Source organism: Clostridioides sp. LIBA-6622 (assembly GCF_056716095.1).
Genome location: NZ_CP196998.1, coordinates 1978327 through 2035997, shown reverse-complemented (window position 1 = coordinate 2035997; position 57671 = coordinate 1978327). Strand labels below are relative to the sequence as shown.

The window sequence follows — 57671 nt, the reverse complement described above, 5'->3', positions numbered from 1 at the left end:
CTATATTAAGACTTCCAGTCCATGGCTGGAAAGTTACTCCATTATCTATTGAGTATTCTGGATTCAAAATAGGAGCAGGTATATTATCTGTCAAAACCACACTTGTAGCATTAGATGGCCCTTCATTAAAAATACCAATTGTATATACAAATTCTTCTCCTGGTACAGCTACATCTTCATCAGCCACTTTTATAATAGAAATACCTGCTTGTGGATTAACAGGTGTAATAGTAGTTGATATATTATTACTTAAATCTGGGTCAGGTGTAGATGAAACGACTGTTGCTGTGTTTACTATTTCTCCTGTAGCATTTAAACTGACTATTCCCTGTATTAAAATTGTTGCTGAAGCTCCAGAACCCAAAGTTCCTATACCAAAACTTCCAGTCCATGGTTGAAAAGTTACTCCTCCATTTGTTGAGTACTCTGGATTTAAAATAGAATCTGGTATATCATCGTTTAATATTACATTTTCAGCATTTGATGGTCCTAAATTTACTACTTCAATAGTATATTTTAATAAAGTTCCTGGTATAGCTGAGTTAGGTTCTGACGTTTTAACTATCAAAAGGTCTGCCAACAAACTTACTTCTGTATCTATTGTAGACGTATTATTTCTAGGGTTTGGGTCTGATGTAGTTGAAGATACTGTAGCTGTATTTCTTATAGTACCCATTGCTGATGGATTTACAAGACCTCTAATTATAATAACTCTTACTTCTCCTACTCCTAAAGTTCCTATATTAAGACTTCCAGTCCATGGTTGGAAAGTTATTCCTCCATTTGATGAATACTCTGGATTCAAGATGGAAGCAGGTATATTATCTGTTAAGATTACATTTTCAGATGGATATGGTCCATTATTTATAACTTTTATAGTATACATCAGTTCTTCCCCTGGATTCACAACATCAGGCTCAGACATCTTTGTAACTTCAATATCTGCTGTTATTACCAAAAGTGGAACTGGATTAGAATCTACTGAAAAATCATTTGGTATTCCTCCTTCTACAGGTGTATAAGAGTAATCTATAGTTGCTATATTATTAATTGGATTTGGATTAGGAATACCTTCTACTCTTACATCAATGGTTACTTCAACACTTGTTCCTCCTCCAACATTTGGCAATGTAAAACCTATATTAGGGTCTACTCCTGATATAGATGCACCATTAACTGTTACACTTCCAGGTATAAATAACAAACCATTTGGAACAATATCTCTAAAAAATACATTAGTTAAAGGACTACTACAAGTATTATCTAGTCTAACTGTGTATGTGACTACATCTCCTACATTTGCAGACGTTGTATTGCTTGTTTTTATCGGAGTAAATGTTGGTATTTCAATTTCTCTTAAAGAAACATCATCTATAGCATAATCATTTCCGACAGCACCTTCTCCTTCGCTAAAAAATTCTACTGTAAGTTGATTATTATTTTGAGAATTAATGATAGTACCTACTTCTTTCCATTCTGGTGCGTTTGTATTAACTGGAATTTGAGTTCCTAATGTTGCCTGATACAATATATTATTATTTTGGTCAAGTATTCTTACGCCTAATTGTGGTGGTGGATATCCTGTTACCTTAAAAAGATTTAAAATCCATGTACTAAATAGGAAATTAGTATTAGGTATAACGGATACTGTTGATCTAAAAAAGACAGCACCTGGATTAAAACCATTTACTATCATCATTCTACCTGTTTCATTTCCTGTAGTATGGTCAGCAATACGCCACCAAGCTCCTATAACGTTACTCATCGTATTTGTCATAATGTTTTGTACTGTGTATTCTCCATCTATAGGTGTAAACTTAGTCGGGTCTGGCACCACATACGTAAAATCTGGCGTTACATCTGGGTAAGGTTCTATTGCAGGACCTGTATTACTTGGTGTACCTGGTTGGAAAAAACCAAATGTTCCATTATCCGCATCTGTAATAAGATTTATATCAGATACAGATACACAAGGGTCCAATATATTTTGTATAGGTGTATAAATTACAGCTCCATTTAATATATTTTGATTTGTTATATCAGAACCTGTTACTGTTATTAATAGTGTGTTAGGTGTTGTACAATCTAGGTTTGTTGAACCTGTAGGGGGATTTGTTACAAAAGTAATAGGTGGTGTTTCGGCAATTATAACCTTAAATTTATTTTATAGTTTATTTTTTATAGGAGATAAACTATTTATGTAATAATTTTTAAAAACTATCACATAAATAGTAAATGGCATAAAATATACTATTTTATGCCATTTTTAAAGAATTGAGTATTTTCAATATATACACAAGTATAAAATTAAGTTTTGTCAGTGAAATGTCAGTAATTTTTTTATTATTTTTATTATTTTTTTAGATTTAAATATATCAAAAGTATGGTTTTATATTCTAAAGTATCAAACAAAATATCATAAAATCATTGATATCTTTTTTCTTCATAACAATTTTAAATTAAAAGTAATTTCGAAAATACACATTAAAACTCAGCTAAATTTTATACCACTTATTCACTTTGATTATTTTGCTATTTTTTTCTGATTGATTCTATAATTTTAATTTTACCTCAAAATAATGGCTTTTTATTTCGGTTTTTAAATAGCTTTTATATTTTTATCTGATGTTTTATACCTTTAAAGGCAAATAAGTCTCAAAATCCGTTTAAATACCTAATCGAGCAATCAAACTAAAAAACGAAAATTTTAGTTAACTTTATTTTTATTATGTAAACTATACATATATTTTTGATAATTAATATAATATTGAAATTATTCTGATTTAATGACAGGAAGTTTTGAAAAGATAATTTTATAATGTTTGATTTCTTACATAGAAAAAGACTGGGTATAAGTTTATAATTTATATCCAGTCTTCTTAATTTATTATCTATCAAAAACAATTGTTTTCCATAGTGCAAAAAATTCTCTTGTATAATAAGTAGGTACAAATGAAAGTTTTGATTTACTAGCATAAAAAGAAGTATTTTTATATTCATTTCTATATGCCAATATTTTACTCCTAAGAACATGAAAATCCGTTGTTACTATTTTTATATTTAAGTCTTTTAGTTTTCTTTTGCTATGTTCTTCTATCTTTAATTTTGAATATTTAAAGTTTTCGCAAGTATTAGTAGACTTATCTTCCTCTATTATTCTATCCTTATTTATACCATTTTTTATAAGATAATCTTTCATAGCTTTTGCCTCAGTTATATTTTCTCCATTTCCTTTACCACCTGATACAACCACATAACATTCATCATTAACTTTTAAATATTTTAAGGCTGTATTTAATCTTCCTTTTAAGGTTGTGCTTGGTGTATTCTTCTTTACAGATGCTCCTAAAATCAATAAATAATCACTCTTTGATTCAAAGCTATTTTTTGGATAAAAAATAATTAAACTTTCAGTGACTATGAACACTATTAGAAAGACACTAATTATTATCTTTAACACTTTATAGAAAACCTTCTTTTCTCTAATTTTCTTCTTAAATATTTGATAAGCAATTAATAGTATTCCTACAACCAAGAAAATTTCACTAAATGAAATACCTCCAAAAACTATTTTAAGATAAAAATAGTAAATTGCAAATATTATGCCTAATATTAAACTCACACTATTTAACATATTCTCATAATCCTCTTTATTTATTTTTGTACAAAGAAATATCTATACATTCTATAAGACAGTTATATTCTCCATCTATCCAATTAATCCAACTTGCTATACTTATATTTGTACCAATTGTATTTGTCTCCATTTTGAATTTCGAATGTTTATTTTCTTCCAATCCATTAAGAGGACAATTATCACAAGGTTTATTAGATTTTAATAATGATTTATAACAAGTCTCTCCTAATTTTATTTCTAAATCTAGACTTGATACCTTATTATTGATAAAAATAAGTTCATAAGTATTTGGATTTACTATATATATATAATTATCAATGGAATCAAGGACTTCTTTGAGTATAGGTTTAGATTTTTCATATTTATTTACTTTTTCTATATTATCATAATTTATATTATTAACATCATTATTATTAACTTCATCTTGATAGACGCAATCATTATAAAGTGCATATTTATCTTTACCTTTACTCTTTGCAGAATAAAGTGCTATATCTGCTTTTTGATAAAGGTCTTCAAATATAGTTCCATGTTCTGGAACAAATGAAATTCCAACTGTACCTGATATTTTATATGTCTTTTTGTTTTCAGTATAAGAATTTCTAAATATATCACATATTTTTTCTGCTTTCTTTTTAGCATTATCAAAAGATTGAATATTTTTTAAGAATACTATAAATTCATCTCCACCAATACGACCTACTATATCATTTTTTCTAAATATAGGCTTTAGATGTTTAGAAACTTCAAACAATACTTTATCTCCAAATACATGCCCTAAGTTATCATTTACAGATTTGAAATTATCTATATCAACAATTAAAAATGCATGAATCCCTAAACTTGCCTCTTCAGAATCTAAGAAATCATTGATTAGCTTTTCTGTAGTCCCTTTGTTATATAATCCTGTAAGGGTATCTCTTTCTGCTTTTATTTTTAATCTAATTTCTTCATTTTTCTGTTTGTCAATATCTTTAACATAGGCAAGAGCTTTTATATCATTTGTGATAGAATCTTTTATCAAATGCATTGTGCAAATAACCCAAATCATTTTATTTTCCTGATTCATTCTTCGATATTCTAATTTTATTTCGCTTATATTATTCTTATATGCAGCTAATAAAGCCTTACACAAAAATGTATTTAAAAATAAATCTTTATAATCTTTATGAATAATATTCTTTGCTATATTTCTAACCATTTCAGAGTAGTTATTGTCAGGCTTAATCCCAAATTCTTTATACCAATTTTCATTTCCTCTTATAAAAGTATCCTTTGATACATTTATCTCATAAGTTATCATTGCTTCTGACAATATAGCTGAATGATATTTACCTTCTTGATTATATCTTATTTCTGCTTCTTTTTGCTCACTTATATCTTCCTGTATACCGATTGCTCTTACAGGTTTCCCATCTTCATCAAAAACAGTAGTCAAAGTAAGTTTATTCCATATATAACTTTCATCTGGAAGTTTTATCTTAATTATGCAACTTGCTATTTTTGATCCATTTATTATTTTTTCGTACATATTTACAAAATCATCACTAAAATCTTTATGAATTATTCCTGATTCCACTAAAGAATATGGAACATTTTTAGTAATATTAGGAATATTGTACTTGTCAAGCTCTTTACTAGTATTTAAAAGTGATTTGGTTTCTATATCATATTCAAATATAGTGTTTGATGTTTGCTTTAATGCAATTTGAACTCTTTCTTCATTTATTTTAAGTTTTTGCTCTATATTTTTCAAATCAGTTATATCAGTCAAAATCCAAATACATTTTTTACTTCCATCACTATCAATGATGAGCCTTCCTTTTACAGAAACCCAAATAAGATTGTCATCTCGTTTTCTTATTCTATGTTCATATATAGCTATACCTTTTTTGTCCAATTGATACTTTATATTTTCGAGAGTCTTTTTTCTATCGTCATGAAAAATAAGATTACATGCTTTGTATTTAAGTTCTTTTTCTAGTTGTTTGCGGGTATATCCAATCATAGAAAGATAACCAGCATTAGTGTATTGTATAGCGAAATCTTCATTAAAGTCTGTTATAAGTATACCACCTAAAACATTTTCTGATATCATCTCAAATTCTAAATTCTTTTGTTCCATTTCTTTTTCTAATTGTTTTGTTTTTGTGATGTCTACTGTTACACAACAAAGGTACTCTTTTCCATCAGGTTCTGTTATAACTTCTCCTTTATTTAAAACCCATACTATATTACAATTTTTTGTTATAACTCTGTATTCTAATTCAATAGTTTTATTTTTATGAAGTTGCTCAGAAATCTCCTCTTTTATCCTTTTTACATCATCTTTATGTATTAGATTGTAAAAATCGTTATTAAATAGTGTTTTTATTTCTTCTCTTGTATAGCCAAATAAATCTATAAATCCATCACTTAAAAAATTAAATTCATACCTTTCGCCAATCATACATTTTTGCACTCCTCCAGGTATGCTATTTGTAATAGAAGATATTTCCTTGTTTGTTTTTAATATGTGTCTTCGAGATTTATTATTTTTATAAAAAATATATATTATAAGTATAATAAATAACAAGAATACTTTAAAAATCAGAGAAAATGCTAATTGATTTATTTTATCAATATTTTTTCTTACAGTATATTGTGGTATTACAGAAAGCACATACCAATCATTTACACCAATTGGTGTATAAGTTGCATATCGCTTTTCTCCTTTATATTCATATGATGTAAAACCACTTTTGTTATTCTTTATATCCTCATATATTTTTTTGTAGCTATATTTTTCACCAAAAGAAGCTTTTTTAAATATATCATATATATTACTGCTAGATTTAATAAGATTATTTGTATGTGAAGATTTTAGAACAAATTGTCCACTAGATTCAAATATATCTATATATCCCTCACTATTAAAACTTGTTATATCTATAAATTCAGCTAGTTTATCATTGTAGTAAGAACCATACAAAATTCCAATCACCTTATTATTTTTTAATACAGGTGTAGCTATAACAAAAGTATCTTTTCCATCAATTGGAGATTTTACAACCTCAGATATATTGCTCTCTCCTCTAATTGCTTTCTTGAAATATTCGTAATTTGATACATCGATAGTTTTTCCATCACTAGTATGACTTGTCCCATTAGGAGATACAATAGATATTCTTTGAAAGTCAGATTCCTTTGATATTCTAGACAATAATGGAATTATTTCTTGATTATCTATAGTATCAAAATATGAAACCATATTTGATACACTTTTAATGAATGATAATGAACTATCCAATTTTATTTTTATAGCATTAGAGCTTTGAAGAGATATCTCCTTTAAATTAACTTCATTATTTTTTTCTTCTTGAACATTGGTTTTAAATGCAAAGTCAGAAAAAGAAATTATTGTAAATAAAAATATTAAAATAATACTCAGTATGCCCTTTAAAGATTTTGCTCTTATCATTTAATTGCCACCTCCCATTTAAGATTTATTGACTATATTTTATAGACTAATTTTTCAAATTCTTTAACTGGCAATGGTTTTGAAAAATAATATCCTTGAACAATATCACAATTTGCTTCTTTTAACATTTTTATTTGTTTTTTAGTTTCTATTCCTTCTGCAACGACACTTATTCCTAATTGCTTAATAAGAGAAACTATACTTTTTATAATAATTTGGCTTTTATCAACATCTTTTTCATCTATAAAAAATCCTCTATCTAATTTTATTACATTTAATGGAATATTTTTTAGCATATTTACAGAAGAGTATCCTGACCCAAAGTCATCCATTGAAATTATAAAACCAATATCTTGTAGATTTCTACTTACATCAAATAAAGTATCAGTATCTCCAAACATACTAGATTCAGTAATTTCAATTTCTATTAAATTATATGGTACTTTATATTTATTGCATACATCTACTATCTTTGAAGTAAAATCCTTTTTAAAAAAATCAACCCTTGAGAAGTTGACAGATATAGGTAATGGTGAAATACCCTTATCAAATAAAAATCTAATTTCCTTACAAGCTTGTTCTAATATATACATATCAATCTTTCTAATAAATCCATTTTTTTCAAATATAGGAATAAAATCTCCTGGATAGATGACTTCATTTTCTGTATATTGCCATCTTACTAGAGCTTCACTTCCACAAAATTTATCTAATTTAATATTATATTTTGGTTGTAAATACATTACGAATTGACCATTTTCAAGTGCATATTCCATTTCTTTTTCTATCTTATCTTCAAGTAGTAGCTTATCTCTTAGTTTATCGTTAAAAAAAGCAAAATTTACATCACTATTATTTTTTACTGAAGATTTTGCAAGTGAAGCTCTATCACTATACACACTTACAGGTAAAGTTTTATCTTTAATTTCATAAATTCCAAAAGATAAGTTTACAAGTTCAATATTCTCCATAATCTTTTTGATTGTATTTATTATATCTTCTTTTGTATTATATGTTAATAAGATATTAAAATTATCCGCACTCACACGAGCAAAGGTTTCATTATTATTAGTTAGTTCATCTAAAGTATTAGCTATATTTTTTAAAATTAAGTTCCCTTTTTTATGACCATAAATATCATTAATCGCTTTAAATTTATCGATATCAAATATAACCATTGCATATTTATTATTTTGTAAATCCTTTTTCAATAAATCTCTAACATCTAATTCAAACTTTCTCCAATTTGAATAACCAGTTACAAAATCTGTATATGCTATCTTTTCTATAGTTTTTTGACTCTTTGTCTTTGAATATAATATGTACATTATAATACCTAAAAATAAAAATGAAAGTATAATCCACCCAATAATTGTAACTATCATTAAATCATTCAGTTTTTTGGATACAACTATCTTTGGAACAAAAGATGCTATAAACCAATCATTAATTCCTAGAGATGTATATGCCATATAAAATTTTCCACCAGATTCTTTAACTTGTACTACACCTTGGTCTGACTTTTTCATATTTTTAAAAGTAAATCTCTTTTCAAAATTAATTTGGGATAGATTTGTAATATATGAGTTTAAATTTTTATGATAAGATGGAATAATTATATTACCATTACTATCACATATAAGTGAAAAACCCTCACCATTAAATGTGGAAATGGATAGGAATTCAGATATAAACTCAACATTATAATCAGCAGCAATCACAGCAACAATTTTACCTTTATTATATAAGGGTACAGCGTATGTCTCAGTAAGTTTTCCAGTAGCTTTATCTATTAATGGTTTTGATATATTAGATTTACCTTTAATGGCAAGTTTAAAATAATCTCTATCTGAAAAATCTGTTCCAAAAATTGCTTCAGCATAACCTTTCCCATTTGCTAAAATCATACCAAGATTATTATAATTACTGTTTTTGTTATATGATTTTAGCATTTTTAAAGTTTTTTCTAAATTAAAGCTCTCATCTGTCTCTAAAAGTTTAGAAATATTCTCTAATTTATCCAAATTACTTGTCAATTTACTATTGATAGCAATTTTACCTTCTGCACTAATTTCAGATAGGTAATTTTTTGTTTCAGATTCTAACACACTATCCATATTGCTCACATAAAAAAAAGCAAATATACTAAAAAAGGATAGCACTATAACTGCTATTAACATATTTTTTACTATTGGCCTACTGTTTTTCAAGTAGCTACACCTCACCCTCTTTAACAACCATAATTTAATTGATTCACTTTATTTTACTATTAATAACTCCTTTTTACAATTAAGTTTCATAAATTGTTAATAAAGGGCAATTTTTAAAAATAGTATTTATAAAGTGACAATATTTAAGGGTATAAATACATCAATAACATATTTAATTGTATTAACACTATAGATACTAATACAATTAAATATGCTACCGCTTATATTTATACCCATCGACATATAGCTTAAATAGCAATCTTTATTTTTCTAGACTTTCTCTTCTTATTGATGATTTTTTGAAATATTCTATCAATTTGCTTTTATCATTATTAAAAATAGCATCTTTTATCAAATTTACTTCTGACTCAAAATTTTCTATAGATTTTAGTAAATTATCTCTATTTCCTAAAAAAAGTTCACTCCATAAATCCTCATTCATATTTGCAATTCTAGTTAAGTCTCTATAACTGTCTCCAATAAATTTACCTGTGTCTCTGTCTTCTTCATCACTATTTATAAGAGCAACTGCCATGACATGAGGAAGTTGAGATGTAAAAGCTATAATCTCATCATGTTTCTGTGAAGTTAATTTTTTTACTCTTTTAAATCCTATATCTAGAATTAAGTTTTCAACCAATTCTAAATTTTTTATATTATTTCTACCCGTTGGAGTAATTATATAATTTGCTCCTTTAAAGACTTTTTCACTTGCGAAATCAATTCCCTTTTTTTCTCTACCTGCCATAGGATGCCCAAATATAAAATCTACATCATCTGGAATTATTTTTAATACATCATTAATTAGTGTTTCTTTTATTCCTGTAGTATCAGTAATTATAGCTCCTTTTTTAAAGAATCTTTTATTATTATTTAAAAAGTCTACAATTAATCTAGGATATATAGACAATATAATTAAATCAGCTTCCTTAAACAACTCTTTACCTGTAGTACTTCCTTTTTTTATGATTTTTGATTCTTCTGCTTTTTTTAAAGTTTCTAGGTCTACATCTATTCCAAATACATTTTCATATCCAGCTTTTTTTAGTGATTTAGCAAAAGAACCTCCTATAACTCCTAGTCCTACAATAACAATATTCATTATCTCTATTTCCCCCTAAATTATTTTTCTTTAAATTCAAATTTAAAATTATCACTTATTGCATTTGTAATATTATATATAGCATTATTTAATGATTTATCGTTTAAAATCTCAATATCAGAAAACTTTTTATAAAGGTTTATTCTCTCATCATAAAGATTGTATAATCTATCTTTGCCACTCTTTAATAAAGGTCTTGAATTAATATTTATATCTTCCAAAATTCTTTGCACAGGTCTATCAATAAAAATAATTATACCTGTCTCTTTTAGTATCTCCATATTGACATCTTTTTTTATTACACCACCACCAGTAGATACTACTGTTTTATCACTCATAGAAAGTTCTTTACATGCTTGAGTTTCATAGTCTCTAAAAACATCTTCTCCTTCTGAAAATAATTCTGCTATACTTCTTTTAGAAATTTCACTTATATAATCATCCATATCACAGAAACTACAATTATACTCTTGAGCTAGAAGTTTACCAATTGTAGTTTTTCCACTTCCTGGCATGCCTATTAATATTAATTTTTCTTTTAGTCTATTTGTCATAATAATTCCCCCTACAAAAACTCTAATTTTAATTCATTATATATAACATCTAAAATATCATTATCTATTTTTCTATCTTGCCAAATTTCCTGAGATTTTATTGCTTGACCTACTAACATATATAAACCATCACAAGTTTTCTTACCCATATTATTACCAATTTTCAAAAATTCTGTTTCTCCAGGATTATAAATTAAATCAACTAAGGTCTCAAAATTTTGTATAATTGATTTTGGCACTGGGGATATTCCTACATTAGGATACATACCTACTGGTGTAGCATTTAACATTATATTTCCTTTTATATACTTAAGTTCTTCATAGTCTATTAATATAGCTTTATCATTTAATAATTTTTTATTATCTTTTTTTCTAGTTGAAACATAAACTTTATCTACTCCAGAATCAAGAAGATATGTAAGAGCAGCTTTAGAAGCACCACCAGTTCCTAATATAACAGCTACTTTTCCCTGTACACCAATATTAGCCATTTTAAACATACTATCGAGACCAAAGTAATCTGTATTATAGCCATATAATATATTTTCTTTAAGTAAAATTGTATTAACTGCCCCTATGCGTTTTGCTTCTGGTGATATGAAATCTAAATATTTCATAATACGTTCCTTATATGGAACAGTAACATTTACTCCTTGTATTCCTAATAATTTTATAGCACTATCTAACTTTGATATTTCTTCTTTTGATATTTCAAAATTTTTATACGCACTTTCAATATTTAATATCTCAAATATTCGCTTATGGATTTGAGGTGAAACACTATGAGAAAGTTTTTCACCTACTAGACCAAAAAAATTCATCTTTGCACCTCCTAATAATTACAATTAAATAAAGAATTCTATTTCCTATTCAATTTTATTTTTATATACACCTATAAATTTAAAATATGCTGTATTATGTTCTATCAATTCTAATAAATTATACACTTTTGGATTATATATAGAACATTCAAAATCTATATAAAAGAAATATCTCCATGAAGCATTCTTCATAGGTCTTGATTCTATTTTTGTCATATTTATATTATTTTCAGCAAAGTATCCAAGTACTTTATATAGTTTTCCTGCTTCATGTTCAACAGAAAATACTATGCTCATCTTATTTGACCCTTCATCAATGTGTATCTGATTACTAATTACCACAAATCTGGTGTAATTATTCGCAATGTCATTTATACAAGGGCTTATTATTTCTAATCCATAAATATTTGCTGCTTTTTTACTCGCAATTGCTGCTTTTGTTTTATCTTGAAGTTTTTTTACAAGCTCAGCACTTGTTGCTGTGTTATTAAATGGTATCAATTTCCAATCGCTATTCTGTTTTAAAAATTCACTACTTTGTCCTATCCCTTGTGGATGAGAGTATATTTCTCTAATGTCTTCAATTTTTGTACCTTCTATTCCAATTAAATTTTGGTCTATTTTTATACATTCTTCTCCAACTATATAAAAACCATATTTTCTTAAAAGGTCGTAAGTTTCAGAAATAGCTCCTGTAGATGAATTTTCTATAGGTATTATTCCATAATTTATTTCTTTGTTCTTAAGTGCTATAAAAACATCTTCGAATTCTTTAAATTGTTTTTTAGATATTTTTTTGTTAAAGAATTTGTTTAGTGCTTCTTCTGTGAATGAACCTGATATTCCAGGAAACCCTACTAGGATATTTTTTTTATTAATTTCATATTTTAAACTTTTATATTTATCGATATTTGACAAATCAAATTTCTCATTTGATGAATTTAAACTACACTCAAATTTTTCTTTTCTATCATTATCCATTAGTCTTTTTTGTAATCCTCTACTAATTTCCATTATAGAATTAAAAAATTGTATTGTTTCTTGAGAATATGCTTTATTATCCAAATTATCTACAGCTTTACTTAGTACCTTTTCTTCTCTATCTTTTTGAAATATAGTAGCATTATTTTTCATTTTATGTTTAGCAATCTCAAGAACTGTATTCATTCTCTTTTCAAATAATTGAATAAGCTCTTTGTCTATGTCGTCAATTTCATTTCTATATCTTGTTAAATCCTCCATTATTATCGTCCTTTCATCAAATCAAAAATTCCAATAGCTGTTACTGCTTCTATCACAGGTACTGCTCTTTGAACTATACAAGGGTCATGTCTACCTTTAATAGATAAAATATCATCTTTTTTGTCTTTTATATTAATTGTGTTCTGTTGAATGCTAATTGATGGTGTTGGCTTTACTGCCACTTTGAAAATTATTGGCATTCCAGTTGTAATACCTCCAATAATTCCTCCATTATTATTTGTCTTACTCTTAACTTGATTACCTTCATAGTACATTTCATCATTACTTTGAGAACCATACATATCTGTAAGTCCAAAACCTAAACCAAACTCTACACCTTTTATAGATGGAACAGAAAACAATAAATGTGATAGAGTAGATTCAACAGAGTCAAAAAATGGATTCCCAATGCCTACATTAGTTCCCACTACTGCACATTCAACTATCCCGCCAACTGAATCTCCTTGATTCTTTGCATCTATAATAGTATCCCTCATAACTTTTTCCTTTGATAAATCAATTAAAGGCAACTCTAAAGTTTGTAAATTTATTAATTGTTGTTTTGAGATATTTACATAATCAAAACTCATATCTTCTATATCTTTAATTCTTTTTATATGTGCTCCTATCTCTATTCCTTTTTGCGATAGAATCTGTTTACATATAGCTCCACAAAATACTAATGGAGCTGTTATCCTCCCTGAAAAATGACCTCCTCCCCTGTAGTCATTAAACCCAGAATATCTTACATACCCTGTATAATCTGCATGTCCTGGTCTCATTAAATTTTTAAGTTCTCCATAATCTTTTGAACGAGTATCACTATTTCTTATTATTGCACATAGTGGAGTTCCTGTAGTTCTCCCATCAAAGTAACCACTTAAAATTTCTGGTATATCACTTTCATTTCTTGAAGTAGAGATAGAATTTTTCCCAGGTGCCCTTCTCTTCATTTCTTTGTCAATCTTATCAAGGTCAAGTTCAATTCCAGAAGGAAGACCATCTATATTTATACCTATGGCATTTCCATGAGATTCTCCAAAAATGGATATTTTTAAATTATTTCCCCATATTCCACTCATCAATTCGCCCTCCTAACATCTCAAAATCTTTAAAAAAATGTGGATAAGATTTAGATACACACTCAAAATCTTTTAATACTATTGGTTTGTCACATCTACAAGAAGCTATTGCAAGTGTCATTGCAATTCTATGGTCTTTATGACTCCATACTTCTACTCCACCATTTAGCTTACTTACTCCATCAATTATTAAACTATCCTCTTTTTCTTCTATATTTGCTCCAAGTTTACTTAACTCGACACTTATTGCATGAAGTCTATCACATTCTTTGATTCTAAGCCTTCCAGCATTCATTATTGTAGTTCTTCCTCTACTTAAAGCAGCTACTACAGATAAAACTGGTATTATATCTGGACACTGAGATGCATCTATTAAAGTACTATTTAAGCAATTAACTATGCCTTTTATTTTTTCATCTTCTCTTAAAATATCCATACCCATTCTAGATAGAATATCAATAACTTCACTATCACCTTGAAGAGAATCTTCTTTAAGGTCTAGTATATTAATATCGCCTCCAATAGCATCTGCTGATAAATAAAATGCACCTTGAGAATAGTCACCTTCAACCTTATAATCTCTAGCTTTATATGTTTGATTTCCTTTTATAATAAACTCTTTATAATCATTATTTACAATCTCTATTCCAAAATCTTTCATAGTTGAAAGAGTTAAATCTAAGTATCCTTTAGATTCTAGCTCAGTTGTAATTAATATTTTTGAATCATTGTCTAATGTAGGTAAAATAAACAATAAACCTGTTATAAACTGAGAGCTTATATTCCCTTTTACTTTAAATTCATCTGGCTTAAGTTTTCCTGATATGACTAAATCCAGTTGATTTTCTTTATAGCTATATTCTATATTTTGTCTATCAAAAATCTCATAATAAGTATCAAGTGGTCTTTTACCAAGATTTCCCCTACCTACAAATCTTTTTATTCCATCAAATGCTAGTGATATAGGTACTAGAAATCTTAAAGTGGAACCTGATTCATTGCAATCTATTGTCAATTTAGATTGATTTAGCTGGTTTTCTTTATTTAAAATTGCTTCTTTAGAAAAAATACCTGTAACTTCTAAAATGTCTTCCTTCTTTTCTATAATAGCTCCAAGTGATGTCATTGCCCTTATAGTAGCTATAATATCATCAGAAAAATCTATATTAGAAATTCTACTTTTTCCATCACTTAAAGATGAACAAATAACAGCCCTATGTGCCATGCTTTTTGATGGTGGGATTTTTACATCTCCAGACAATCTACTTGGATATATTTTTAAACTTCCCATCATTTTACCTCCTGAAAAAATTTAGAAGTAGTATTATATATAATACTCTCTCCAATGTTCTTTAAAAGTATTATTTTTAATGTATCACCTAGATTCTTTTTATCAAGAGATATTGCATCTATTATAGACTTGTTATCTCTTAAATCAATTTCATAAGGTAAATCATAATTTATTAAAATTGATTTTATAAGCTCTGATGTACCTATCTTTGTAATTCCTCTTTTTTCACTTTCTAAAGTTATCTTATACATACCTATACCAACAGCTTCACCATGAGTATACCCAGAAAAATTGTAATATGTCTCAATAGCATGACCTAATGTATGCCCAAAGTTTAGAAGCATTCTATCTCCAAAATCTCTTTCATCCGCTTCAACTACTGTTTTTTTAATAAGGCAACACTTATGTATAATGTATTCTATATGTTGCATTACTTCTTCTCTATTTTTTAGACTTAAAAGCTTATCGAAAAAAGTTTTGTCTTTTATACATCCATATTTTATAACTTCTGCCATACCATCTCTATAAAATTTTTCTGGAAGTGACAACAATACATTTGGGTCAATAAATACAGCTTTAGGCTGATAAAAACTTCCTACCAAGTTTTTTCCTCTTTCAAGGTCAACTCCAACTTTTCCACCTACAGAACTATCAACTTGTGCTAATAGAGATGTTGGAATTTGAACAAAATTTACACCTCTTAAAAAAGTTGCTGCTACAAATCCACCTAAATCTCCTATTACCCCTCCTCCTAAAGTAATAATCAAATCTTTTCTAGTTAACTTAAAGTCAAGTAGGCTATCATATATTTTAGGAAGAGTATTAAATGACTTTGTTTCTTCTCCAGCTTTTAATATTATAGCTTTTGTTTCAAAGCCAGATTCATTTAAATTATTTTTTACTTCATTTAAATATAGTTTTGATATATTTTCATCAGTTACAATAAAAATCTTATTTCCAGAATATATTTTTTTTATTTCTTTACCTATATCTTTTAATATATTTTTTTTAATAAATATATTATAGCTATTCTCTTTTAAATCTACTAATAATTTTTCTTCCACATTTAACCATCCTTTTATAGATTATATTTCTCTTCCAACTGCTAATGCGACAGTTTTTAATTCACTTATTAATTCTTCATATTCATTTGGTTTAATTGATTGTTTCCCATCGCAAAGTGCATGTGCTGGGTCATTATGAACTTCTATTATAAGACCATCTGCTCCAACTGCAATTGCTGCTTTAGATAGAGAATCTACCATCCATGATTTCCCTGCTGCATGACTTGGGTCAACTATTACTGGTAAATGACTAAGCTTCTTTACAGCCAAAATTGCACTCAAATCTAAAGTATTTCTCGTATATGTTTCAAAAGTTCTTATACCTCTTTCACAAAGTACTACATTTTCATTTCCTCCAGCCATTATATACTCAGCTGACATTAACCACTCTTCAATTGTAGCAGATAATCCTCTTTTTAAAAGTATTGTTTTATGTGTTTTTCCTAATTCTTTTAATAAATCGAAGTTTTGCATGTTTCTAGCTCCAACTTGAATTACATCTACATTTTCTTCGAATATCTCTATATCTTGTGTTGACATTATTTCTGTAACTATAGGAAGACCTGTTTTTTCTTTTGCTTTCTTTAATAAGTCTAGCCCATCGTATCTTAATCCTTGGAAAGCGTATGGTGATGTTCTTGGTTTGAATGCTCCTCCTCTCAAGAACCCTGCTCCTGATTTTTTTACATCTTCAGCAATAGATACTATTTGTTCTTCTGTTTCAACAGAACAAGGACCAGCTATCATAGCAATTTTTTTTGAACCAATTTCTATCCCATTAACATTTATTATAGAAGGTTCTGGATGAAACTTTCTGTTTGCCTTTTTAAAAGGCTCTACTACATGCATAACTTTTTCAACTATTTTATTTGCTTCGATTCTTTTTGCATCTATTTTACTAGTATCTCCAACTAATCCTAACACAGTTAGTTCTGTCCCATCTATGGGATTAACTTCTACTCCTTCTCTTCCAATGGCTTCTATTAACTTCTTAACTTCACTTTTATCTGCTCCCATTTTTAATACTACTATCATTTTTACTACCTCCCAATATTATAATTTTATATTTAAAATAAAAAAGAGAACTCACTAATGAGTTCTCTAAAATAATCTATTAAGCATTAAATTTTATATGAGTATATAAAATAATCATTTTTATAAAATTTACTTATGCTCAAAATCATTAAAACAAGGCCTCACCAGAAAGGAACTACATGTATTTTTGTAAAAGAAATAGCCAGCGCTAAAATAAAAGCCCCAGAACATAAAGTAATAAAAGCTATAAAGTTTTGCTGTTAGTTCTTTTAATATCCCTTTCATAGTATTCTCCTCCATTTTTATAATTTATTATTCTTCTTGTTTAATAATTATAGCAAAGAAAATATAATTGTCAATATTTTCTATAAATATTTTCAATTTAAAATATTTTTTTATTTTCTTAAATTAGCTTCTTAATTGTTGTATTTTTACAAAATCATTTAAAAATCATCTGCTCTTTACAATAGTTTTTTTATTTTAAATATTACAATTCCAACAAAAATTATACATAACATAAAGAGTAAAGTTGCTGGATATCCATAGACCCAATTTAATTCTGGCATATATCTAAAGTTCATTCCATATATACCAGTTATAATTGTAAGTGGTGCAGATATAGCCGTTAGTAAAGTTAATTTTGTAATTAAATGGTTTGTTCTCTCACCTACTCTAGAAGAGTAGATATCTAAGAGTTTATCTGCTAATTCTCGCGTTGATAATGCAAAATTATATAATTTATCAATGCCAAAATCTATACCTTGAAAATTTTCAAGATTATATTTTTTTACATTGGAATACTTCAAATACCTTATATTTTCTTTTACTATTCTGTCACCAATATATAAAAGAGGTCTTGTATTCTTAACTATAGTCCTTGTTAGTCCTCTTACATCACTTATTCTAGATACATGATTTTTATGAATATTATCCATCATCTCATCTTCTATTTGAAGAATTAGCTCTTCAACTTTTTCCAAAGATTCAAAGCCATTTTTTATAACTTCTCTAAAAATCAAATAGTTTATTTTAAATAAGTTTATAACTGGATTTTTTTCAAGTTGAGAATTTTTAAAAATAATACTTTTTACAAATTCAAATAAAAAATGTTGCTCATTTACTACAACCAATATAAAATTATCTGATAAATACATATTTACTTCTTCTATAGCAGCCTCTCCATCCCTTAATTCAAATGTATTTAAACTCAAAAAATCGTAATTATCAAATAAATCAAGTTTTGTTATTTCATCAAATTTAAGACAATCATTAAAGGTTATCTCATCTATATCTAAGATTTCTTTCAGCAATTTTAAATTTTTTGGAGAACTTAGTATAAGATAAGAATTTTCTGCTGTATAAAATTTTTCACTAAAGTCTTCAATAATTTCTCTTGTATTTAAATTCAGTATATACATACATCTACTCCTAAACTTCTATTTGCTTTTCAAATATTTTCTATAAACATTATTGTAATTATTTTACACTATTTTAATAATTATTATTTAATATTTATATTAAATTTATTATAAGACAAGTGTTAAATATTTTTATTATTTAATCAAAATATTTAATATGAATTGTCCCTTGTATTTATTTTAAATCATATTTCATATTATTAATACTAAAAAATTATTGATACTAAAAAACTAAAAAATAAAATGTATATGCTAAACTGACGCACATACACTTCATTCTTATTTTAACTAAATTATATAATTATAATATACATTAAATATCCAATCTAATAATCAGTATACATAACATCTATTCATCATTTAATCTATATCCTACACCAACCTCTGTAATTATATACCTTGGGTCAGCAGGTTGCTTTTCTATTTTTCTTCTTAATGTTGCCATAAAAACCCTTAAAGACTTAGTTTCATTTCCAATAATACTACCCCATATTTCTTTTATTATAAAATTATGAGTAAGTACTTTTCCATGATGTTTTGCAAGTAAAGAAAGAATATTATATTCAATTGGTGTCAAATGGACTTCATTATCGTCAACTATAACTCTTCTTTTATCAAAATCAATAAATAATTTATCTACTTCAAAAGTAGATTTAATTTCTTCTTTTTGGTGCAATTCCATCTGTGAATGTCTAAATGCTACTCTAACTCTAGCCAATAGTTCTACTATCGAAAATGGTTTTGTTAAATAATCATCCGCTCCTGCATCAAATACTTCTACCTTTTCTCTATCCTGCTCTCTTGCAGAAACTACAATTATTGGTATCTTTGAAAATTGTCTAATAGCTTTTATCACCTCTATTCCATCCATATCTTCTAACCCTAAATCTAAGAGAACAACATCTGGAGAATATGAAACAGCAATCGATATTCCTTCTTTACCAGTTATAGCTTCTTTGACATCATAATCTTGTGTCAAAAGAGCTGTAGATATAAATTTTCTTATTGTCTTATCATCCTCTACTAATAATATAAGTTTTTTACTCATTTCTTCCTCCAAAAATAAATTTCAAAATTTAATACTATTCATTTTCCTTAGGCAAACTAAACTTAAAAGTTGAACCTTTATCTCTATTATTTTCTACCATAATTTCACCTTTATGAGCTTGAATTATTGACTTACAAATTGATAACCCAAGTCCAACACCTTTTCTAGAATCCTTAGAGCCTTCTTCTCCTGTAAAAAATCTATCAAAAACATGCTTTTTCAATTCTTTTGATATACCAGGACCATTGTCAGATACTTCAAACCAAACATAATCTTCTTCTTCATACACATTTATATTTATCTTACAATCTTCTTTTGAATATTTTAAAGAATTATCTATTAAATTAATTAAAACTTGCTCTATCAATTTTGCATCCATAGGAACAAATAGTATCTGTTCTGGTATATTAATATCTATAATAGCATTCTCAATTCTTTTTTTTATTTTTTGCAATGCTTCTGAAATAACCTCTTCAACAAGTTCAGAGTGTTTTTTGACTTCTAATTTTCCTTCATCTATTTTAGTCATACTAAGTAAATTTTCAACAAGCCTTATTAACCATTGAGTATCTTCATACACACCACTAAGTAATTCATCTACTATATCTTGACCTATAGTACCCTTATTTTTTATAATCGTACTTACTGCTCCAGATATTCCTGCTAATGGAGTTCTAAGGTCGTGAGAAACTGCTCTTAGAAGATTACTTCTTAACCTTTCTCTCTCTATTTCAAGATTGGTATTTTCTTTTGCTTCTGACAAGATTTCTCTATCAAGAGCTATTGCCATTTGAGCGATTATTGTTTCAATTAAATTTATGTCTTCTGCATCTAACTTTGAATCAACACATGATACTCCAACAACTCCCAAAGTTAAATTCATACCTACAATTGGTATATAATACCCCTTTGAGCCTGGAAGCGTATCTGTATCACTACCTGCCACGGTTGAATTGGATAAAACCCAACTTGCAACAGCTTTTTCATCATCACTATCTAAATCATTTTTATCTTTATTAGAAGTATTTTTTTTATATAACTTTGATTTTTTATACTTATCTACACTTAAATAACAAACTACATCTCTACTTAGGCTAAGAGACAAAAGTTCTATCCCCTTATTTACTATATCATCTTTATTTGATAACCTTAAAAAGCCCTTTATTATTTGGTATATCATTTTTGTATTTTCTTCTCTCTTAGCAGCTGTTTCTGCTTCATGTTGTACCTTAGATGTAAGTGTACTAGTTATTATACCAACTATTGAAAATACAACTAATGTAACTATATAATTTGAATTAGCTATTGATAATGTGTATATTGGTGCTGTAAAAAAATAATTTAATAATATTATATTTAATACAGAGCTTATTATACCTGTACTATATCCCTTAGTCCACATTGAAACTAAGACTACTCCTAACATATATATTAAAAGTATATTTTCTCTTATAAATCCCAGACTTTGCACTACATATGCTAAGATACTTACCATTAGGGTAACAATCATAAGTTTGATAAAATCAATCTTACTAATTTTAAATTTTGATTTTATTGATAGTTTATCTTTTCTAGGCTTATATTTAACTTCTGAAGAAAATTTATAGGGGATTATATGTATATCTATATAATCCACTTCGTCAATTAATTTGTCAACTATATCTTTTTTAAATTTTTTATTAAACTTTTTATTATTTGAATGATTTCTACCTATTACAATTTTTGTTACATTTCTAAGCTTTGCAATCCTAAGTATCTGTTCAATTACATCTTCACCATGTAAAACAATTATTTCACCACCTAATTTCTTGGCAAGTTTTAAATTGTTTTGTAATTGTTTTTGCTCTTGTAGAGATAACCTTGCCGTGTTTGGAGTTTCAACATATAAAGCTATCCATTTTGCAAATGTGCTATCTGACATTCTAGATGCAGTTCTAATAACTTTTGCAGAAGATGGAGATGGGCTTATACATGCAAGTAACGTATCTGATGTAGGTATTACACTTACATCACCTTTTGACAGTCTAGTCATCTGAACTTCTTTATTTACTCTTTCTGCTGTCTTTCTAAGGGCAATCTCCCTAAGTGCAACTAAATTGTCTTTTATAAAAAAATTATCTTTTGCTCTAATTGCTTGTTCTTTCTTATATATCTTACCCTCATTGAATCTTTCAAGAAGTACATCAGGTTCAACATCTATAAGTTCCAATTGTGTATTTGTATCTAAGAACTTATCTGGTATAGTTTCTTTAACTGATACATTTGTAATTATTTCAACAATGTCATTTAGACTTTCTAAGTGTTGAACATTTACAGTAGTATATACATTTATACCTGCTAACAATAATTCTTCTATATCCTGCCATCTTTTTGTGTGCCTCAACCCAGTAACATTAGAATGAGCAAACTCATCTACCAATATAACTTCTGGCTTTCTTACCAAAGCAGTATCTAAATCAAATTCTTTTAGTTTTATAGATTTATATTCCATCTCCTTCACAGGAAGAATTTCTAATCCCTCAAGTAAAGCTAATGTCTCTGGTCTTGTGTGCGGTTCAATATATCCAACTACTACATCTACACCTACTTTCTTCAAGTTTTGTGCAGATTCCAACATAGAATAAGTCTTTCCTACTCCTGCTGCATAACCAAAAAATATTTTTAATTGACCTCTATTCAATTTATTTTCTTCATTTTTAATTTTTTCTAACAGTATATCAGGATTTGGTCTGTCCATTAAACAACCTCCTTACACCTTTCATTATTATTATATTATCAATTTTGGTATAAAATTGTAGTTAAAATGTATTTTTAATGATTAAGATTATGTAAAGATTTAAATATGTACTATTAACTAAACAATTAAAATACTTAATAAATACAATTAGCAAATAACTTTAGGGGTTTCATATACATGATTCGGATTTTATACATAAAAAATAAAGCAAAACACTTCAAATGAATGGTATGTGTTTTGCTTTATTTAGCGTTTTATTTTAATATGTTTAGTTTTAATTGCTAATAAAGCTCAAAAGGATGTCTCCATTATTTGTATAAGTTGTAAGTTTCTTTGAACCATTATGTTTATCATTAGGCAAATTACTTTTTCCCTTTTTTATATAGTTTGATATAAAAAAATCATCATAAGAACCCGTTAGCGTTCCACCTATATTACCATTTTTCGTTTCAAGTTCTATAGAGTTTCTTGCATCAAGCTCTTTTAATTCAATATTTCCATTGTTAACCTTTATATCTACTGAACTTAAAAATGATAATTGTGATATTTCTATATCTCCATTAGATGTTTTTAGGTTTAGATTTTCTAAAGATTCATTGGGTATCCACATTTTTATTGTGCTATTTTCTATTGAAGTTTTTCCACCTATATAATCACTCCAGTCCTTATTAGTGATATATTTAATTGACAATCTATTTTTTTCAGATAAATCAATCATATAATATTCTTTTTCACTCTCATAATAAGAAATATGAATTTGTTTATCTGAGGATGGAAAAACCTCAATTTTTCTATCTTTTATGTCAACTTCTATATTATCTATATCTAACATAGAGTATCTCTTTTTCTCATAAGTAATATCTGTAGAAGAACATCCCACTAAAGTATTTGATAATACAATTAATATACTTAAAAGACTAAATAATTTTTTAAAGTTTTTTATCATTTGTAATCTCCTTGTTAAATAGCTTTCTTCTTCAATACACTCAAGCAAAGATATGCTAATAGGAAACTACCTATTGAACAGATTCCAATATGTAACAATGGATTGCTATTGAACATAATAAGCTTAAAAAAGTCTGCTAATATACTACGCAAAGGTTGTATAGGAATAAATGTACATATGATAGCTATAAGAACAATATCTGTTAGCCATCCATACCAATAAGCTTGCATGGACAATAATAAATGTAAAAATATAGACACTAACAATAGGAAGATAAATTGCTGAAAAAAAGCAATAAATGTCCCATTTTGCCACCAACCACATAATTCTAATAAATTTATTACCGTTTGAGTTTGATTAATAGGGTCTATTACAAGGTGGATGAAAGTATTTATCAAAGATACCAATAAAGCAGTAATAATATATGTTATAAAACTTCCCCAAAAGTAATATTTTTTAGTTGCATTTAAATATATCAGCTTGCTGAAATTAAAATATACAATAAAAAATGGAATTATTAATATATAAATATAAGTATAATTTCCACGACTTATAGCTATTTTTGCATCACTAGATGTACTGGATAATAGCACTACTAAAATTGTAATAATAAATCCAACAAAACTACTTGCAAAATTACGTTTTACAATTGTTAAAACTGGCTTCATATTAAATTACCTCCTTTCTTCCAACCATATGAATAAAAAAATCTTGGAGAGACATTTTTTCTATATTAAGACTATTAGAATTAATAGCTAAATCAAAAATATGTCTTGTCAAAAAACCTCCAACTTGTTCATATCCAATTATATTTAAATCTTTAGTAACTTCTTCTACTTCTTGTTTTGGTCCACTTACGCTATATGCTTTATCCTTAATAGCTTGTAATGTATCAAAAAAACATAATGAGCCCTTATCAATAATAATCAACTTTTGCATAACTTTTGCAATTTCATCTATTATATGAGTAGAAACAATGATAATTCTTGGTTTCCGAGAAAAACTTTCTGTTAATAAAGAGTAAAATTCTGTACGCATAATTGCATCAAAACCAAGTACTGGTTCATCTAAAAGAATTACTGGTTTATTACTTGAAAGGCAAATAATAGTAGAAACCATAGTTTTCATTCCCAATGAAAGCTTATTGAACTTTTTACTTCCATCCAATTCAAATCGTTCCATCATTTCAATTGCAAATTGATTGTCAAAAGAAGGATTTAATTCTCCTGCTATTTGGATAAGTTTTTTTACAGGAAGATTAAAATGTTTTGCAAAGTTGTCAATATAACTGACACTAGTATCCATTGTTGCAGTACTAATAAAACCTCTATTTACATAAATACTTCCACTAGAAATATTCTGATAACCTGCAATAGATTTTAAAAGTGTGGTTTTTCCAGCACCATTTCTTCCCAGCAAGCAATATATTCCATTTGCTTGAATTTTACATGTAAAATCTCTTAAAACAACTGTTTCTTTGTATTTCTTCGTTACTTTTTTTAATTCTATCATAACTTGTTATCCTCTCTAATCTTTATTTCTTATACCATTGTGACTTATGTCAACAGATGATATAATGTATTATAAACTTTTGTGTTGCAAAAAGGTCAAGAGGTGAATGAATGAAAAATTACTTTTCGATTAAGCAAGCTGCAGAAATTGTAGGTATGACTAGTGAAACACTACGTCACTATGACCGTATTGGTATTGTAAAACCTTGTTACAGAGATGAATCATCTGGTTATAGATACTATTCTGAACAAGAACTTGTAAAATTACAAACTATAGAATTACTTAAAGCAATGGATTTTACATTAAAAGAAATTGGAGATATATTACAACTTGATAACCTACATAAAGTTATTGAAGCTCTAAAACAAGCTGAAGAAAATGCAAATAAGAAAATAGCTTATCTCCAATATGCAAAAGAAAAAATTAAACGTGCTTACACAGATTATGAAAACAAGCTAAATAATATTGACACTAAAAAAGATGATTTTTTTGTAATGCATATTCCCAAAAGAGTTATTCTTGTTTCCAATAGCATGGAACATGCATCATTAAAAAATTTATGGAACTATCATGAACATTTCTATAATCAACTTGATACATCATTAGAATCACAATTCTTATTTGAGGATATGGCAGGTATTATTACAACTCCAGAGAAATCTAGGTTATTTGCTATTTGTTTAAAGTATCCCTCTATAGAAGAATTAACTATATTACCAGAAGGGAATTACTTATGTGCAAACTGTACAGAAGAAAATAAAGATACAGTCTTAAGAGAATTGCTACATAAGCTAAAAATAGAATCGAATATATATCCAAATGTAATTGTACACATAATATCTGTAACTGGAATTTTACAATGGAATTATCAGATACAGATATTGCTAAATTAAAATAACTTATTCAAACCTTGTAAAATATATAATAAGAACTAATTATATAAAATAAGATTTTTCCATATAAAAAAGTGGTATAACATTTATAAGTGCTATACCACTTTTTAGTAAATCTAAAAGGATTTTATCCTAATCATTAAATAATTATTTTATTGTAAATTAAGTATTTCCATAAACTCATCACCTGTAATAGTTTCTTTTTCTAATAAATATTCAGCAAGTTCATGAAGTTTTTCAATATTATTTTCTAAAATTTCAGTTGCATTTTTGTGGCAAGTTTTTATTATTCTAAATACTTCTTCATCAATTTTAGCAGCAGTGTCTGAAGAACAAGCAAGAGAAGTATCTCCTCCTAGATATTGATTACTCACTGTCTCAAGAGCAACCATATCAAATTCTTCACTCATACCAAGACGAGTAACCATAGCTCTTGCAATTTTGGTAGCTTGCTCTATATCATTTGAAGCACCTGATGTACAACTATTAAAAATAATCTCTTCAGCAGCACGGCCGCCTGTAAAGGTAGTTATCTTATCGATTGCTTCTTCTTTAGACATAAGCACGCTCTCATCTTCTGCAACTTGCATAGTATAACCCAATGCACCTGAAGTTCTAGGTATTATAGTAATCTTATGGACAGGAGCAGAATGTTTTTGCATAGCAGCAACAAGTGCATGACCTATTTCATGGTATGCTATAATTTTCTTTTCCTTGTCTGAAATCACAGCTCCTTTACGCTGATATCCAGCGATTACAGTTTCGACAGATTCATCAAAATCCTGTTGTTCAACTATATCTCTACCAGATTTAACAGCTAAAAGCGCTGCTTCATTAACAATATTTGCAAGTTCTGCACCTGATGCACCTGATGTAGACCTAGCAACTGCATTATAATCTATATCTGAGCTTACATTTACATTTTGAGCATGTACCTTTAATATAGCTTCACGTCCTCCAAGGTCTGGAAGTTCGACTGGTATACGTCTATCAAATCTTCCTGGACGAAGTAATGCTTTATCAAGGCTATCAGGTCTATTTGTAGCGGCAAGTATTACTACACCTATTCCACCATCAAAACCATCCATTTCACTTAATAATTGATTTAAAGTTTGCTCACGTTCATCATTTCCACCTAAACCACTTCCATTATCACGCTTTTTACCAATAGTATCAATCTCATCTATAAAGACTATACATGGAGCTTTTTCTTTTGCTTGTTTAAATAAATCACGTATTCTAGATGCTCCCATTCCTACAAACATCTCAACAAACTCAGAACCAGATATTGAGAAAAATGGAACATTTGCTTCTCCTGCTACAGCTTTTGCAAGGAGCGTTTTTCCTGTTCCTGGAGGTCCTACTAAAAGTGCACCTTTAGGCATCTGTGCTCCTATCTTTTTGTATTTTTCTGGATTGTGTAAGAAATCTACTATTTCACTTAAAGCTTCTTTTGCCTCATCTTGACCAGCAACATCATCAAATCTTTTTCCACTTTGAGCAGATACGTACATTTTGGCATTGCTCTTTCCAAATTGCATACTGTTGCCACCCATTCGCTTTTGCATTGATTTCATCATTAAATTACCAAATAGCATAAGAATACCTATAGGTATTATCCATGTAACTAAAATGCTTAAAAGTGGTGAGTTTTCCTTAGGAATAACCTTATTAAACTCCACTTTTGCATTTTTTAACCTATCTACCAATTCTGGGTCATCCATTCTACCAGTTATGTATATATTCTTATCCTTACTACTAGATGGACTTATTGCTATTCTATTATTTTCTATCTCAACAGATTTGACCTTTCCTGTGTCTAACATTGTAAGAAACTTTCCATAGTCAATCTCAACCATTTTTTTATCCATTAGACTTGGAAATATTAAAGCATTTAAAAACATTACTACTATTATTATAATTGTATAATAATAGAGCCCAGACCTTTTTTGTGGTTTATGTTCATCCATAATTTTATTCTCCTTTAAATTATTTTTTATGTTGTTTGCAATCAATGTAAGTTAAAAGCTTATTTAACTTCTCTAGACCTTCTATTATATCTTCCATATCCTGCAATTTTTCACTAGTCATATTTTCAAAATAATCATCAAAGATACTGCTTGAAATACTCTCTTGTATATCTAATGATTTATTTGTAACTTTTACTTTTACAATTCGCTGGTCTTCCATATCTCTTATACGATTTAAAAAACCATTTTTTTCAAGTCTCTGACATATTACTGATACATTACTGTTTGTCATATTTAAATTTTTTCCTAAATCACTTATTTTTTTCTCTCCATGTTCACATAGTTCTGACAAAATCAAAGCTTGCACTGCTGTAATACCAAGTGGTTGATAAAACTGGCTCAATAAAGTTGCAAATTTGATATTTATATCTCTAGTCAATTCCAATAACTCTTTCTTAAAACTTATCTCATCCATACAAACTCTCCCTACGAAAATGCTTTATTTTACTGATTATTAACCTTAGGTTTAAGTGTATCTCACAAGCAAATACTTAATACTATAATATTTAATGTATTAAATATTATAGTATTAAGTATCTATTGTCAATTACAATATTGTAACTTCAGTTATAAATCTCTTTTCTTATTGTTATTTAATTTGATACAATATATTTTCAATAAAATTTAATGAGAAATCGATTTATATATTTTACACCGATTTCTCACTTTTTAATCTCATTACAACTAATTATCTCAAATATAGTATGACTAAAAATCAAAATATAAATTAATAAATAGTGCAAAAATTTAATTCTTTATTATCATATCATGTACAAAATCAAAACTACCTTTATCAGCACCTAAGGTTGTTTCCATAATATAAACAAAAGCCTCTGTTTTTTGTAACATTTCATCTTTATTCCAATTAAACATCGACTCATCAAATATACACTCAGAAGAAGCAATCAAAAACTCTATTGTTTCTTTTGGATACTTTGTATTGAATACTCCTTCTCTTGCTCCTTGTTCTACTATCTCTGCTAAGATTGGTGTAAAGTTTAGAATAGTTTTAACTATTGTCTTTTGATGCATTTCTGCATTGTTTGGTAAATGAAATTGTTCAATTACTTTTTCTTTACTATTTCCAACACTGGGTCTTTGAGACATCAATATCTGAAAAAATTTTTCAAGTACTGGAATTTCTGGATTTAAAGCAATTTTCTTTGCCATATTTATATCATTATCTATAATTCTAGTTATAATTGCATCCATTACTTCTTCTTTTGATTTAAAGTAGTAATAAAAAGTCCCCTTTGCAATTCCAATTTCATTTAAAATATCATTTATAGTAGTTTTTGAATATCCTTTAGTGCAAAAAAGCATTTCAGCTGTATCTAATATTTCAGCTTTACGTTCTTCAGGGTCTTTTACGATTCTCATATGTTTTCTCCTTTCAACAGACCGTCAGTCGGTTTGGTTTTATTATATAAAACTACTCTTATAATGTCAAATTTTTTTTAAAATAATAAGGTATAAAGAATCATTAAGATTATCTCTATACCTATAGTTTTCTATATCTTATTTAATTAGTTTTTATATAACATCTCAAATTTATTGTAGTAGATAGTTTTTTATCCAATTTCTAAACAATAACTCAGAATGTTTTTTCCATTTGACTGTTGGCTCTTGTGAAGGGTCATTATTCGTATAATAGTTTTGAGGTATAGATATTTCATCGCCCTTATCTATATCTCTCTTATACTCCTTATCAAGTGTGTATTTGTCATATTCACTATGACCCATTACAAATACATCTCTTGAATTTGTAATTATATAAGGACCAGCTTCTTTAGAATGACTTACAATATTCAATTCTTTATTTTTTTTTAAAGCTTCAGTATTTACAGTAGTATGTCTTGAGTGTGGAGCAAAAAATTCTTTTTCAAAACCATCTACTATTTTACTATTTTTATCTACTTTATGCTTAAATACTCCAAAACATTTTTGACTTAGTGGAAGTTTTTTTACATTGTAGTATTTGTAAAGACTTGCTTGAGCCGCCCAACATATATATAATGTAGATTTAGTTTTTCTTTTAGAATAATCCATTATTTCTTCTAGTTCATTCCAATAATCAACTTCTTCAAACTCCATTTGTTCAACTGGAGCTCCTGTTATTATAAAACCATCAAAATGCTCTTCTTTGGCTTCATCAAATGTTTTATAAAAATCCTTAACATATTCATTGCATACTCTTTTGCTTTCTCTTGTTGAGATTTTAATAAATTCTACAGATACATTGAATCCTGTTTTATCTATTCTTCTAAGTAAATCTAATTCTGTATCCATCTTTATAGGCATTAGATTCAATATAGCTATCTTTGTATCTATATTCTCTTCATATTTTAATTCTTTATTAAAATCTTCTTTGTAAACTACATCTATTCCTTCATCCAATAATTTATTAATAACAGGTAATCCCTTTGGTAGTATTAAAGCCATCTCTTCTCACTTCTCTTTCTCTTAGACTATTAGAAATTTAAAGCTTGATTTAAATCAGCTATCAAATCCTCTACATTTTCTATTCCAACGGACAATCTTATTAGTGAAGGTAATACTCCAGACGCAATTAATTGTTCTTCTGTCAATTGTCTATGAGTAGTTGAAGCTGGATGTATAACGCATGTTCTTACATCTGAAACATGTGTAACTAAAGATGCTATCTGTAGTTTTTCAACAAATTTTTTGGCATTTTCTAATCCACCTCTTACTCCAAATGATAAAACTCCACTACATCCTTTTGATAGATACTTTTTGGCATTCTCATAATACTTATTATCTTCAAGTCCTGGATAGTTAATCCAATCTACATTTTCATGTTTTTCTAAAAACTTAGCTATTTTAAGAGCATTTTCACTATGTCTCTCCATTCTAAGGTGAAGTGTTTCAACATTTAAATTAGTAAGATATGCATTAAATGGGCTTAAACAGTTCCCATAATCTCTAAGTAGCTGAACACGTGCCTTAGTTGCATATGCAGCATTTCCAAACTTTTGAGTATAGCTTATTCCATGATATGTTGGGTCTGGTTCCACTAACTCTGGAAATTTTCCATTATCCCAATTAAAGTTTCCACCATCTACTATAATCCCCCCAACACTTGAAGCATGCCCATCTAGATATTTTGTAGTAGAATGAGTAACTATGTTTGCACCATATTTTAGAGGATTACAAAGCACTGGAGATGCTAGTGAATTATCTACTATAAATGGAACATTCACTCTCTTAGCTACATTTGATATTTTTTCAAAATCTATAACTTCAAGAGTTGGGTTTGCAAGTGTTTCTGCAAACACAACTTTGGTACTTTCATTTGCAAGTTTTACTATTTCATCTTCACTTGAATCTAAGTCAAAGGATATTAAATCTATTCCAAATTTTTTAAGACTAGACCCTAATAAATTAAATGTTCCTCCATATACTTTTGAAGAACAAAGTATACTATCTCCTGATTTACATACATTTAAAACAGCTAACATATTTGCAGATTGACCTGATGAAACAGCTACAGAAGATACTCCTCCTTCTAACAAACTTATTTTTTCTTCAAAAGCTTGAACAGTCGGATTGCTTATTCTTGAATACATATGTCCATCAACCTTCAAATCAAATAAGTCAGCAAGTTCATCTATGCTACTATATTTAAAAGTTGTACTTTGATATAAAGGTAATACTCTTGGCTCTCCATTTCCTGGTTTATAATTTCCTTGCACACATATTGTTTCTTTATTATACATTTTTGTATCCCCCTTAGATTTTAGTAAAAATTAAACTATTTACCAGATGAGATTTAAAATAAATAAAGCCTGAGTATATAACTCAGGCTCTGTATAAGCTTAATTATACTCATCTCTCAGCTTTCGCCGCAGGATTTAGCACCAATGTATATAAATATACTGGTTGCCGGGTTTCATAGGGCCAGTCCCTCCACCTCTCTGGATAAGATTTATTTAATTTTTCTATGTTTTATATCTTATATATTTTTCCTAATTTTGTCAACTATTTTTTCGAAATTTTTCTTTTAATAACTTTTCCAACCTCTACTTGAACTACAGACATTGTGGCTAGAATGATTGTTATAAGCCATTCTGAGCCATTTAAAATAGTTAAACTGAACGCATTTCTAAAAACAGGTACAAATAGTATTACTGCTATTAGTAATGCAGAAGTTAAAAATGAAATTAAAAGAAATGGGTTCTTACCATTATTTTTGTTAAACATGGAATCTGTATTTGAACGCTGGCTAAATGCTCTCAACATTTGTGAAAATGCTAATACACAAAATGCCATTGTTTGACCTACAGCATGATTTTCTATATTAAGACCAATTTTATATGCTAAAATAGTCATTATTGCCACAAATATACCTTGAGTAACTACTCTTTGTATAAGATTTTTTTCAAATAAGGTAGCTGATTTCACTGGCTGATGCTTCATTATATTTCTACTTGGTGGGTCAACTCCAAGTGCAAGAGCTGGAAGTGTAGCAGTTGCAAGGTTTACCCACAAAATATGAACTGCAAGAAGTGGAGTATCCCAATTTAATAATATTGCAACAAACAACGTAAGTATCTCTGCTATATTACCAACAAGTAAGAATTGTATAACTTTCTGTATATTTCTATATACACGTCTACCTTCTTTTATTGCATAAGCAATTGTTGTAAAGCTATCATCCATTAAAATCATATCAGAAGAATCTTTTGCAACGTCTGTACCACTTATACCCATAGCTATACCAATATCAGCAGATTTTAAAGCAGGAGAATCATTTACACCATCTCCAGTCATTGCTGGTACTTCTCCAATTCTTTTTAGAGACTGTATAATTCTAAGTTTATCAAATGGGGATACACGAGCAAATACTGTAGCATTTTTAACAGCTTTATCTAGTTCATCATCACTTAAATTATCAAGTTCATCACCAGATATAACAGTATTTCCTTCATTCCATATTCCTAATTCATGAGCTATTGTTGTGGCAGTAACTTTATGGTCACCTGTTATCATTATAGTTCTTATACCTGCTTCTTTACAAGTATTTACTGCATCAATTACCTCAGTTCTTGGAGGGTCAATCATACCAACCATACCTATAAATGTCAAATCATATTCTACGTTTTCATTATCCTCTTTTGGTATAGATGAAATCTCACGCTTCGCAAAACCAAGTACACGCAATGCATCTTTAGACATCGTAAGACATAATTCGTGTATATTCTTTTTATCCAATTCAGTAATATTTCTTTCACCTTTTGATGTTAATATTTTAGTACATAAGTCAAGAATTTCATCTACTGCACCTTTAGTATAAGCAGTAATATTTCCATCTATATTATGAACAGTTGTCATACATTTTCTATCAGAATCAAAAGGCTGTTCAAATACACGTGGATATTCTTCTTCAAGAGCTTCTTGATCTATTCCAAATTTGTTGACCATAAAAATTAATGCACCCTCTGTTGGGTCACCTAATATTTCATCTGTTTTATCTGGATTAATACATGCATCATTACAAAGTGCACTAGCATAAACAATCTCTTTATATACTAGTGGATGTTTTTCAGACGCAGTATCTATTGATGTAACTTTACCAGATTCAAAATCTCCATTTACAGCAATATGTGTAACCGTCATTTTATTTAAGGTTAATGTACCAGTTTTATCACAACATATTACTGTGGCTCCTCCTAGTGTTTCAACAGCAGGTAATTTTCTAATTAAAGCATTTCTTTTAGCCATACGTTGTACGCCTAAAGCCATTACAATAGTAGCTGTTGCAGGTAATCCCTCTGGAATAATTGATATGGCAAGGGAAATTGCAATCATAAACATTGGTAAGAGAGGTCTCTGATAAAATGCACCTATTGCAAATATAATAACGCATACAATAATACCTATGACACTTAAGGTCTTCCCAACAGTATTAAGTTTACGTTTTATAGGAGTATCAAAATCATCTTGTGAATCTAAAAGATGTGCTATGTTACCCACTTCTGTATCCATACCAGTTGCAACTACAACACCTACACCTCTACCATATGTGACGATTGAGGATGTATAAGCCATATTGCTACGGTCTCCTAATACACATTCTTCAGATAAGATTGTATCTGAATCTTTTTCTGATGGAACAGATTCTCCTGTTAATGAAGCTTCTTGAATTTTTAAACTCGATGTTTCTATCAAACGAAGGTCTGCTGGGACCATCGCTCCATCTTCTAAAAAAACAATGTCTCCTACTACAAGATTACTTGCTGGAATAACACTTTCTTCACCCTCACGCATAACACGAGCTATAGGTGAATTCATATTTTTTAATGCTTCTAATGATGATTCTGCTTTTTTCTCTTGAACAATTCCAATAACTGCATTCACTGTTACAATTATTAGTATTACAAAAGCTTCTGTAAATTCTCCAAATATCAAAGACAATATGGCGGCTCCTATTAGTATTAAAACCATAGCATCTGTAATTTGACTCCAAAGCATTTGTAAAGTTGTTCTAGGTGGTTTTTTTCTCAGTTCATTTAAACCATTCTCTTTAATCCGTTTTTCCGCCTCGGTATCGGTGAGCCCCTCTTCTGATGAATCTAGACTTTCTAAAATCTCATGTGTTGCTCTTGAATGCCAAGGCATCTGTTTGTGATTTTCCATTTTGGAAGATCACTCCTTTCTTTTTTTGATTTAAGAATAATTATATTTTAAAATCAAGTTCAATTCAATACACAATAAGTATATTTTACCTAAATTTAACAATAGCACTCAATATTTAAATACATTTACTCTTTTAAAAATACGTATTCACCATTATTAGATAGATTTTCTTGATACTTATATCCTCCTAAATTAAATTTCTTGAGTTCCTCAGTATCTCTTACTCTATTTTTTATAATATATTTTACCATCATTCCTCTAGCTTTCTTTGCTTGTGTAGATTCAACTTTTAATTTGCCATTTTTACTTACTTTAAAAGTACATGTAATATATGTATCACTATCTTTAATAAATTTTTCTATGGATTTACTATATTCGTTTGATGTCAGATTAACAATAGCCCTTTTTTCTTTGATTAATTCTTTATATATGCTATTTCCCCAATATTCATATAAATTCTTAAATTCATGTATCTGTAATTTTGTCTGCATTTCTAATCTATACTCATATATGCTATCATATGGTTTTATAACCCCATACAATCCACTTATGATTCGAATACAACTGTCTGCGAACTCTTCATCTTGCTTTGTAAAACTATTTGCTTCTATGTTTTTATATTGCATTCCATCATAAGTTAAGATTGCAGGACTTCCAAATCTATCAAACTTAATATTCTCAAATCTATTTTTATTTAATATGGCTAATTTTTCATTGATTTTCATCTTATTTTTAAAATCTTCTATGCTAAATGTTTTTATATTTTTCGCTATTTCACTTGCATTATCTATAAAACAAGGCAAACTTAACGCTCTATCAAATGTTTCTATATGCTTCATATTTTTAGCTGGTGATAACATTACAATCATAAATTTCTATTACTCCTGTTTTTCCAAATATTCAAGAATCTCTTGTGCATTTGTATCTGGCTTTGCTTTTTCAAAGACCTTTTTAATAATTCCATTTTCATTTATGACATATGTTGCTCGCACAACTCCCAATGCAGTTTTTCCATACATTTTTTTCTCTTTCCATACATCAAAGGCTTTAATAGCAACTAAATCTGGGTCAGAAAGTAAAATAAATGGAAGTTCATGTTTTTCTGCAAATTTTTGATGTGATTTTATGCTATCCTTACTTATACCAATAACTTGTATGTCATCCTTTTTAAATCATCATACGCGTTTCTAAAAGCACAAGCTTGACGTGTACAACCTGGTGTATTATCTTTAGGATAAAAATATACTACTACTTTTTTTCCTTTAAAATCCGATAGACTTACTTTATTTCCATCCTTATCTTCTAATGTAAATTCTGGTGCTTTTGTTCCTATACTCAACATATATATCTCTCCTTTTGTTTTTATTGATAAATTTATATTATGTATATATTATTACCCTATATATCTGTTCGTAAATAAAATATTTTATTTTTTTATGTATAAAAATTCATCGATATATAATTTTTATATATTGACATGCTAAAAATGAATAAAAATAGTTTAATTATAATATCCAAACTTAAAATCTGTTTAAATAATAAACTAATTAAAATGGACAGTATTTAATATATATTAAATACTGTCCATTTATTGTTATTTTTACAATATTATAATTTATATAAATTTAAATTCTTCAACATCAAACAAACCTAAATCAGTAAGCCTTATTTGCGGAACAACAGGAAGTGCCATAAAAGAAAGTGTAATAAAAGGGTCTACATACTTTGGAACTCCCATATTTCTTGCTATCTCCAACATATTGTCAGTTATTTTTTGTACTTCTTCAGCTTGAAGAGTACTAATTAATCCAGCAACTTGGAGACTTAGATGTTTAATAACTTTTCCATTTGATACAATTACATAACCACCTTGAATCTCTTTTAAATAATTTATTGCAACTATTATGTCATTATCATTATCCCCTGCAACTATTATATTATGAGAATCATGAGCTACTGTGGTGGCTATTGCTCCACTTTTTATTCCAAATCCTTTTAGTGGTGCAATTGATATATTTCCTGTCATCCTATGTCTCTCAATAACACAGAGCTTTGAATACTCTTTATTTGGAACAAAATATCCATCTACATTTGGTATGGATTCATATAATTTATTTGTTAAAATTTGATAAGGTACAATTTCCATTACATAATCTTTTACACCAGATTTTAACTGTATTTTCTCTTTACTAACCTCTTTAAATTTAACTGTATTGAGTAACTCTTTGTCTTTAATCTCATAATTGTAATTAGAGAATATTTCTTTAGTTACTAACTTGCCATCTTTATATACACTCTCCACTTCCATTTTATTTAAATCATTCAACACAACAATATCAGCCTTATAGCCAGCTCCTATTGCTCCAATCTTCTTTAGCCCATATACTTTTGCTGAATTATATGTTGCAATCTTTATAGCTTTGATAGGTTCCATACCTAAATCAATTGCACACTTTATATTCCATCTTATATGGCCTTGTTTTTCTATATCATCTAAATGCTTATCATCTGTGCAAAACATAAATTCCTCAATTGGCAAGTTATGCTTTAACAAGCCATTTACTATAGATTTCAAGTTCTTCGCTGCACTACCTTCTCTTATTAAAATCTTCAAACCTGCTCTCAATTTTTCACATACCTCATCAAAAGTTATGCATTCATGGTCATTTTCTATTCCAGCGCACACGTATGTCTGAAGTGATTTTCCACTTATATTTGGAGCATGTCCATCTACAATTTTGTTTTTAAAAAGTTCTAGTTTATCTAATATTTCCTTTTCAGAATCTATAACATCATTAAAGCACATTACCTCTCCTAATCCTAAAATTCTAGGATTATGTATGTACTTCTCCATGTCTTTTGCACAAAATTTACCAATTCCATTAGTTTCAAATCTTGTCGCAGGTACAGATGAAGGCATCATGATATATACATTAAGTGGTATATCTTTTGTCGATTCTAATAAAAAATCTATCGCATTTGCACCCTTTACATTAACCAATTCATGTGGGTCAGCTATGATAGTTGTCGTACCTGATTTCAATAATTTTTTTGATAATTCAATTGGCATTACCATTGTAGATTCAATATGCATATGTGCATCAATAAAGCCAGGTGATATATACTTACCACTACAATCAATCTCTACATCACCATTGTAATCTCCAATACCAACAATAGTATCTTCCACTATTGCTACATCTCCTACTATTAATTCTTCTGTAAATACATTTATGATTGTTCCATTTTTAAGTACAATGTCAGCTTTATTTCTTCCACTTGCTACATCACACTTTTTCTTTAAAGTACTCATTTTTACAACTCCTCTTATGTTTTTTATATCAATATACTTATCGTATTACATATTATAGTTTGATTTATTAATATATATTATATATGAGTTTTAATAAAAAGTATCACTTGAAATTTGTTCCATTATTCATTTAATTAAACAGAGAGAACATGAGGAATAATATTATCTCTCATGTTCTCATTAATAGCTTACTCGTATTAAATTTTCCTATACGCCTTCTCATTATTAGCCTTACAATACAAATTTACAAACTTGTATTATTCGTTCATATTTATCTATATAGAATCAGCTTTATCCTAAAAATACATAAACTATCATACCTACAAGTATTGCTGGTATAGTGGTAATAATCATGGCCCATAAAGATGATTTTTTATCCATTGCTAAAAGTGGGAAAAGTGCATCTCCATCTTGAGAGATAGAGTTGGCTATCACTGCACCAAGTGGTATAGTTCCCTTCAAATAGAATGACATAAGCACAATTTGTATACCACACCCTGGAATAAGCCCAAGACCTGCACCTATAAATACACTTATTACACCAGTTGATAATACTAGTTTGACTAAGTATTCATCTCCACCTAAAATTAATATTATCAAATCATAAATAAGATATGCAATAAAAATCCATGTAATTACAAATGATATTTCCCCAACAGAATGTATAAGCATTTCTCTTAGAGAAATCTTTTTATTTTCTTCTTCTTTTTGGTTGGAGTTTTTAAATACTTTTTTGAAACACCACATATAAATTATTGAAAATAATATTCCAATAACTGCGATTGCTTCTTCTAAAGAATGTAGCTTCTCAATTATAGGCAGATTAAGCCCAGAGTGAGCAAGTGACATAAATATAAAACCTATTAAGATAATTCCTATATAAATTTTATAACCTTTTCCATGTGTTATTATAAATGCAAGTCTATTTGTGTTTCCATGAGATTTAGCAAGATTGTCCAAAATTATTTCATCATGATTATGTGCTTCTTTAGAACTAGTTTTATTTATACTGTGTTTATCCAATTCTCTTCGTTTTTTTAGCCCTAATTTTTCTTCAAGTTTAAAATAATCTACTAACTGCCCAGTTATTATTCCTGTAATAGTACTAACTATTGTAACAAAAAAATACATCTTAATATTAGCTGAAATAAGTACAAATGCAGCATCTCCCATACTCGCTATCAAACTTGCGATTATTGCACCAAAGCTCAACTTTCCATTTATGTATAATGGCATTATTGCTAAACTTCCTCCACAGCCTGGTATAGCCCCAATTAAAGCACCTATCAAAGGTTGAAGTTTTCTGTTTTTTGATATTATATTAGTAAAATTCCCACTAGTTTTATAATTAATATATCCAAATAACAAAATAAAAAATCCAATCATAGAGCCCACATGTAAAAATGCTTCTTCAGAAGCAGATATTAACATTTCCATTAATTTACCTCCTTACTAATTTCACAATAATTATATTATATTTCATCTGTTATTGATAATCAATATCAATTTATTTTTTATATTCCTAATATTAAAAAGTGCGCATCTTATATTATTAATTTCTCATACATTAAGATACACACTTTTTGATATTAGGCTATCTATTTATCACATGTAGTATGAAATCACATATGATAAATAGATAAGTTCTATGTTATAACAATGTCCATATGCTGTATTATCTACTGAATTTATAAATTTTCAATGAATGTCACAACTTCTTCTATTATCCAATTAGGTGTAGATGCTCCTGCTGTAATACCTAATGTTTTATATTTTTTAAGCATAGCTACATCCAATTCATCTTTAGTTTCTATTGCAAAAGTTGGAACTAAGTCTTCACAAACTTTTACTAATTTTTGAGTATTAGAGCTATGTCTGCCCCCTATAACTACCATACAATCAACTTCTCTAGCTAATTCTTTAGCTGATTCTTGTCTTGTCTTTGTAGCTGAACAAATTGTATCATTAAACACTATTTCTTCCAATTTATCTGATAATTTAGCAATTATACTTGAATATAAATCTGGATTTATTGTAGTCTGTGCCACAAGACAATATTTTTTTGAATTATCCAATTCCATATTTTCCATCTGTTCTACAGTCTTTATTATTATTGCTGAATTTTCACACCATCCATTTATGCCTATGACTTCTGGATGTTTCATATCCCCAATAACTATTATTTCATAACCTTTATTATGGTACTCACTTACTACTGTATGTATTTTCTTTACAAATGGACATGTAGTATCTACTATTTTTAACTTTTTACCTTTAGCCTCTTTATATATCTTCTCAGGGACTCCATGAGACCTTATTATCATATTTTCATAATTTGGTATTATATCAATTTCATCTACAGTCTTAAGACCTTTTTCTTCATATTTTGCTACTGCTTGTTTATTATGAATAAGAGGTCCTAGAGCATATATGCCAGAATTATTTTTTTCTACTTCATCCCATGCCATTTTCATTGCTCTTTTAACTCCAAAACAAAAACCAGCATGTTTTGCTATTTTTACATTCACAAGTTTTCCCCCCTTATTTTGAATATTTAAAGTAATTTTGTTTTATCACTTCTAAAATCTCTTGTGATATTCTTTCATGGTCATCATTACTCAATTTTTCTTTAAAATGTTCTTCAAACGATATCGGTTCTCCAATATATACAATTACTTTACTGAATAGTTTATATTTAGATATTATTGATACTGGAACAACTTTAGACTTACTCTTTATTGTAAATACAGAAAGACCTGCCTTGGCTTTACCAAAAGAATCTCCTTTAATTCTAGTCCCTTCTGGAAATATACCTAATATATAACCATCTCTAATAGACCTTAAAATAGTTTTTATTGTAGATACATCTGGCTTTTCTCTATTTATAGGCATAACATTCAATTTTTTTAATATAAATCCTAATGGCTTAATCTTAAATAATTCTTTTTTTGCAATTGCAGCTATTTCTCTATTTTCTATAGCAGCAGCTAAAAATACAGGGTCAAGATTAGACTTATGATTTGAGGCTACTACTATATTTCCTCTATCTGGGATATTCTCAGCACCTATAACCTCGTACTTAAAAAACAGTTTAGAAAAACCTTTAAAAATAGTTATTGCAAATCTATAAAAATTCACGTTTATCTCCCTTCAATACTACATTATATTTTATTATGATACATTAAACTAAAGATTTATTTTAGAAATAACTTCATCTACAACCTCTTCTATGGTTTTCCCTGTAGTATCTATTTCTAGTGCATCATTAGCTTTCACCAATGGAGCAAATTCTCTATTTGAATCAATTTCATCTCGTTTTATTATATCTTCAATTACTTCTTTTAAAGTAGTATTATATCCCTTATTACAAAGTTCTTTATAACGTCTACTTCCTCTTTCTTCTGGAGTAGCTACTAAAAAGAATTTATAATCTGCATTTGGGAAAACATATGAACCTATATCTCTACCATCCAATATTACTGAACTCTTTGTTCCTATTCTTCGTTGAACTTCAACCATTAACTGTCTTACTTCTTTTATTTTAGCTACAACAGAGACATTCTTACTTACTTCTATTGTTCTTATTTCTTCATTTATAATCTCTTTATCCAAGTATATATTATTATTCTTAAAATCTATATCCGAATTTTTAGCTATCTTAATAACTTCTTTCTCATTATTGACATCAATATTACTTTTTAAACACTTATAAGTAACTGCTCTATACATAGCACCTGTATCTATATAATTTATATCTAACTTTTTTGCTACTATCTTAGCTATTGTACTTTTTCCAGCCCCTGCTGGACCATCTACAGCTATAACTAAATTACCCATATAACACACCTCTATTTATTCATATTTAATTATCAGTAACTACACTTATACACTAATACCCGAAAGATATCCAGTTGAAAAAGCTATTTGTAAATTGTATCCTCCAGTTTCAGCATCTATATCAATTACTTCCCCTGTAAAAAACAAGTTCTTAATTAATTTAGATTCCATAGTGGAAGAGTTAATTTCTTTAACTGAGATTCCACCAGAAGTAACCATCCCCGTGTTTATACCTGTGCTGCCATTACAAGTCAACTTCATATGTTTTATATACTCAATAATTTTAATTTCATCCACTTTAGATAAATCACTTGCTTTCTTATCATTCAAAGATAATAAAGTAAGAATTTCTTTTAAGAAATTTTGAGGCAGTATTTGTTTAAGATTATTTATGATATTTTTATTTGGAAATTCTCTGATTATATTAGAGATTTCATCAGCATTTAAATTTGGTAAGAAATCTATATTTAATTCTACATTTTCTTTATCAATAATCTTATTAATATAAGAGGACATTATAAGCACACAGGGTCCTGTTATTCCAAAATGGGCAAATAACATGTCTCCTGTTTTTGATATTTTCTTTTTCTTAATCTTACAAGATATTTCCACATTCTTCATAGATATTCCTTGTAAATCTTTAATCCATTTTTCTTCTATTGTAAGTGGGACTAAAGCTGGATATAGTCTATTTAATGTATGTCCATGATTTTGAAGAATTTTATACATTGAACCATCTGAACCAGTTTTTGAATAACTCACTCCTCCAGTCGATATAATGACTTTATCTCCTAATATCTTATCTCCATTATCTAAAATGACTCCTTTTATCAGATACTTTGACTTGTCTTTATTAGAATCATTTGTTAAAGTGATGTCTTCAGTTATAATGTCTATAACTTTTTTGTTGTACATTATCTTAACATTGTGATTGATTAAATCTTTATTTAAAACTTCTATTACTTCTATAGATTTGTCATTTTTGGTATATACTTTATGGTCATTTTCTTCTTCAATTTTATATTCTAAATTTCTACTTTCAAAATACGAAATAAGGTCTTTATTTGTAAATGAGTAGAAACTACTGTAGAGAAATTTCTTATTATTAACAACCTTATCAAAAAAATCTTCTATATCTCTATTGTTGGTAAAGTTACATCTCCCTCCACCAGTGGCTCTTAGTTTTCTTCCTAATTCTCCATTTCTCTCAATTAATATCACTTCATTATTATTTTTCGAAGCTGATAGAGCTGCCATCATTCCAGAAGCACCTCCACCAACTACTATAACTTTACTCATAAATTTCTCCTTATAATTAATTCCTACTCTAATGCAGAATTATTTATCTTTACATGATTTTTTATATGGCTTGTGTCATTCATTTTTACTATAACAGGTCCATAATCTTTAAATTCTACTATATTTAAAGCAGTATTATCCTGCTTGATTCTGTATATATTTTCCATACCTGATTCTAAAAATGACAATAACATGACTCTTAATGTAATTGAATGAGTAACAAGAATTATATTTTTATTATCATATTTTTCATTTAATTCTTTTATAAAAGAATCTACTCTGTCTTTTATGAGTTTAAGAGTTTCTCCTTCTGGTATATTTACTAAGTGTGGTTCATTTCTCCATGTTGAATATATATCTGAATAGTCTTTTTGAATCTCTTTTATTAAAAGACCTTCCCAAACTCCAAAACCCATTTCTCTAAGAGCTTCTGTTTTTTGAACTTCAAGGTTAAGTTTATCACCTAAGATTTGAGCTGTCTGCATTGCTCTCCCTAAATCACTACTAAAAATATAATCAATTGAGTATTTGCCAATATCCTCAGAAAGTTCTTTTGCTTGTTCTATACCTTGAGGCGTAAGGTCTGAATTACCATGACCTTGTGTTTTTCCTAAAAGATTCCAATCTGTTTGTCCATGTCTTACTATATAAAAAGTATTTCCCATATGCCCTCCTAATATATGCCTATTTTTATTAAATATAAGTTATTACTTCTCAAAACTTAATTATATCATACAATACTTTACTTTGTTCTATTTTATAATTTAATCTAGTATATTATTTCTAATAAATCTCTTTTATATTTACATAAATTATTGTTCTATAACAGAGTTTTTATGTATCCATAAAAACTAATTTTCACACATTACTTATAAAACTCTTCAAATCTGTATTTCTGAATTGGATTAAAATATTTATCTGTATCTACTTTTGATAAGAACATATCTAATGGTCTTGCAAATATACCTGTATCATCATATAAGGTCTTATATAGAACTAAATCATTTTTATCTTTTTCTTCTTTATGATAAAATTTCCCATCTAAATCTATATATACACACATATCTTCGTCTCTTTCAGTGTGCTTAATAACTACCTTGTATTTATTTCCATTTTTATTTAAATCTTCTTTGCTATATAGTTTACATATATTTTCTATATCCTCATTATTGGTAGCCTTACTAAGACCCATTGTAGCATAGTATTTTCCTTTAAAATGCTTATAGATACAAGGATATTTTAATTTTCTTTTATTAGTATCTAAACCATTTTTTAATTCAACTATTTTATTATAATCTCCCATATCTCTTTCCTTTCTCTCAAAAAGTATTTTTTATTTAAATGACTTACTTGTTTTATATTTTATCATAAATTGAATTTTATTAATAATACAATAAATAAAGAGGCTGTATAAAATACAACCTCTAAAAATTAATCTTCATAATTATATAATTTTTCTAATTTCTTTTTTAACTTCTTTTTTCTTTCTGAACCTAAAATTCTTATAAAATTATTATTTACAAAAATACAATTATTGCTAAGATAAAATTCACACTTGTCTAAATTTACAATGTAACTATTACTGCATTTGAAGAAATTTTCTTCTTTCATTAATTTTTTTATACTAGGAGCATTTTCTCCAACTTCGTAATTACCATTTTCGGTATAAATCTTTGATTCATATTCTTGTTTTTCTATGTACAAAATCTCTTTGATATTAATTGAAAAACGTTTATCTTCGTATTCAACATTAATAAAATTTTCATCTTTCATTGCCATCCCTCCAAGTACTTTATTAATTTAATTTTAGTGTTTTTTATCAATATAATCTATCGGAAATATATGTAAGATTAGCTTATTTAAAATATTTAAAGTATTTCTTTTAAGGTTATGGCCTATGTTTACTTTTTAACATTATTTTTTAAAGTTAAAACAACTTTTTTAAATTATATTTCGACTTATATTTATGTCCGTCTTTAATAAAATAACTTTTCTATAAGTCTATGTAAAATTATACATAAAAAAGTAATTATTAACTTTTTATCTAAATGAAATTTATTAGAATTTATATTTGAATTGGTAACTTAATTTATTTATTAATATATCTATTTACAAGTGAGTTTTTAACTAGAATGAGTGTTGTTAGAAGATAGCAATTAGACATATTTACTATCTTCTTTTTATATCTAATAATTTATATTATTTTTTCTCTTTAATCTTAAGCATTATACGTATTAATACAAATATTGAAATATTAGATAGTATTAATAAGAAGACTATTGCTAAAAAAGCAATTCTTTTCTCTGGAGAAATTTTCACAAGATTGATAATATAATCATAGAGTACAAAAAATAACAATAAGTTCGCTATAATAGGAACACATATGTATATCTCTTTTTTACTAATTTTAAAATTTTTACGAGAAATTTTATAAATATAAAGCAATATAACTAAGATTAACTTTCCTAAGAATATAGCTTCATACCTATATAAATTTCCACTAAGTAAAATATTCATATTATCCAAATTATTTATGGATATTACTAATAGCATACTCAATGCATTTATACCTATCAATACCAACCAATAAAAAAACGAGATTACTAAACATTTATATATATTGACTTTGTAATTAAACTTATAAAAAATAACCATTATAAGTATACATATCCATATTCTACTATCTGCTCCAATATTCATATAGAAAGAAGAAATAATAAGAAAAACGGAAATTAAGAAATATATATTTAGTTTTTTAAAATTAACTTTTGCTTTACTTGTATAATCAAAAACTTTTTTACATGCCCATATTTCTACAATAGAAGAGACAAGTGTTATAAATGTATCTAACATAATAATATCCTCAGTAATAATTAAATTATATTTTTTTATAAAATAATCTAATAAAAAATACATACTAATTATAGCATAAACATATAATTAGATTTGATATAATTATTTAATATTTTTAATAATTTTTTTAAATAAATTATGAAGTATTAACAATCTAGTTAATAAAAATAAATTTAAAATATATAAAAATTATTTTTTATATTTACGTTGTTTATAATAGAAAAATAAATTTATGTTTTAAACAGGTAAAAGCAATCAAGTAGATTTTAATATGATTAAATAAAAATAATAATTTAGACTTAGGAATATTGATATGTTATAAAAATATTTTAAATGTTAAAAATCGATATTTACTAGGATAAGTGGTATCATTTAATTTGATACTCCCTATTCCAATTATTTTAGGTACTTTACTAAAGTGAACCTATTTAATATTACTTTATGAATAGTGAGTAACTGATTAAATAATACCATTTATGGATTTTTTCGGCCATTAATTGATTAAAAACTTAGAACTTTAGCTTATATAATTACTCTTCTTCTAAGTTTTTAAAATGACTTTCAAATAAATCTAATGCATCTTTATCAATAACTTCATCATCATGTAATGCTGAAATCAAGCTCTGTAAAGAATTATCATGTATATTACTTAAAAAATCTTTTGTCTCAATACTTAAATACTCTTTATGACCAACAACTATTGTATAATGAGTATATCTATCTATTTTTTCTGCACTTAAAAAATGCTTTTTAACAAGTCTTGATAAAAGAGTCAATGTAGTTGTTTGTTTCCATCCATATTTTTGTTCCATAGCTTCAATAGTTTCTTTTGATGTCACTGTATCATTTTTTTCCCAAATAAACTTCATAACTTTTAATTCTGCTTGTGGTATTTTTGAAATTGTCATAGCCTAACGCCCCTCTCATACTTTTATTAAATTAATACTATCGCAATATAGTTTTTAAGTCAAAGATTTTGTCGATAATAATATTTTCCAATTTTTACCATAAACCATTTCCTGATACAATTCTATAATAAATTACATAAGAATTGTTTATTCTACATTATGAAATTAAATATAGAAATAATATCTAGACTGTGAAAAAATTTTACATTTAAACTTTTTTAATACATAAATAAAAAATATACTGTTATACTTATTTTCCATCTATAAACAAATTCATAAATTTTAGAATTATCTCAGACATTTCTTTGGGAGTTTGAGTAATTCCATCTTTTAGCCATTCAGATAGTATATTCCAAAATCCTCCAGAACTAAAAAGTATAGCATATGTAACTTCTTCTTTAGTATTAAACTTATTATCATCTCCTTTATAGATTTTATAAATAATTGGAAGAAACTCGTTATACTTTTCTAATAAAAAAAACATTAGATGATTTTTACTTAGTATAGTTAAAAATTCAACATGTTTTTGCCAAAATGAAAAATATATCTCTGTTACATTACTTAATGATAAATCGCTCTCATTCTTAAAGCATTCAATATATTCCTGACATAAAGTTTTGCAATATGTTTCAAGTATATCTTCCTTACTGTTAAAATTTCTATAAAATGTTCTTCGTGATAGTAAAGCATTCTCCGCAATTTCTGTTATAGTTATATTGCTATAGTCTTTTTCTGACATCAAAGATAATAAAGATTCAGTTAGGGATATTCTTGACTGTTCTGCAATGGCTTTTCTTTTATTAACTTGCATTATTAAATTCCTCCATATTGTATTTTAAAAATATAATGAAACACTTACTTCAAATATATTGAAGTATATTACATTGGAGTCTCTATTTTTATAATTTCTACCATTATACAACAGCCAAGCAAATGTCACAAGAAAGTTATCAAAACACTACTTCTATGTTAATAAGAACAAAAGAATTCATAAAAATGAATTCTTTTACATATAATCTTAATTAGTATTTTTATATAATATTAAATCTACCCTTCTTTAATTATCAAAATTTAAAATTTATTTTGCACTATTCTTTGTAAATAATCCAGTAAATTTATACATCCAAAATGCATTCACAAATAACAATAGACTTGTTGAAAAAAATACTGTTCTAATGCCTAAATGAGCTGAAATTTGTCCACCTAAAAAAGCTCCTGATGAACAACCTATATACTGAGCGGATGCATTATACCCAAATATTTTTCCCACAAATTCTTCTGGTGCAATTTTTTTTAATAAACTATTTACAGAAGGATTAAGCCCTGCCACTGATAATCCTAATAAAAACCTTAACAACATCAACTGCCATGCAGTTCTTACAAAAGCTTGCGGTATAAATATAACTCCTGCCCATAAAAGTGAAATTAGTAATACCTTTTGAGGTCCTATTTTGTCTGACATTTTTCCAAGCTTTTGAGCTGCTAGTAAGTTTGCTAATCCTGATGCAGAAAATGTTAAACCCGCTATTAATGCTACATTTGATGCGAAATTTGTAAGTTGTGATATATATATTGTTATAATTGGCTCTATAGAATATAATGCTAATTGAGTAATAAATGTAGTTACAAAAATTGATGCAATTAAAAACTTGTTTGGCAATGGCTTTAATGGCTCTTCAGGTACAGGAATTGACTTTGGTGTCTCTTTAGGTCTAAAATTATCTACTACAAATAAAATAGATATGATAAATGATATAAATAATAATCCTCCTGTTATAATAAATACACTTTTAAGCCCTAAAATTGATTCTATATACCCTCCTACTGTTGGTCCAATTAAAGAACCTGTAGTTGATGCTGTTGCAAGTGTACCTAAGGCCCAACCAGAGTGATTTTTATCTGTCTGAGTTGCAATCAGTGTAGTACATGCAGTAGCATAACCTGTAAAAACACCTTGAAGAATCCTTAATCCTAATAGCTGATAAACATTTTGTACAAATGCCATGGTAAATATCACTATTCCCATACCAATACTTGCACGTAGAAGCATTGATTTTCTTCCATATTTATCAGCAGCTTTCCCTCAAATCGGTGAAAAAAATGCTGCTACTACAAAAGTACATCCAAAAATTATACCTGAATACTGTTGTATTAAACCTACATCAGTTACACCCAACTGTTTAATATATAGTGGAAGTATAGGTGCTATTTGGCTCATACCTATAGAACTAAAGAACATCCCTATCCAACATACATATAAATTTCTTTTCCACAATTCCATATAGAACTACACCCCCTATATTTTATTTTTTTTTGACAACACTATAATTTGATTACCTTATACTATTAATTATAAAGTTAAGAAAAGCCAATTTCTATGGATAATTAGAAAAAACAATTTTTTTTATTCATTTGTATCTATTCCAAAAATAAATTTCAAATTTTTAAAAATTTACTTACGACAAAATTTTTCTTCATGTATAATCCTAATATAAATAAATTACACTTGGAGGTAAATGAATATGCCACAAAATAAAAAAGAAAGTTTAATATTTACAGTACTTATGTGTGCTTTTATGGTATTTTTTATGAGTGTTTATAATATTTCTATACATGATAAATTCTCATTAGATACCTTTAAAAGTGCATGGTTAGATTTCCCAACCACATATGTTATAGCTATGATTTTTGACTGGTTTATTGTCTCTAATATTGCAAAAAAAGTAGCATTTCGTATTATAAATCAAGATGCCAAACAAATTATAAAAGCTATTGTTATATCCAGTTGTATGGTCTGTGGAATGGTTATATGTATGTCTTTATTTGGAGCTATTAAATCAATTGGTAGTCCTAATACACTTATAAGTATATGGATTATAAATATAGCCAACAATTTTATTGTTGCATTACCACTACAACTATTAATTGCAGGGCCATTAGTTAGATTTATTTTTAGAACATTATTTCCAGAAGGTACAATTGTTGAAGTGGTAAACCCTTAAAATAAATAAAGGTATAAAGAGTTATTGTACTCTCTATACCTTTTATTACTTCAAATTGAAATTATACTTATTTCCAGCACTATATATAAAAATTATATCTATTCTACATTAAATATTTAAAATATAATTTATTCAATGTATCCATCTTTTCTCTTATAATATTGTTTTGGAATCTCATAACTAGAAAATAATAATGGAGATAAGGAATATGAGTAACTTCCAGCATTACTAATCGAAATCAAATCTCCTATATTTGCTTTTTTCAATTTAACATTATTTGCTATTACATCTAATGAAGTACAAAGATTTCCAACAACATTTACATACTCTTCTTCTTTCACATTATTTAATACTGAAAGAGAAAATGCATGATTTGATGTATATAATGGTTCTTGACCTTCTAATTCTACTCCACAACTAACTTTTTCAACTAGATTAGAAATAATAGGTCTCATAAACCCATTAAGTCCATTTTTTACAATAAGATATTTTTTCCCTCTAGAAACTTTAATGTCTACAATTTTAACATAATAATTACCTGATTTACAAACTATGAAACGTCCTGATTCTATAAGAAGCCTTGCCTTCAATGTATTTGAATTAGTTAGGGCAATCTTTTCAGTTAATTTTGAAAGTTCTTTAAGATTAAGTGGATTATCTCTAAGGTTATCGTACACTACCCCGAGCCCACTGCCAAAATTTATGAATTCAATATTAATATATTTATTTTTATTTAGGTTTAAAGCTATAAGAAAACATTTTTCATAATAGTATCCTAACTTTTCAAAATCCAATACTTGAGATTTAATATGTATATGAATTCCAACTACAGATATATAATCACAGATGCTTAACATCTTAAAAACGTGGTCAATATCTTCTATATCAATACCAAATTTACTTGATATAGCATTATCATTATCCATGTTAAAATCAGGATTTATTCTGATTCCTATTTTAGTTTTCTTATTATTTTTCTTTGAGATTTTATTTATAAGTTCTATTTCTGTAATACTATCTGCAATAATTATACATTTATCTAAAACAGTTTCTATGTCAGATTCTGTTTTACCTGGTGATGAATAATATATATCCTCTTTATCAGCACCACATTCTGATGAAAGTATTACCTCATTAATTGATGCAGCATCTGCTCCAAAATCTTGTGCTACAATACTTCTCACAATTTTATTGTATGGATTTGTTTTTATAGAATATAAAAAATCAAAACCTAAGATATTATTTTTTAGTTCTTTACACTTTTCAATTACATTGCTCTCATCATATACGTAACAAGGTGCATGTTCTTCTATAAATCGAATTTCTTTATTTAAGCACATATTTTTACCTCCAAAACTATGAATGTATTCATAAATTAGATAACTCTATTCTTATAATATATTTTACTATAGATTATAAGAATTAAATACTCATATATTTAATTACTTAGGAGTCTTTATATTGTCAGTTCTTTATACTATAAATAATTCTCTTTAGCAAAAAGACATAATTTAAAAGTATTGTTTTAATATTATCTATAAAACTATAATTATTTTTCTTTAGTTTTTGAATAATTTATTTCAAATTTATTACAAGTTTAAAAAGCATATTGTTGTTAATGTATTCTCATAGTATCCTAAAACTATATTAAACTTTAAAAATGTGAGGTTCTCTATGAAATTCTTAATGGTTTTTTTAGTATATTTTTTGATGTATATTTTACTTGTGCGTATTGGGAAAAAACTTAATAAAGTATACCCATACAAAAATCATATTTTTACATGGATGATTTTAATTTTATTATCATTCTACATAGTTACAAATATAGCTGTTTTTTTCAAATCACTTATCTAATACTATTATTTTAAGATATTATAATAAAATAAACTTCATTCTTGTAGCCTGTCTTTAAAAGTGTTTTGTACAAACATTACTATAGAATTAAAAACTATTTTAAAATACTGTGGAGGTGTCAATATGGAAGTATGTATTCTTATGGGAAGTCCTAAGAAAAAAGGTAATACTGCTGCTATTCTAAAACCTTTTGTTGAGGAATTAGAAAATTATAATGCAAATATTGAAGTAATATGGTTATATGATTGTAAAATAGAACCTTGTATTGCCTGTAAGACATGTCAGAAAAATTTTTCTGAATTTGGATGTTATCATGAAGATGATGTTCAAAAAATTTTCAATAAAATTCTTATGTGTGATTTAATTATTTTTGCAACTCCAATTTATTCTTGGTACTGCACTTCGCCAATGAAATCATTACTTGATAGATTGGTGTATGGAATGAACAAATACTATGGTGATGAAAAAGGACCTGCATTATGGGCAGGAAAATCATTAGCACTTATTACAACATGTGGATATAAACCTGAAAAAGGTGCTGATATTTGGGAAAACGGTATTAAGCGATATTGTAAACATTCTCAGTTAAAATATATAGGAATGCTTGTCGAGCGTGACTTAGGTAAACCTAATTTCATGGATACAGAGAAAGAAGAACATTCTCGTCAATTCGCAAAACAAATTTATAATGTTTTAGATAATTCATCTAAAGCAGATAACTGTTAGGTACATAATGCTATAAGTAAAATATTTATAGTACAAATAAAGCTTATATAATTTAAAATTTATATAAGCTTTATTTTCATATTTTATTCTCCAAGTGTTATATTATTTATACCATTATTTTTAACTTCAATAACTGGATGTCCATTTCCTAAAATATAGTCTTTAGACCAACCATCTGGTAACTTATTTAATCCATCTCCAATCAACTTCAAGTGTAAATTTGATGGTTCTTTTTTCAAGTTTAATTTAAAGATTCCATCAAAGTTATCTTTTCCATCTTTTCCAAATAAACTTATATCTCCACTTATGTTTGTAGCTGTTACATCTACAATCCCATCGTTGACTCTAAACTTTATTTCAGATGATATAGTTTCAGCTGTTACACCTGAAATACCATCATTAGTATTTATATTAAAAGGGTATGTTACACTGCTATCGACAATTTTTGCAATTCCATCATTAACATTAACCGTAGCTCCACCTTTAATATTATAAATTTCTACTGTTCCTCTTTCAACGTCTACATTAAAATTAGAATACTCTTTATCAGGAATTCCAATCCTTATAACATTTACCATTTTATCTTTATTTGAATTTATCATATTATCACCATTCATATCTTGTGAAGGTCCATCTTGCTTATCTATTTTTTTCTTAGCACTTACAAGCAATTTGCCATCCTTTACATTCTTAGAAGAGCTCTCTTTATTCACAGAAAAAGTACAATTTTTTTCATTAGTTACACTTACATAGTCAAATTCAAATTTATTAGTGTTTACCTTTTCAACAACTACACCTAAATTATCTGTTTCTATAGATACTTCAGACACTTCATTCCCTTCAATTGAAGTTAAATGTTTTACAATATTTGGATTTATGTTCATATCATTATATTCCACTATGTCTAGACATTGTTTGTATGTATTAGCATCAATTCCTCCAACTTTTGTTATACTTTTAGCTCCTTTTAAAATCCCTTTGTTACTTCCATCAGCAACTAAAACGATTGGTTTTTCTTTAGCTAGAGGAGATAGTGTCAGCGCATCTACTAATTGATAACCCTTTGTTATGTAAAAATCAGTTGCTCCATTATAAAACTTCTCTATCACTTTTTTATTAGTTTCAAACCTATCATTTCCACCAATTCTAGTTGCGCTAGTTTTCTTTACTAATTCTTCACTTATTGCAGACTTGCCTCCTATTGCGTATACATTTAATCCTTCAGTGCTAAATGGAATTGATTTACCATCTGTAAGTATTATGGCTCCTTTGTTTTTTGCAGTTACAGGAGCTACACTCATAGCATCAGCCTCTCCTACAAATCCATTTGTTAGCATGACTTCTTTTACCTTACTTACTTCATTTATTTTTTTTGCAACATTGTAACTAGTTTCAATTCTATTATTTCCATCTATTCTTTCGACTTCAATACCTTTGTTTTTTATATCTTTTACTACTGAATTTTCAATAGTATTGTGACCACCAATTATATATACTTTTTTTACAGTATTCAATTTCTTATTGTCTAGTCTGTTTGAAGTAGCTTTTGGTATTTCATTTTTTTTAGTTAAAAGTATGGGTGCATTAATAGCTCCAGCTAATCCACTTGATGAAAGACCATCAGATAAGCTTTTATCTCCATTGACTAATATTACAGTATCATACTTCTGCTTGTCTGCTATAAGTCCTGCTGTTTCATATCTATCATTTCCTATTATTGAATCTTCTTTAAACTGTGCATTTACAGTTAGACTATTAAAAAGAAACATGGTCAAAGCCAAAGTTGATATGCCTATTTTTTTACTGAATTTTTTGAATTTTTTATTCATAATCTCTACTATTTCCCCCCTATAAATTAAATTCTTTAATTTACTTATAAATCTATCCTCTTATTTACAAATTATAACATAATTTTATAATAACACATCTATTTTTCTAAAATTATCAGTCATTTTATATCAATTATTCTATCTTATTCATTATAAAATTTATTGGATATAATACAAAACTCAAATTTATAATTAAGATTTTATAAGTCTTTAGAGGTACTTTTATTTATTTTTAGTAATTAATTGGTAGTAAAATTAATTTCATCTTACTTCCTAACTAATATTTATACGGTTTTTATCAACATCTTACCACCATCAAACACATATTCAACTAGATTATTCTCATATAAGTATGTTATATAAGAACGTATTGTACTTCCAACTAATACATATTGATTTGCATCAAGTTTTACACTATACAAATCACACATTTTTTCAATAACCTCATCAATCATAATTGCTTCACAACAAACTTTTTTAATATTATCTATTATTTCTTCCATCTTATTTTTATTAACATCTATTAAATTTTTTATATCTGTAGTTTTAACAGAATGACTTGGAACAAAGAAATCTGCTTCTAAAGTTCTCATTTTCTCTAATGTCTTAAATTGTGACTCTATATCTAATAGGAAGAAAAAATGATATTTAGTAATTATATTTTCTGGTGTAAGACTATCTGCAACAAACAAAACATTATCTGGAGTTCTAATACCAATCATTTCGAAATAATGACCTGGAAGAGAAATAGCTTCAAGTTCTGTGTCTACAATTTTTCCATTTGAAGGTATAATATAATCAACTTCACTTTCTTTTGCTAATAAAAACTTATTCTTCAATGCTTTACTTGGATAACCTCCATACAAGAATGCTGACTCAAGTATTGGATTTTCTGTAAAATATCCTTCCATTTTAGTTGTAGCAATTTTACATTTTGTTTGATTCTTCAAATATGCATTTCCTCCTATATGGTCTGCATTTGAATGAGTGTTTATTATTAATTTAGGATTTAAAGTATGCTCCTCTAATAATCTTAGAATTTGTCTAGCAGTATCTTTGTTATTTCCACTATCAATTAAAATTGCATCATTACCATCTACATATACACCTACTATTGTAGGGAGTGGAATATAATATGTGTTTCCTTTTATATGTTCTAGAGTTAATTTAGCCATTTTATAACCTCCCTTTAAATTTATTTTTAATTATAGCACTAATTTTCAGAAAATTCCAATCAAATTATTTTTATAATATATTTTTATTTTTTTTATTAAAAATTGGAAAAACTATATAATATATATTATAATCTATATATAAGGAGTGATGTTATTGAAAAAAGATAGAATAACTTTTTCAGAAATTTTAATATTAATTGTAGGCTGTATATTAATGGCAATTTCTCTTAACATGTTTTTTAACCCACATGCAATTGCTGCTGGTGGTATAACAGGGCTTGGAGTTGTTTTAAACTCATTATTTGGTGTAGAACTTTGGATTGTCAATTTAATTTTAAATATTCCATTGTTCATATTCGCTTACAGGATACTTTCAAAGAAAGATTGCTTTAAAACAGTTTTAGGAATAATCTTTCTTACTATAGCACTTAAACTTACTGCAAATATGGCTACACTAGATATCACAAATGATATGTATCTTGCAATTATATCTGGTTCTATTTTAATGGGAGTTGGTCAAGGTCTTATTTTTAGAATAAATGGCTCTACAGGTGGAACTGATTTAATGGCACTCCTACTAAATAAATATTTTCCTACATTTAGTATACCTGTTTTGATGGGTATTGTTGACTGCGTTGTGGTAGTTCTATCAGGTATAGTAAATAGACAGGTTGAAATTGCACTTTATTCAACTGTAGCTTTATACATTTTAGTAAAAGTTAGTGACTTACTTATTGAAGGATTTAATTATTCAAAATCATTTACTATCATATCTGACCTTTCAAAAGACATAAGTAAAAAAATAATGGAAGATTTAGATAGAGGTGCAACTATTCTAAAAGGTGAAGGTGCTTATACTGGAGAAAATAAGAATGTACTCTTAGTAGTGGTTGAAAAGAAAGAAGTTGTCGAATTAAAAAAATTAGTAAAAAATGTCGACCCTAATGCATTTATTATAATTACAGATATACATGAAGCTTTGGGTAACGGATTTAAAAAAATAGAATAAGTACAAAACAAATGGCAGGCATAATTAACATATATAGACATAGCTTTTTATGTGTTAATTATGTCTGCTTTTAAACTTCTTTTTTATCTTATTATCAATAATTGGTACTGGAATTACCATTCCAATTAGACTAATTACAATATTTATCAAGCTTAAATATTCAGGACTTATTTTTATAAATATCTTATTGAAAAAAATAACAATTACTAAAATAATGCCTGTAATAATCCATACATTTGCCCCATAACTATGTGCATAATCCCAAGCCTCTTCAGATTTCATTGAAGCTTTAGTTCTATATCCATGAAATTTATTTATATCTTTTGGAGCTCTATATTTATATAAAATTCCTATTAAGATAATCGTTATTGGTATTATAATATCAATAATCCAAAATATTTCCATTATAAGTACCTCCAGACTTTATATAGATTTTTCTAGCTATATTTGAACTTAAATATAACATTCTAAAATTTCATAATTATTGTCCTTAATTATATCATCTACTCTATTTTTTAACAATTAAATTTGAATCTAATTGTATAATATGACAGTTTATTTTAAATCATATGATAGCAATTTATTTAAATCATAAAATATTTACATAATTATATAATAAATAGTTTATATATATAGCCAAATCGGTCTAAATATGTATATAATAGATCTAATATAATTCTTACACTTATAGCTACCAATAAAATTTAAAATACAAAAAGGAGAACTAAAAATGAGTGTTAGTTTACAAAAAGGACAAAGAGTAAGTTTAGTAAAAGACAATAATCCTGTAAAAAATGTGATTGTAGGGTTAGGATGGGATATGAATAAAATAGGTAGAAAAAATTATGACCTAGATGCATTTGCAATAGCATTAACTAATCAAGATAAAATGAATTCTAAGAGTGATTTAGTTTATTTTGGGAATCTTAAACATCCTTCTAAAGCTATTATACACACTGGAGATAACTTAACTGGAAGAGGTGAAGGTGATGATGAACAGATAATGGTTAATTTAGATGATATTCCAGAATATGTACATAAGATAGTTTTTGGAGTCTCTATATTCAAAGCTAACAAAAGAAATCAAGATTTTGGTCAAATGAATAATTCTTTTATAAGACTAATTG

General features: G+C 27.4%; 48 protein-coding genes, 1 pseudogene and 1 riboswitch (2 of these 50 only partly in view). Of the genes and pseudogenes, 5 read left to right on the top strand and 44 right to left on the bottom strand.

Annotation, left to right across the window (positions count from 1 at the left end):
- From ACTG47_RS09825 to ACTG47_RS09740, 18 genes are all read right to left on the bottom strand, one after another.
- On the bottom strand, positions 1-2149 hold the 5' portion of the coding sequence (locus tag ACTG47_RS09825; protein ID WP_479927075.1) for a hypothetical protein. The gene continues 1433 nt to the left of window position 1, outside the view; 2149 of the gene's 3582 nt are visible here — the first part of the coding sequence; it begins with the start codon at positions 2147-2149; its stop codon lies off the left edge, out of view.
- Between the two features lie 738 nt (positions 2150-2887).
- Positions 2888-3634: a YdcF family protein gene (locus tag ACTG47_RS09820; protein ID WP_479927025.1), complete on the bottom strand. Its 747-nt coding sequence runs from the start codon at positions 3632-3634 to the stop codon at positions 2888-2890.
- Positions 3635-3650: 16 nt separating this feature from the next.
- Positions 3651-7097: a sensor domain-containing diguanylate cyclase gene (locus ACTG47_RS09815; protein WP_479927024.1), complete on the bottom strand. Its 3447-nt coding sequence runs from the start codon at positions 7095-7097 to the stop codon at positions 3651-3653.
- A gap of 32 nt (positions 7098-7129) precedes the next feature.
- Entirely contained in the window at positions 7130-9307 is a 2178-nt protein-coding gene (locus ACTG47_RS09810) for a bifunctional diguanylate cyclase/phosphodiesterase (RefSeq protein WP_479927023.1), read from the bottom strand.
- A gap of 262 nt (positions 9308-9569) precedes the next feature.
- The gene (locus tag ACTG47_RS09805; protein ID WP_479927022.1) at positions 9570-10409 is read right to left on the bottom strand and encodes a prephenate dehydrogenase; all 840 of its coding nucleotides are present in this window, start codon (positions 10407-10409) and stop codon (positions 9570-9572) included.
- Between the two features lie 20 nt (positions 10410-10429).
- Positions 10430-10963, bottom strand: coding sequence for a shikimate kinase (locus ACTG47_RS09800; protein ID WP_479927021.1), 534 nt, complete (start codon positions 10961-10963; stop codon positions 10430-10432).
- Positions 10964-10974: 11 nt separating this feature from the next.
- Positions 10975-11784, bottom strand: a complete 810-nt coding sequence (gene aroE, locus ACTG47_RS09795; protein ID WP_479927020.1) for a shikimate dehydrogenase — start codon at positions 11782-11784, stop codon at positions 10975-10977.
- 45 nt (positions 11785-11829) lie between these two features.
- Positions 11830-13026, bottom strand: coding sequence for a prephenate dehydratase (pheA, locus tag ACTG47_RS09790; RefSeq protein WP_479927019.1), 1197 nt, complete (start codon positions 13024-13026; stop codon positions 11830-11832).
- Between the two features lie 2 nt (positions 13027-13028).
- Entirely contained in the window at positions 13029-14108 is a 1080-nt protein-coding gene (gene aroC / locus ACTG47_RS09785) for a chorismate synthase (RefSeq protein WP_479927018.1), read from the bottom strand.
- Positions 14086-15399, bottom strand: a complete 1314-nt coding sequence (aroA, locus tag ACTG47_RS09780; RefSeq protein WP_479927017.1) for a 3-phosphoshikimate 1-carboxyvinyltransferase — start codon at positions 15397-15399, stop codon at positions 14086-14088. The genes aroC and aroA overlap by 23 nt, the downstream gene beginning before the upstream one ends.
- Complete coding sequence (gene aroB / locus ACTG47_RS09775; protein WP_169466823.1) at positions 15399-16463, bottom strand: 3-dehydroquinate synthase; 1065 nt, start codon at positions 16461-16463, stop codon at positions 15399-15401. The genes aroA and aroB overlap by 1 nt, the downstream gene beginning before the upstream one ends.
- 21 nt (positions 16464-16484) lie before the next feature.
- Positions 16485-17498, bottom strand: a complete 1014-nt coding sequence (gene aroF, locus ACTG47_RS09770) for a 3-deoxy-7-phosphoheptulonate synthase (protein WP_169466821.1) — start codon at positions 17496-17498, stop codon at positions 16485-16487.
- A 461-nt stretch (positions 17499-17959) separates the two neighbouring features.
- On the bottom strand, positions 17960-18916 hold the full coding sequence (locus ACTG47_RS09765; RefSeq protein ID WP_479927016.1) for a magnesium transporter CorA family protein: 957 nt from the start codon (positions 18914-18916) through the stop codon (positions 17960-17962).
- A gap of 349 nt (positions 18917-19265) precedes the next feature.
- On the bottom strand, positions 19266-19964 hold the full coding sequence (locus ACTG47_RS09760) for a response regulator (protein WP_479927015.1): 699 nt from the start codon (positions 19962-19964) through the stop codon (positions 19266-19268).
- Positions 19965-19998: 34 nt separating this feature from the next.
- The gene (locus tag ACTG47_RS09755; protein WP_479927014.1) at positions 19999-22701 is read right to left on the bottom strand and encodes an ATP-binding protein; all 2703 of its coding nucleotides are present in this window, start codon (positions 22699-22701) and stop codon (positions 19999-20001) included.
- A gap of 274 nt (positions 22702-22975) precedes the next feature.
- On the bottom strand, positions 22976-23647 hold the full coding sequence (locus ACTG47_RS09750) for a DUF4097 family beta strand repeat-containing protein (protein ID WP_479927013.1): 672 nt from the start codon (positions 23645-23647) through the stop codon (positions 22976-22978).
- Between the two features lie 14 nt (positions 23648-23661).
- Positions 23662-24315 (bottom strand): hypothetical protein, encoded by a 654-nt coding sequence (locus ACTG47_RS09745; RefSeq protein WP_479927012.1) that lies wholly within the window; start codon positions 24313-24315, stop codon positions 23662-23664.
- A 1-nt stretch (position 24316) separates the two neighbouring features.
- Positions 24317-25159, bottom strand: a complete 843-nt coding sequence (locus tag ACTG47_RS09740) for an ATP-binding cassette domain-containing protein (protein ID WP_479927011.1) — start codon at positions 25157-25159, stop codon at positions 24317-24319.
- Between the two features lie 110 nt (positions 25160-25269).
- Here ACTG47_RS09740 and ACTG47_RS09735 point away from each other — a divergent pair, with 110 nt between their 5' ends.
- Positions 25270-26052: a MerR family transcriptional regulator gene (locus ACTG47_RS09735; protein WP_479927010.1), complete on the top strand. Its 783-nt coding sequence runs from the start codon at positions 25270-25272 to the stop codon at positions 26050-26052.
- A 152-nt stretch (positions 26053-26204) separates the two neighbouring features.
- Here the strand turns inward: ACTG47_RS09735 and ftsH are convergent, their stop codons facing one another.
- The 22 genes and pseudogenes from ftsH to ACTG47_RS09625 all read right to left on the bottom strand — a co-directional run bounded on the left by ftsH (position 26205) and on the right by ACTG47_RS09625 (position 49230).
- Positions 26205-28022 (bottom strand): ATP-dependent zinc metalloprotease FtsH, encoded by a 1818-nt coding sequence (ftsH, locus tag ACTG47_RS09730; RefSeq protein WP_169466805.1) that lies wholly within the window; start codon positions 28020-28022, stop codon positions 26205-26207.
- A gap of 19 nt (positions 28023-28041) precedes the next feature.
- On the bottom strand, positions 28042-28497 hold the full coding sequence (locus tag ACTG47_RS09725; RefSeq protein ID WP_479927009.1) for a MarR family winged helix-turn-helix transcriptional regulator: 456 nt from the start codon (positions 28495-28497) through the stop codon (positions 28042-28044).
- A 332-nt stretch (positions 28498-28829) separates the two neighbouring features.
- Positions 28830-29462, bottom strand: a complete 633-nt coding sequence (locus ACTG47_RS09720; RefSeq protein WP_479927008.1) for a TetR/AcrR family transcriptional regulator — start codon at positions 29460-29462, stop codon at positions 28830-28832.
- 171 nt (positions 29463-29633) lie between these two features.
- A complete protein-coding gene (locus tag ACTG47_RS09715; RefSeq protein ID WP_479927007.1) occupies positions 29634-30524 on the bottom strand; it encodes a homoserine O-succinyltransferase in 891 nt (296 codons plus the stop codon).
- A gap of 29 nt (positions 30525-30553) precedes the next feature.
- Positions 30554-31819 (bottom strand): O-acetylhomoserine aminocarboxypropyltransferase/cysteine synthase family protein, encoded by a 1266-nt coding sequence (locus ACTG47_RS09710; protein WP_479927006.1) that lies wholly within the window; start codon positions 31817-31819, stop codon positions 30554-30556.
- Between the two features lie 106 nt (positions 31820-31925).
- A riboswitch (SAM riboswitch) is annotated at positions 31926-32028 on the bottom strand.
- A gap of 53 nt (positions 32029-32081) precedes the next feature.
- Entirely contained in the window at positions 32082-34739 is a 2658-nt protein-coding gene (locus ACTG47_RS09705; protein ID WP_479927005.1) for a calcium-translocating P-type ATPase, PMCA-type, read from the bottom strand.
- A 125-nt stretch (positions 34740-34864) separates the two neighbouring features.
- Entirely contained in the window at positions 34865-35608 is a 744-nt protein-coding gene (yaaA, locus tag ACTG47_RS09700; protein ID WP_479927004.1) for a peroxide stress protein YaaA, read from the bottom strand.
- Positions 35609-35617: 9 nt separating this feature from the next.
- A pseudogene (gene bcp / locus ACTG47_RS09695) lies at positions 35618-36081 on the bottom strand (thioredoxin-dependent thiol peroxidase).
- A 273-nt stretch (positions 36082-36354) separates the two neighbouring features.
- Positions 36355-38052: an adenine deaminase gene (ade, locus tag ACTG47_RS09690; protein ID WP_479927003.1), complete on the bottom strand. Its 1698-nt coding sequence runs from the start codon at positions 38050-38052 to the stop codon at positions 36355-36357.
- A 291-nt stretch (positions 38053-38343) separates the two neighbouring features.
- Entirely contained in the window at positions 38344-39489 is a 1146-nt protein-coding gene (locus tag ACTG47_RS09685) for a putative manganese transporter (protein ID WP_479927002.1), read from the bottom strand.
- A gap of 251 nt (positions 39490-39740) precedes the next feature.
- Positions 39741-40580 (bottom strand): 4-hydroxy-3-methylbut-2-enyl diphosphate reductase, encoded by an 840-nt coding sequence (locus ACTG47_RS09680; RefSeq protein ID WP_479927001.1) that lies wholly within the window; start codon positions 40578-40580, stop codon positions 39741-39743.
- 13 nt (positions 40581-40593) lie between these two features.
- Positions 40594-41190, bottom strand: a complete 597-nt coding sequence (locus ACTG47_RS09675; protein ID WP_479927000.1) for a lysophospholipid acyltransferase family protein — start codon at positions 41188-41190, stop codon at positions 40594-40596.
- A 48-nt stretch (positions 41191-41238) separates the two neighbouring features.
- Positions 41239-41889, bottom strand: coding sequence for a (d)CMP kinase (gene cmk / locus ACTG47_RS09670; RefSeq protein WP_479926999.1), 651 nt, complete (start codon positions 41887-41889; stop codon positions 41239-41241).
- Positions 41890-41934: 45 nt separating this feature from the next.
- A complete protein-coding gene (locus ACTG47_RS09665) occupies positions 41935-43188 on the bottom strand; it encodes a BaiN/RdsA family NAD(P)/FAD-dependent oxidoreductase (protein WP_479926998.1) in 1254 nt (417 codons plus the stop codon).
- Positions 43189-43211: 23 nt separating this feature from the next.
- Positions 43212-43853 carry a histidine phosphatase family protein gene (locus ACTG47_RS09660; RefSeq protein WP_169466777.1) on the bottom strand — a complete coding sequence of 214 codons (642 nt, stop codon included), beginning with the start codon at positions 43851-43853 and terminating at the stop codon, positions 43212-43214.
- A 200-nt stretch (positions 43854-44053) separates the two neighbouring features.
- Positions 44054-44491 (bottom strand): DUF1653 domain-containing protein, encoded by a 438-nt coding sequence (locus ACTG47_RS09655; protein WP_479926997.1) that lies wholly within the window; start codon positions 44489-44491, stop codon positions 44054-44056.
- Between the two features lie 128 nt (positions 44492-44619).
- Positions 44620-44961 carry a LytTR family transcriptional regulator DNA-binding domain-containing protein gene (locus ACTG47_RS09650; protein WP_169466772.1) on the bottom strand — a complete coding sequence of 114 codons (342 nt, stop codon included), beginning with the start codon at positions 44959-44961 and terminating at the stop codon, positions 44620-44622.
- Between the two features lie 426 nt (positions 44962-45387).
- The gene (locus ACTG47_RS09645) at positions 45388-46041 is read right to left on the bottom strand and encodes a histidine kinase (protein WP_479926996.1); all 654 of its coding nucleotides are present in this window, start codon (positions 46039-46041) and stop codon (positions 45388-45390) included.
- A gap of 530 nt (positions 46042-46571) precedes the next feature.
- Positions 46572-46949 carry a BlaI/MecI/CopY family transcriptional regulator gene (locus ACTG47_RS09640; RefSeq protein WP_169466770.1) on the bottom strand — a complete coding sequence of 126 codons (378 nt, stop codon included), beginning with the start codon at positions 46947-46949 and terminating at the stop codon, positions 46572-46574.
- A 250-nt stretch (positions 46950-47199) separates the two neighbouring features.
- Entirely contained in the window at positions 47200-47760 is a 561-nt protein-coding gene (locus ACTG47_RS09635) for a TetR/AcrR family transcriptional regulator (RefSeq protein WP_479926995.1), read from the bottom strand.
- 267 nt (positions 47761-48027) lie between these two features.
- Positions 48028-48999 carry an MFS transporter gene (locus ACTG47_RS09630; protein WP_479926994.1) on the bottom strand — a complete coding sequence of 324 codons (972 nt, stop codon included), beginning with the start codon at positions 48997-48999 and terminating at the stop codon, positions 48028-48030.
- 33 nt (positions 49000-49032) lie between these two features.
- Positions 49033-49230, bottom strand: a complete 198-nt coding sequence (locus ACTG47_RS09625; protein WP_479926993.1) for a multidrug transporter — start codon at positions 49228-49230, stop codon at positions 49033-49035.
- Between the two features lie 241 nt (positions 49231-49471).
- Between ACTG47_RS09625 and ACTG47_RS09620 the strand changes: the two genes are divergently transcribed.
- The gene (locus tag ACTG47_RS09620; protein WP_479926992.1) at positions 49472-49951 is read left to right on the top strand and encodes a DUF2798 domain-containing protein; all 480 of its coding nucleotides are present in this window, start codon (positions 49472-49474) and stop codon (positions 49949-49951) included.
- Positions 49952-50079: 128 nt separating this feature from the next.
- Here ACTG47_RS09620 and ACTG47_RS09615 read toward each other — a convergent pair whose 3' ends face one another.
- Positions 50080-51291, bottom strand: coding sequence for a diaminopimelate decarboxylase family protein (locus ACTG47_RS09615; protein WP_479926991.1), 1212 nt, complete (start codon positions 51289-51291; stop codon positions 50080-50082).
- Between the two features lie 637 nt (positions 51292-51928).
- On the opposite strand from ACTG47_RS09615, the gene ACTG47_RS09610 reads away from it, so the two are divergent.
- Positions 51929-52531: a flavodoxin family protein gene (locus ACTG47_RS09610; RefSeq protein WP_479926990.1), complete on the top strand. Its 603-nt coding sequence runs from the start codon at positions 51929-51931 to the stop codon at positions 52529-52531.
- A gap of 83 nt (positions 52532-52614) precedes the next feature.
- Here ACTG47_RS09610 and ACTG47_RS09605 read toward each other — a convergent pair whose 3' ends face one another.
- The gene (locus tag ACTG47_RS09605; protein WP_479926989.1) at positions 52615-54360 is read right to left on the bottom strand and encodes a cell wall-binding repeat-containing protein; all 1746 of its coding nucleotides are present in this window, start codon (positions 54358-54360) and stop codon (positions 52615-52617) included.
- 284 nt (positions 54361-54644) lie between these two features.
- Positions 54645-55535, bottom strand: coding sequence for an MBL fold metallo-hydrolase (locus tag ACTG47_RS09600; protein ID WP_479926988.1), 891 nt, complete (start codon positions 55533-55535; stop codon positions 54645-54647).
- A 148-nt stretch (positions 55536-55683) separates the two neighbouring features.
- On the opposite strand from ACTG47_RS09600, the gene ACTG47_RS09595 reads away from it, so the two are divergent.
- Positions 55684-56544, top strand: a complete 861-nt coding sequence (locus ACTG47_RS09595; protein WP_169466757.1) for a YitT family protein — start codon at positions 55684-55686, stop codon at positions 56542-56544.
- 54 nt (positions 56545-56598) lie between these two features.
- Here the strand turns inward: ACTG47_RS09595 and ACTG47_RS09590 are convergent, their stop codons facing one another.
- A complete protein-coding gene (locus tag ACTG47_RS09590; protein ID WP_479926987.1) occupies positions 56599-56949 on the bottom strand; it encodes an SdpI family protein in 351 nt (116 codons plus the stop codon).
- A gap of 325 nt (positions 56950-57274) precedes the next feature.
- Between ACTG47_RS09590 and ACTG47_RS09585 the strand changes: the two genes are divergently transcribed.
- Positions 57275-57671, top strand: partial view of a TerD family protein gene (locus tag ACTG47_RS09585; RefSeq protein ID WP_479926986.1) — the 5' portion only. Its footprint extends 170 nt past the window's final position; 397 of the gene's 567 nt are visible here — the first part of the coding sequence; the start codon lies at positions 57275-57277; its stop codon lies off the right edge, out of view.

Bases quoted from the DNA above. Each gene is read 5' to 3' on its own strand.
- ACTG47_RS09625 (WP_479926993.1), bottom strand. From the start codon at position 49,230: ATGGAATTGTGGAAAAGAAATTTATATGTATGTTGGATAGGGATGTTC.
- aroE (WP_479927020.1), bottom strand. From the start codon at position 11,784: ATGAATTTTTTTGGTCTAGTAGGTGAAAAACTTTCTCATAGTGTTTCA.
- ACTG47_RS09820 (WP_479927025.1), bottom strand. From the start codon at position 3,634: ATGTTAAATAGTGTGAGTTTAATATTAGGCATAATATTTGCAATTTAC.
- ACTG47_RS09605 (WP_479926989.1), bottom strand. From the start codon at position 54,360: ATGAATAAAAAATTCAAAAAATTCAGTAAAAAAATAGGCATATCAACT.
- cmk (WP_479926999.1), bottom strand. From the start codon at position 41,889: ATGGGTAATTTAGTTATAGCTGTAGATGGTCCAGCAGGGGCTGGAAAA.
- ACTG47_RS09710 (WP_479927006.1), bottom strand. From the start codon at position 31,819: ATGTATAATAAAGAAACAATATGTGTGCAAGGAAATTATAAACCAGGA.
- ACTG47_RS09630 (WP_479926994.1), bottom strand. From the start codon at position 48,999: ATGCTTCTACGTGCAAGTATTGGTATGGGAATAGTGATATTTACCATG.
- ACTG47_RS09805 (WP_479927022.1), bottom strand. From the start codon at position 10,409: ATGAATATTGTTATTGTAGGACTAGGAGTTATAGGAGGTTCTTTTGCT.
- ACTG47_RS09720 (WP_479927008.1), bottom strand. From the start codon at position 29,462: ATGAGAATCGTAAAAGACCCTGAAGAACGTAAAGCTGAAATATTAGAT.
- ACTG47_RS09615 (WP_479926991.1), bottom strand. From the start codon at position 51,291: ATGTGCTTAAATAAAGAAATTCGATTTATAGAAGAACATGCACCTTGT.
- ACTG47_RS09740 (WP_479927011.1), bottom strand. From the start codon at position 25,159: ATGATAGAATTAAAAAAAGTAACGAAGAAATACAAAGAAACAGTTGTT.
- ACTG47_RS09655 (WP_479926997.1), bottom strand. From the start codon at position 44,491: ATGGGAGATTATAATAAAATAGTTGAATTAAAAAATGGTTTAGATACT.
- yaaA (WP_479927004.1), bottom strand. From the start codon at position 35,608: ATGATTGTAATGTTATCACCAGCTAAAAATATGAAGCATATAGAAACA.
- ACTG47_RS09685 (WP_479927002.1), bottom strand. From the start codon at position 39,489: ATGGAAATGTTAATATCTGCTTCTGAAGAAGCATTTTTACATGTGGGC.
- ACTG47_RS09665 (WP_479926998.1), bottom strand. From the start codon at position 43,188: ATGAGTAAAGTTATAGTAGTTGGTGGAGGTGCTTCTGGAATGATGGCA.
- ACTG47_RS09765 (WP_479927016.1), bottom strand. From the start codon at position 18,916: ATGTATATACTGAATTTAAATACAAGAGAAATTATTGAAGACTTTAGT.
- ACTG47_RS09610 (WP_479926990.1), top strand. From the start codon at position 51,929: ATGGAAGTATGTATTCTTATGGGAAGTCCTAAGAAAAAAGGTAATACT.
- aroA (WP_479927017.1), bottom strand. From the start codon at position 15,399: ATGGGAAGTTTAAAAATATATCCAAGTAGATTGTCTGGAGATGTAAAA.
- ACTG47_RS09595 (WP_169466757.1), top strand. From the start codon at position 55,684: ATGTTATTGAAAAAAGATAGAATAACTTTTTCAGAAATTTTAATATTA.
- ACTG47_RS09590 (WP_479926987.1), bottom strand. From the start codon at position 56,949: ATGGAAATATTTTGGATTATTGATATTATAATACCAATAACGATTATC.
- ACTG47_RS09600 (WP_479926988.1), bottom strand. From the start codon at position 55,535: ATGGCTAAATTAACTCTAGAACATATAAAAGGAAACACATATTATATT.
- ACTG47_RS09735 (WP_479927010.1), top strand. From the start codon at position 25,270: ATGAAAAATTACTTTTCGATTAAGCAAGCTGCAGAAATTGTAGGTATG.
- ACTG47_RS09755 (WP_479927014.1), bottom strand. From the start codon at position 22,701: ATGGACAGACCAAATCCTGATATACTGTTAGAAAAAATTAAAAATGAA.
- ade (WP_479927003.1), bottom strand. From the start codon at position 38,052: ATGAGTACTTTAAAGAAAAAGTGTGATGTAGCAAGTGGAAGAAATAAA.
- aroF (WP_169466821.1), bottom strand. From the start codon at position 17,498: ATGATAGTAGTATTAAAAATGGGAGCAGATAAAAGTGAAGTTAAGAAG.
- ACTG47_RS09660 (WP_169466777.1), bottom strand. From the start codon at position 43,853: ATGGGAAATACTTTTTATATAGTAAGACATGGACAAACAGATTGGAAT.
- pheA (WP_479927019.1), bottom strand. From the start codon at position 13,026: ATGGAGGATTTAACAAGATATAGAAATGAAATTGACGACATAGACAAA.
- ACTG47_RS09815 (WP_479927024.1), bottom strand. From the start codon at position 7,097: ATGATAAGAGCAAAATCTTTAAAGGGCATACTGAGTATTATTTTAATA.
- ACTG47_RS09725 (WP_479927009.1), bottom strand. From the start codon at position 28,497: ATGGATGAGATAAGTTTTAAGAAAGAGTTATTGGAATTGACTAGAGAT.
- ACTG47_RS09645 (WP_479926996.1), bottom strand. From the start codon at position 46,041: ATGTTAGATACATTTATAACACTTGTCTCTTCTATTGTAGAAATATGG.
- ftsH (WP_169466805.1), bottom strand. From the start codon at position 28,022: ATGGATGAACATAAACCACAAAAAAGGTCTGGGCTCTATTATTATACA.
- ACTG47_RS09760 (WP_479927015.1), bottom strand. From the start codon at position 19,964: ATGAGTAAAAAACTTATATTATTAGTAGAGGATGATAAGACAATAAGA.
- ACTG47_RS09705 (WP_479927005.1), bottom strand. From the start codon at position 34,739: ATGGAAAATCACAAACAGATGCCTTGGCATTCAAGAGCAACACATGAG.
- ACTG47_RS09715 (WP_479927007.1), bottom strand. From the start codon at position 30,524: ATGGCTTTAATACTACCAAAGGGATTACCTGTTATTAATAAATTATTG.
- aroC (WP_479927018.1), bottom strand. From the start codon at position 14,108: ATGAGTGGAATATGGGGAAATAATTTAAAAATATCCATTTTTGGAGAA.
- ACTG47_RS09635 (WP_479926995.1), bottom strand. From the start codon at position 47,760: ATGCAAGTTAATAAAAGAAAAGCCATTGCAGAACAGTCAAGAATATCC.
- ACTG47_RS09640 (WP_169466770.1), bottom strand. From the start codon at position 46,949: ATGACAATTTCAAAAATACCACAAGCAGAATTAAAAGTTATGAAGTTT.
- ACTG47_RS09750 (WP_479927013.1), bottom strand. From the start codon at position 23,647: ATGATAAAAAACTTTAAAAAATTATTTAGTCTTTTAAGTATATTAATT.
- ACTG47_RS09800 (WP_479927021.1), bottom strand. From the start codon at position 10,963: ATGACAAATAGACTAAAAGAAAAATTAATATTAATAGGCATGCCAGGA.
- ACTG47_RS09650 (WP_169466772.1), bottom strand. From the start codon at position 44,961: ATGAAAGATGAAAATTTTATTAATGTTGAATACGAAGATAAACGTTTT.
- ACTG47_RS09745 (WP_479927012.1), bottom strand. From the start codon at position 24,315: ATGAAGCCAGTTTTAACAATTGTAAAACGTAATTTTGCAAGTAGTTTT.
- ACTG47_RS09620 (WP_479926992.1), top strand. From the start codon at position 49,472: ATGCCACAAAATAAAAAAGAAAGTTTAATATTTACAGTACTTATGTGT.